Annotated in this window: 49 protein-coding genes (1 of these 49 cut by a window edge); 17 read left to right on the top strand and 32 right to left on the bottom strand. The window is 32.9% G+C overall.

The annotated features are described in order from the left end of the window. Window positions 1-437, bottom strand: the 5' portion of a protein-coding gene (locus tag EDB96_RS04280; protein WP_134139383.1) for an alpha/beta fold hydrolase. 328 nt of this gene lie to the left of the window's left edge; the window shows 437 of its 765 coding nt (coding positions 1-437); it begins with the start codon at window positions 435-437; its stop codon lies off the left edge, out of view. A 24-nt stretch (window positions 438-461) separates the two neighbouring features. Further along, window positions 462-1175 (bottom strand): pyridoxine 5'-phosphate synthase, encoded by a 714-nt coding sequence (locus EDB96_RS04275; protein ID WP_071636376.1) that lies wholly within the window; start codon window positions 1173-1175, stop codon window positions 462-464. Window positions 1176-1290: 115 nt separating this feature from the next. Here EDB96_RS04275 and EDB96_RS04270 point away from each other — a divergent pair, with 115 nt between their 5' ends. From EDB96_RS04270 to murI, 8 genes are all read left to right on the top strand, one after another. Beyond that, window positions 1291-1950, top strand: a complete 660-nt coding sequence (locus EDB96_RS04270; RefSeq protein WP_134139382.1) for a CBS domain-containing protein — start codon at window positions 1291-1293, stop codon at window positions 1948-1950. 97 nt (window positions 1951-2047) lie between these two features. Next, window positions 2048-2932: an NAD kinase gene (locus EDB96_RS04265; protein ID WP_057117384.1), complete on the top strand. Its 885-nt coding sequence runs from the start codon at window positions 2048-2050 to the stop codon at window positions 2930-2932. 173 nt (window positions 2933-3105) lie between these two features. After that, the gene (locus EDB96_RS04260; protein ID WP_134139381.1) at window positions 3106-3795 is read left to right on the top strand and encodes a DUF6089 family protein; all 690 of its coding nucleotides are present in this window, start codon (window positions 3106-3108) and stop codon (window positions 3793-3795) included. 4 nt (window positions 3796-3799) lie between these two features. Next, window positions 3800-4540 (top strand): isoprenyl transferase, encoded by a 741-nt coding sequence (locus tag EDB96_RS04255; RefSeq protein WP_057117673.1) that lies wholly within the window; start codon window positions 3800-3802, stop codon window positions 4538-4540. Further along, a complete protein-coding gene (locus EDB96_RS04250; RefSeq protein ID WP_057117388.1) occupies window positions 4473-7220 on the top strand; it encodes an outer membrane protein assembly factor in 2748 nt (915 codons plus the stop codon). Before EDB96_RS04255 ends, EDB96_RS04250 begins: the two co-directional genes overlap by 68 nt. Before the next feature lie 42 nt (window positions 7221-7262). After that, on the top strand, window positions 7263-8300 hold the full coding sequence (locus tag EDB96_RS04245; protein WP_057117390.1) for an OmpH family outer membrane protein: 1038 nt from the start codon (window positions 7263-7265) through the stop codon (window positions 8298-8300). A gap of 15 nt (window positions 8301-8315) precedes the next feature. Next, window positions 8316-8819, top strand: a complete 504-nt coding sequence (locus EDB96_RS04240; protein ID WP_170830271.1) for an OmpH family outer membrane protein — start codon at window positions 8316-8318, stop codon at window positions 8817-8819. A 147-nt stretch (window positions 8820-8966) separates the two neighbouring features. Continuing rightward, on the top strand, window positions 8967-9743 hold the full coding sequence (gene murI / locus EDB96_RS04235) for a glutamate racemase (RefSeq protein ID WP_057117392.1): 777 nt from the start codon (window positions 8967-8969) through the stop codon (window positions 9741-9743). Between the two features lie 4 nt (window positions 9744-9747). Here the strand turns inward: murI and EDB96_RS04230 are convergent, their stop codons facing one another. Further along, window positions 9748-10983, bottom strand: a complete 1236-nt coding sequence (locus tag EDB96_RS04230) for a hypothetical protein (protein ID WP_057117394.1) — start codon at window positions 10981-10983, stop codon at window positions 9748-9750. Next, window positions 10984-12309, bottom strand: coding sequence for a DUF4270 family protein (locus EDB96_RS04225; RefSeq protein WP_057117396.1), 1326 nt, complete (start codon window positions 12307-12309; stop codon window positions 10984-10986). It lies immediately after the preceding gene. A gap of 231 nt (window positions 12310-12540) precedes the next feature. Here EDB96_RS04225 and EDB96_RS04220 point away from each other — a divergent pair, with 231 nt between their 5' ends. The 6 genes from EDB96_RS04220 to EDB96_RS04195 all read left to right on the top strand — a co-directional run bounded on the left by EDB96_RS04220 (window position 12541) and on the right by EDB96_RS04195 (window position 17383). Further along, the gene (locus EDB96_RS04220; RefSeq protein ID WP_134139379.1) at window positions 12541-13383 is read left to right on the top strand and encodes a DUF6268 family outer membrane beta-barrel protein; all 843 of its coding nucleotides are present in this window, start codon (window positions 12541-12543) and stop codon (window positions 13381-13383) included. 15 nt (window positions 13384-13398) lie between these two features. Continuing rightward, window positions 13399-14406 (top strand): Kelch repeat-containing protein, encoded by a 1008-nt coding sequence (locus EDB96_RS04215; protein ID WP_057117401.1) that lies wholly within the window; start codon window positions 13399-13401, stop codon window positions 14404-14406. Continuing rightward, entirely contained in the window at window positions 14390-14725 is a 336-nt protein-coding gene (locus EDB96_RS04210) for a DUF4907 domain-containing protein (RefSeq protein ID WP_243839305.1), read from the top strand. Before EDB96_RS04215 ends, EDB96_RS04210 begins: the two co-directional genes overlap by 17 nt. Window position 14726: 1 nt before the next feature. Further along, window positions 14727-15839, top strand: coding sequence for a sensor histidine kinase (locus tag EDB96_RS04205; RefSeq protein WP_134139378.1), 1113 nt, complete (start codon window positions 14727-14729; stop codon window positions 15837-15839). A gap of 10 nt (window positions 15840-15849) precedes the next feature. After that, the gene (locus EDB96_RS04200) at window positions 15850-16560 is read left to right on the top strand and encodes an intradiol ring-cleavage dioxygenase (protein WP_134139377.1); all 711 of its coding nucleotides are present in this window, start codon (window positions 15850-15852) and stop codon (window positions 16558-16560) included. A gap of 106 nt (window positions 16561-16666) precedes the next feature. Continuing rightward, on the top strand, window positions 16667-17383 hold the full coding sequence (locus tag EDB96_RS04195; protein WP_134139375.1) for a LytR/AlgR family response regulator transcription factor: 717 nt from the start codon (window positions 16667-16669) through the stop codon (window positions 17381-17383). A gap of 87 nt (window positions 17384-17470) precedes the next feature. Here the strand turns inward: EDB96_RS04195 and EDB96_RS04190 are convergent, their stop codons facing one another. Together EDB96_RS04190 and EDB96_RS04185 are read right to left on the bottom strand one after the other, a co-directional pair. Further along, entirely contained in the window at window positions 17471-17989 is a 519-nt protein-coding gene (locus EDB96_RS04190) for a gamma carbonic anhydrase family protein (protein WP_057117409.1), read from the bottom strand. Between the two features lie 12 nt (window positions 17990-18001). Then, on the bottom strand, window positions 18002-18991 hold the full coding sequence (locus tag EDB96_RS04185) for a type IX secretion system membrane protein PorP/SprF (RefSeq protein WP_057117411.1): 990 nt from the start codon (window positions 18989-18991) through the stop codon (window positions 18002-18004). Window positions 18992-19134: 143 nt separating this feature from the next. Here EDB96_RS04185 and EDB96_RS04180 point away from each other — a divergent pair, with 143 nt between their 5' ends. Both EDB96_RS04180 and EDB96_RS04175 read left to right on the top strand, forming a co-directional pair. Continuing rightward, window positions 19135-20034, top strand: a complete 900-nt coding sequence (locus EDB96_RS04180; RefSeq protein WP_057117414.1) for a NifU family protein — start codon at window positions 19135-19137, stop codon at window positions 20032-20034. A 90-nt stretch (window positions 20035-20124) separates the two neighbouring features. Next, window positions 20125-20940 carry a mechanosensitive ion channel family protein gene (locus EDB96_RS04175; RefSeq protein WP_134139374.1) on the top strand — a complete coding sequence of 272 codons (816 nt, stop codon included), beginning with the start codon at window positions 20125-20127 and terminating at the stop codon, window positions 20938-20940. Between the two features lie 3 nt (window positions 20941-20943). Here the strand turns inward: EDB96_RS04175 and tsaB are convergent, their stop codons facing one another. From tsaB to EDB96_RS04140, 7 genes are all read right to left on the bottom strand, one after another. Next, entirely contained in the window at window positions 20944-21618 is a 675-nt protein-coding gene (gene tsaB / locus EDB96_RS04170) for a tRNA (adenosine(37)-N6)-threonylcarbamoyltransferase complex dimerization subunit type 1 TsaB (protein WP_057117418.1), read from the bottom strand. A gap of 36 nt (window positions 21619-21654) precedes the next feature. Continuing rightward, window positions 21655-22947, bottom strand: a complete 1293-nt coding sequence (locus EDB96_RS04165; protein ID WP_134139372.1) for an efflux RND transporter periplasmic adaptor subunit — start codon at window positions 22945-22947, stop codon at window positions 21655-21657. Between the two features lie 6 nt (window positions 22948-22953). Beyond that, a complete protein-coding gene (locus EDB96_RS04160; RefSeq protein ID WP_134139371.1) occupies window positions 22954-24336 on the bottom strand; it encodes a TolC family protein in 1383 nt (460 codons plus the stop codon). An 86-nt stretch (window positions 24337-24422) separates the two neighbouring features. Beyond that, entirely contained in the window at window positions 24423-25538 is a 1116-nt protein-coding gene (locus tag EDB96_RS04155; RefSeq protein WP_057117423.1) for an efflux RND transporter periplasmic adaptor subunit, read from the bottom strand. Window positions 25539-25575: 37 nt separating this feature from the next. Next, complete coding sequence (locus EDB96_RS04150; protein WP_057117424.1) at window positions 25576-26841, bottom strand: ABC transporter permease; 1266 nt, start codon at window positions 26839-26841, stop codon at window positions 25576-25578. Between the two features lie 2 nt (window positions 26842-26843). After that, a complete protein-coding gene (locus EDB96_RS04145) occupies window positions 26844-28088 on the bottom strand; it encodes an ABC transporter permease (RefSeq protein WP_057117425.1) in 1245 nt (414 codons plus the stop codon). Continuing rightward, on the bottom strand, window positions 28081-28782 hold the full coding sequence (locus EDB96_RS04140; protein WP_095953361.1) for an ABC transporter ATP-binding protein: 702 nt from the start codon (window positions 28780-28782) through the stop codon (window positions 28081-28083). The genes EDB96_RS04145 and EDB96_RS04140 overlap by 8 nt, the downstream gene beginning before the upstream one ends. 176 nt (window positions 28783-28958) lie before the next feature. Between EDB96_RS04140 and EDB96_RS04135 the strand changes: the two genes are divergently transcribed. Beyond that, entirely contained in the window at window positions 28959-30365 is a 1407-nt protein-coding gene (locus EDB96_RS04135; RefSeq protein WP_134139370.1) for a DUF4403 family protein, read from the top strand. A gap of 17 nt (window positions 30366-30382) precedes the next feature. Here the strand turns inward: EDB96_RS04135 and EDB96_RS04130 are convergent, their stop codons facing one another. From EDB96_RS04130 to EDB96_RS21000, 19 genes are all read right to left on the bottom strand, one after another. Continuing rightward, window positions 30383-30646: a hypothetical protein gene (locus EDB96_RS04130; RefSeq protein WP_134139369.1), complete on the bottom strand. Its 264-nt coding sequence runs from the start codon at window positions 30644-30646 to the stop codon at window positions 30383-30385. Further along, on the bottom strand, window positions 30636-31220 hold the full coding sequence (locus EDB96_RS04125; RefSeq protein WP_134139368.1) for a DUF420 domain-containing protein: 585 nt from the start codon (window positions 31218-31220) through the stop codon (window positions 30636-30638). Before EDB96_RS04125 ends, EDB96_RS04130 begins: the two co-directional genes overlap by 11 nt. Window positions 31221-31222: 2 nt before the next feature. After that, the gene (locus tag EDB96_RS04120; RefSeq protein ID WP_134139366.1) at window positions 31223-31909 is read right to left on the bottom strand and encodes an SCO family protein; all 687 of its coding nucleotides are present in this window, start codon (window positions 31907-31909) and stop codon (window positions 31223-31225) included. A 12-nt stretch (window positions 31910-31921) separates the two neighbouring features. Then, window positions 31922-32563 carry a hypothetical protein gene (locus EDB96_RS04115; RefSeq protein WP_134139365.1) on the bottom strand — a complete coding sequence of 214 codons (642 nt, stop codon included), beginning with the start codon at window positions 32561-32563 and terminating at the stop codon, window positions 31922-31924. Between the two features lie 78 nt (window positions 32564-32641). Further along, window positions 32642-32992, bottom strand: coding sequence for a cytochrome C oxidase subunit IV family protein (locus EDB96_RS04110; RefSeq protein ID WP_057117432.1), 351 nt, complete (start codon window positions 32990-32992; stop codon window positions 32642-32644). Between the two features lie 19 nt (window positions 32993-33011). Next, complete coding sequence (locus EDB96_RS04105; protein ID WP_057117433.1) at window positions 33012-33998, bottom strand: cytochrome c oxidase subunit 3; 987 nt, start codon at window positions 33996-33998, stop codon at window positions 33012-33014. Window positions 33999-34040: 42 nt separating this feature from the next. Beyond that, window positions 34041-34628, bottom strand: coding sequence for a heme-copper oxidase subunit III (locus EDB96_RS04100; protein WP_057117434.1), 588 nt, complete (start codon window positions 34626-34628; stop codon window positions 34041-34043). Between the two features lie 2 nt (window positions 34629-34630). Continuing rightward, window positions 34631-35533, bottom strand: coding sequence for a heme o synthase (gene cyoE, locus EDB96_RS04095; RefSeq protein ID WP_057117435.1), 903 nt, complete (start codon window positions 35531-35533; stop codon window positions 34631-34633). 156 nt (window positions 35534-35689) lie between these two features. Continuing rightward, on the bottom strand, window positions 35690-37810 hold the full coding sequence (locus EDB96_RS04090; RefSeq protein WP_134139364.1) for an energy transducer TonB: 2121 nt from the start codon (window positions 37808-37810) through the stop codon (window positions 35690-35692). Between the two features lie 19 nt (window positions 37811-37829). Beyond that, entirely contained in the window at window positions 37830-38573 is a 744-nt protein-coding gene (gene deoC / locus EDB96_RS04085) for a deoxyribose-phosphate aldolase (RefSeq protein ID WP_134139660.1), read from the bottom strand. Between the two features lie 115 nt (window positions 38574-38688). After that, entirely contained in the window at window positions 38689-39072 is a 384-nt protein-coding gene (locus EDB96_RS04080) for a VanZ family protein (RefSeq protein ID WP_057117437.1), read from the bottom strand. Continuing rightward, window positions 39065-39445 carry a glycine cleavage system protein GcvH gene (gene gcvH / locus EDB96_RS04075; RefSeq protein ID WP_057117438.1) on the bottom strand — a complete coding sequence of 127 codons (381 nt, stop codon included), beginning with the start codon at window positions 39443-39445 and terminating at the stop codon, window positions 39065-39067. The genes EDB96_RS04080 and gcvH overlap by 8 nt, the downstream gene beginning before the upstream one ends. 85 nt (window positions 39446-39530) lie before the next feature. After that, window positions 39531-46790, bottom strand: coding sequence for a cell surface protein SprA (gene sprA / locus EDB96_RS04070; protein ID WP_134139362.1), 7260 nt, complete (start codon window positions 46788-46790; stop codon window positions 39531-39533). 24 nt (window positions 46791-46814) lie between these two features. Next, entirely contained in the window at window positions 46815-47396 is a 582-nt protein-coding gene (gene ruvA, locus EDB96_RS04065; RefSeq protein ID WP_057117440.1) for a Holliday junction branch migration protein RuvA, read from the bottom strand. Window positions 47397-47474: 78 nt separating this feature from the next. Then, complete coding sequence (locus EDB96_RS04060; protein WP_057117441.1) at window positions 47475-49766, bottom strand: NADP-dependent malic enzyme; 2292 nt, start codon at window positions 49764-49766, stop codon at window positions 47475-47477. A gap of 155 nt (window positions 49767-49921) precedes the next feature. Then, window positions 49922-50347 (bottom strand): CBS domain-containing protein, encoded by a 426-nt coding sequence (locus tag EDB96_RS04055; protein WP_057117442.1) that lies wholly within the window; start codon window positions 50345-50347, stop codon window positions 49922-49924. Window positions 50348-51288: 941 nt separating this feature from the next. Continuing rightward, on the bottom strand, window positions 51289-53298 hold the full coding sequence (locus EDB96_RS04050; RefSeq protein WP_134139361.1) for an OmpA family protein: 2010 nt from the start codon (window positions 53296-53298) through the stop codon (window positions 51289-51291). Between the two features lie 8 nt (window positions 53299-53306). Then, on the bottom strand, window positions 53307-54218 hold the full coding sequence (locus tag EDB96_RS04045; RefSeq protein ID WP_134139360.1) for a type IX secretion system membrane protein PorP/SprF: 912 nt from the start codon (window positions 54216-54218) through the stop codon (window positions 53307-53309). A 48-nt stretch (window positions 54219-54266) separates the two neighbouring features. Then, a partial coding sequence (locus EDB96_RS21000) for a gliding motility-associated C-terminal domain-containing protein (RefSeq protein WP_166669263.1) occupies window positions 54267-57671 on the bottom strand: 3405 nt, incomplete at its 5' end.

Genomic DNA, 57671 nt, shown 5'->3' with positions numbered 1-57671 from the left:
TATTGTGATAAAGTTGCCTCTACATCATTTCGGCTTGGTTTTACAGAAAAATCTATTGCATTTAATCCTGCCAAAATATCCTGATGATGCTGTTTATAAAATTTCGGACCTATATCTGCTACAATTAATTTGTCTACAATTTCTGGATGTGTTGTCGAAAAAAGCATCGCAACCTTTCCACCCATTGAATGCCCCAGAATATCAATTCTGCTTAAATTATTGGCTTGACAATATTCATATACATCTTGAACCATTGCGTCGTAACTCCATTCATCTGAATGAAAACTGCGTCCGTGGTTTCTTAAATCCAAAATATGAACTTGAAATCCAGCTTCTACATATTGTCCCGCCAAAGTTTTCCAATTATCAGACATTCCTAGAAACCCGTGCATGATAATAAATGGTTTTCCTTCGCCTTCTATTTTTGAGTAAAGCATATTTATATTTTTTATTCTGAAGAATTATTTCAATTTATTCAAATACATATTCACTACATTATCCAAACCAAGATAAAGTGCTTCTGAAATCAAGGCGTGGCCTATAGAAACTTCTAATAAACCTGGAATATTTTGTTTGAAAAACTGAATATTATCTAAACTTAAATCGTGTCCGGCATTAATTCCCAAACCTAATTCGTTTGCCAATTCTGCAGCTTTTACATAAGGATCAATTCCGTTTTTATTTCCCAAATCATATTGATGTGCGAATGCTTCTGTATATAATTCAATCCTGTCCGTTCCGGTTTTTTTTGCTCCTTCGATAATTTCTAAAACTGGATCAACAAAAATCGAAGTTCTAATTCCGTTTCTCTGAAATTCCTGAATAACTTCTGTCAAATATTCTTGGTTTTTAATCGTGTCCCAACCTGCGGAAGAAGTAATTGCTCCAATTGCATCTGGAACCAATGTTACTTGATCGGGTTTGCATTCTAAAACCAAATCAATGAAATTATGCTGTGGATTTCCTTCAATATTATATTCTGTAGTAACAATTGCTTTCAAATCGCGTGCATCCTGATAACGAATATGACGCTCATCTGGACGTGGATGAATCGTGATTCCCTGCCCTCCAAATCGCTGAATATCGACAGCTACTTTTAATAAATCAGGAACATTTCCGCCTCTTGCATTTCGAAGCGTTGCAATTTTATTGATATTTACACTTAACTTTGTCATATAAATAGATAATTAATTCTAGTAACACTATATTTGTTACGACAAAAATACAAAGTAAAACGCAGCAGTTTTCGGTATTTTTTGATTATTTTGCATCAAATATCTTCAATGATTTATGACAGAAATTACAAACTATATCACAAATGATTTCAGAGCGATTGATAGTCAGGAAACGATAGCTTCGATCCAGGACTTTTTTATCGATGTAAATTTTTCTCATTTTCCCATTTTAGAAGATGGGATTTTTATTGGAAGCATCTCTTCTGAGGATGTAGAAACATTTGACACCGATAAAAAAGCAATTGACTACAAATATACTTTAGAACGTTTTTTTGCCAGAAAGTCGATGATCTGGCTAGATGTTCTGGAAGTTTTTGCTAAAAACCATACCAATATTCTTCCAATTCTTGATGAAAATAATGCTTATATAGGCTATTATGAAATGGAAGATATAATGAAGTTTTTTCAGGAAACTCCATTTTTAAAAGAGCCAGGAGCGATTATTATTGTTCAAAAAGGTCTTTTAGACTATTCTATGAGCGAAGTAATGCAGATTGTAGAAAGCAATAATGGTAAGGTTTTAGGTTCTTTTGTATCTGAAGCTGATCTGGAAAATGTTCAAATTACAGTAAAAATTGGTTTAGGAGCGATAAATGAAATTATTCAGACCTATAGAAGATATGGCTATGAGATTATTTCAGAACATCAGGAAGACACCTATATTAATAGCTTGAAAGAACGTTCTGATTATTTAGACAAATACCTTAATATATAATTATTAATGTGGCAATGAGAAAATTAGTTAATTAGATAATTTTCACAGCTGCAAATTATCTGATTGACACATTGACAAATTACCTAATTTAACTCGAATGAAAATAGCCATTTACGGACAATATTATCAAAATAGTACTGAACCTATTATAAAAGACATTTTCTCTTTTTTCAATTCCAACAATGTTGAAATGGTAATTGAAGAAAATTTTCTGAAAATGCTTTATGAAAAGCAGCTGATAAAAAAAGAATATAAAACTTTTTCGCCAAGCACTGCTTTAGATAATAGTTTTGAAATGCTGATTAGTATTGGAGGTGATGGAACAATTTTGAGAGCAGCTGCTTTTGTTCGAAATTCAGGCGTTCCTTTATTAGGTATAAATGCAGGAAGATTAGGATTTCTTGCTAAAGTTCAAAAAGAAAATATTGATAGTTTGTTACAGTTTGTTATTGATCAAAATTACACCACTTCTGAAAGAACTCTATTAGGATTAACTTCTGAGCCAAAGAATGATGCCTTCGAAGAACTTAATTTTGCAATGAATGAAGTTACAGTGAGTAGAAAAGATACTACTTCGATGATAACTGTTGAAACTTATTTGAATAACGAATATTTAAATTCTTATTGGGCAGATGGATTAATCATCTCTACTCCTACCGGCTCTACTGGATATTCTTTAAGCTGCGGCGGTCCCATCTTAACACCAGATGTAAAAAGCTTGGTAATAACACCTATTGCGCCTCATAATTTAACTGCCAGACCACTTGTTATTCCAGATGACACAGAAATCACACTGCGGGTAACAGGAAGAGAAGACCAATATTTGGTTTCTTTAGATTCGAGAATTTCTTCAGTGAAAAATGAATCAATTTTAAAAATAAAAAAAACAGATTATAAAATAAAAATGGTTGAAATACCAGGCGAAACGTTCTTAAAAACCTTAAGAAATAAATTGCTCTGGGGAGAAGATAAAAGAAATTAAACTCTTTTCTGATTCTTCACTATACGATAATACCACATTTTCTCGTTCTGCATGTAGTGAATCATCATTAAATGACTCAAAATCATAATGTAAATTGAAAAAGGAGCACATTTAACCAAAGGAACTTTGATTCGTATTGATAATTATTATATTTGCACGCAATTTTGAATTAAATGAAGAAAATTTTTAATTTATTGTTATGTTTTTTCCCCTTTATTACACTTAATGCTCAAATCAATGAGATAGGTGTTTTTTTTGGCGGAAGTAACTTTGTAGGTGACGTTGGAAAAACAACTTATATCGCCCCAGAAAAACCAGCTTTTGGTGTTCTTTATAAATGGAACAGAAGCCCAAGGCATTCCTGGAGATTTTCATATACACAATCAAGTGTAATTGGAAATGACTTCAAATCTGAAGAAACAGGTAGAAATCAAAGAGGATATCGTTTTGAAAACAATATTAAAGAACTTTCTGCAGGACTTGAGTTTAATTTTTTCGATTTTAATCTTCATGATTATCATACAAAGATTACTCCTTATGTATTTACAGGTCTAAATTTCTTTATCTTCGACAACTTATATCGATATAATACAAGCCCAAACACAATTTATTCTGATAATTTAAACTCTTTTGCTATACCTATTATATTAGGTGTAAAATCGAACATAACGCCGCATCTTGTTTTAGGAGTTGAAGCTGGAGCACGTTATACTTTTACAGACAACATTGACGGAAGCAATCCTAAAACAAACAATCCAAATATTTTAAAGTTTGGAAATTTAAATAATAATGACTGGTATGTTTTTTCAGGTATCACCTTAACGTATACCTTTGGACAAAAACCTTGCTATTGCGCAGAATAATAAAATGAATTTAATAGAATCAATAGATCACACAAACTTACCTAAACACCTTGCCATTATTATGGACGGTAACGGACGCTGGGCAAAACAACAAGGTTTCATGCGCGCGTTTGGACATGAAAATGGTACAAAATCAGTAAAAGAAATAATCAAGACCTCAGCTAAGCTGGGAATTGAATATTTAACTCTATACGCCTTCTCAACTGAAAACTGGAACCGACCAAAACTTGAGGTTCAAGCTTTGATGAAAATATTGATCAATTCATTAAAAAAAGAGCTCGTTACGCTTCAAGAAAACAATATTAGACTCAATGCAATTGGAAATCTTGACAAATTACCAAAAACAGCCCAAAAAGAACTTTTGGATGTTATAGAAAAGACAAAAAACAATTCTCGATTAACACTTACTCTTGCCTTAAGCTACGGATCTAGAGAGGAGCTTGTAAATGCTGTAAAGGCAATTAGTGATAAAGTTAAAAATAATATAATTTCAATAGACACTATTGACGATTCAATTATAAATGAGCATCTTTACACGCAAAATTTACCAGACGTAGATTTATTAATACGAACAAGTGGAGAACATAGAATAAGTAATTTTTTGCTGTGGCAGATCGCTTACGCAGAATTGTATTTTACTAATGTCTTGTGGCCAGACTTTAAAGACCAAGATTTATATGAGGCTATTATTAGTTATCAAAAAAGAGAACGTAGATTTGGAAAGACCAGTGAACAAATTAAATAATTTTTTAGTGTTGCAAAAAAAAATACAAATAGTCCTTACCCTATTACTTTTGGGTAGTTTTTCACAAATTAAAGCACAAGAAAGAGTTCCTTTTGATCAAGGAAAAAAATATATTCTGGCCAAAGTTTCCGTTGTTGGTAAAATAAGCTTCAATGAACAGACTGTAGTAACATTTTCAGGCCTTCAAAAAGGACAGGAAATTACTGTACCTGGAGAAGAAATTAGTAGTGCAATTAAAAAATTAGGTAAACTAGGCCTTTTTGATGAAATTGCTTTCTACGTCAATAAAGTAGAAAATGATAGCATTTATCTAGATTTAAATATTATTGAACTTCCTAAATTAAACGAAGTTAAATTCGTTGGAGTTAAGAAAAGTAAAGTAGAAGGTTTAATTAAGGACAATAACTTGACAAAAAACAAAATTGTCAACGAAAACTTAATTACTACAACTAAAAACTATATTGAAAACAAATACAAAAAAGAAGGTTATTATAATACAAAAGTTACTATAACAAATACTCCAGACACTATTAACGGACATCAGGTTAATATGCTTGTCAGGATAGATAAAGGAGATAAAGTAAAAATCAGCAGTATTGATTTCATTGGAAACAAACAGCTTACAAGCAGTCAATTGCGTGCTGCAATGAAAGATACGAAACAGAAAAACTTCATTCGTGTTTTTAAAGCTTCAAAATTTATTCCAGAAAAATACAAAACTGACTTAGAAAAAGTAATTGCTTCTTATAAGGAGAAAGGATATCGTGATGCACGTATTATTTACGATTCTGTTAAATACAACAAACAAAAAAATACACTTGCTATTAAGATTAATGTAGAAGAAGGAAATAAATACTACTTCGGAAATATTAAATTCTTGGGTAATACTGTTTATTCAGATCAGCTTTTAAACCGCTATTTAGGAATTAAAAAAGGAGAAACTTACAACGGAGTTTTATTAGAAAAAAGAATTGCCGATAAGACAAAACCAGATGCAGAAGATATTACCAATTTATATCAAAACAATGGTTACTTATTTTCAAATATCAATGCTGTTGAGGTAAAAACAGTTAACGATACAATCGATTTTGAAATTAGAGTTACAGAAGGTCCAATTGCTTATTTCAATAAAATTACGGTTGTTGGAAACGACAAAACAAATGACCACGTAATTTACCGTGAGTTAAGAACAAAACCAGGTGAAAAATATAGTAAAGAACAACTTGTAAGAACTATTCGTGAGATCGGACAATTAGGTTTCTTTGATCCTGAGGCAATTGATCCTAAGTTTAAAAACGTAGATGCTGGAGCAGGAACTGTTGACATTGAATACCATGTTGTAGAAAAAGGATCTAGCCAGGTCGAACTTCAAGGAGGTTACGGCGGTGGAGGTTTCATCGGAACATTGGGACTTTCGTTTAATAACTTCTCTGCTAGAAAATTATTTGACAAAGAAGCTTATAAGCCTTTGCCAATGGGAGATGGACAAAAAGTTGCGCTTCGTTTACAAGGAAGTACTTATTTCCAAACGTATAGTTTATCGTTCTCAGAACCTTGGTTTGGAGGAAAGAAACCAGTACAATTTAGTTCTTCCATCTCTTATAGTAAGCAATTTCTTAACAATTATATTACCCGAACTGTTGATCGTGGCAAAAGTTTTAATATTTTTACACTCCAAGTTGGTTTAGCTAAACGATTAACTGTGCCAGATGACTACTTTGTATTATCACAGTCTGTAAGTTATCAGCATTATGATTTGAACAATTATAATACAGGATTATTTACTTTTGGTAACGGTGCATCAAGAAACTTAGCATATACGATTGGACTTTCAAGAAGTAATAAAGGTGTGAACCCAATATTCCCTACTTATGGTTCAGAGTTTAGCATTTCGGCGAAAGTAACACCTCCATATTCATTATTTAATGGAATTGATTATGGAAATTTAAAAAATGAAAAAGAATATAAAACACAGTATACTGGAACATCTGGAAGTGGTGTAGACGGAAAGCCACTTAACAATGGCGATTATGTTAAAACAGAAACTGTAAACGGACAAACTGGTTATGTAAGTGTTGGTTCAGACTTTGGAAGTGCTGATACTGATGTTGCAAAAGTCGATCAGAGAAAATACAATTGGTTAGAATACTATAAAGTTAAATTTAAAGGAGATTGGTATACTAAAGTATATGGAAAGTTAGTATTAAGAACCTTAACAGAATTTGGTTTCTTAGGAGCTTATAATCAAGAAAGAGGTGTAATTCCTTTTGAGCGTTTTTACTTAGGAGGAGATGGTATGGCCAACTACTCAATGGATGGTAGAGAGACTATTCAGTTGAGAGGTTATCCAAACAACTCTTTAACTCCAGTAAATGCTAGCGGAGATGCAATTGGAGCAACTATTTATAACAAGTTCTCTATGGAGTTACGTTACCCAATTACATTAAAAGCATCAGCTTCTATTTATGCTTTAACATTCTTAGAGGCAGGTTCATCATATCCAACGTTCAAAGATTACAACCCATTTGATTTAAATCGTTCTGCTGGTGCTGGTTTACGTGTATTCATGCCTGCATTTGGATTATTAGGTATTGACTTTGGTTACGGATTTGATGCTCTTCCTGGACAAACAAAAGCTAATGGATGGGAAACTCACTTTATCATTGGACAACAATTTTAGAGAAATAACGTTTGGTTAAAAATCATCAAATAAAGTTATGTTATGAGAAAACAATTTTTATTTATATTTTTAGCCTTGATTGTAGCAAATACAAGTCAGGCACAAGGTAAGACGACTAGGATAGGCTACATCGATATGGAATATATTTTAGAAAATGTTTCCGATTACAAAGAAGCCAAATCACAATTAGAGTTAAAAGCTCAAAAGTGGAAACAGGAAGTTGAGGCTAAAAAATTAAATATTAATACCCTAAAGGAAAGTTTAAAAGCAGAAAAAGCTTTACTTACTAAAGAATTAATAGAAGAAAGAGAAACTGAAATAAAGTTTCAGGAACAAGAGATGATGGATTATCAGCAGAAACAGTTTGGAGCTGATGGTAATTTAATGCGTCAGAAAGCTGCTTTGGCAAAGCCAATTCAGGATCAAGTTTTTACTGCTGTTCAAGATATTGCAGAAGCTAAAAATTATGATTTTATTTTTGACAAATCATCAGATCTTACAATGCTTTTCAGTAATAAAAGATTTGACATCAGTGATCAAGTTTTAAGGGTTTTAAATCGTACTGAAAAACGTGAGCAGCTGACGAAAAAACAATTGAAAGAGCAGGAAGCTAAAGAGAATCTTGAAAATGCAATAGATGAAAATCCAGCAATGGCCGATCGTCAAAAAGCTCTTGACGAGAAAAAAGCGGCAAGAGAAAAATTAATTCAAGATCGAAAATTAGAACAAGAAGCTAAGAAAAAAGAATACGAAGACAGAAGAAATGCCATAGCTGCTGAGAGAGAAGCTAAAAAAAATGGCACGGTTTCTGGAACAGCTAAAACAACAACAGCAACAGAGGCAGCAAAAACAAACACAACAGCTAAACCTGCCGCTACGAGTGGTGCACCTGGTACAAATGGTACTGAGCAAACACCAACCGCTGAACCAACGATGACTAAAGCAGAAGAAAGACAGATGCTTTACGAACAGCGTAAAAAAGAATTGGAAGAGAAAAGAAAGAAAATTTTAGAGGAAAGAGAAGCGGCTAAAAAAGCAAAAGAAGCCGAAACACAAAAAACAAATACGACCAATAATTAATTAATATTTTTAAAAATGATGAAACAAATCAAAACTTTACTAATTGCTGCAATTCTTATTTTAGGAGCAAGTAACACAATGAACGCACAAGCGAAGGTAGCTCATGTTGATGTAAGCGAGATCATGTCGAAAATGCCTGCTATGCTAGACGCTCAAAATCAACTGCAAAAATTAAGTGGAACATATGATGCTGAATACAAAAAGATGGTTGATGAATATCAAGTAAAAATCAAAAAGTATGAGGCAGAAGCTGCTACAGTAACTGATGCTGTTAACGGTGAGCGTTCTAAAGAAGTTCAAGATATGCAAAAAAGAATTGTTGATTACAGAGACAATGCACAAAAAGAACTACAACAAAAAGAAACTGATATCGTAAAACCTTTAATGGAAAAAGTTAGAGCTTCTATCCAAAAAGTTGGAAAAGCTAAAGGTTTCCAATACGTTTTAGACGGTTCTACTTTATTATTAGCTGATGGTCCAAACATCACTGCTGACGTTAAAAAAGATTTAGGATTCTAAGAAATTCGAACTCGTATAATCAAACTGCTCAATGTATAATTTGAGCAGTTTTTTTTTACAAAAAATTAAAACTAATCTTTGTCATTATTTCTAGATTTGAATTAACTTAGAGTAATAAATTTTATCAAAAAATATTAAATTTGCTTTATGATAAACAACAATCCTATAGGCGTTTTTGATTCTGGCATTGGCGGAACTTCCATTTGGAGCGCCATTCATGATCTGCTTCCAAACGAAAAAACGATATATCTGGCTGACAGCAAAAACGCACCTTACGGTCAAAAAAGCAAAGATGAAATAGTTGATCTAAGTAAAAAAAATGTAGAGTTTTTGCTAGAGAATAATTGTAAACTAATTGTTGTTGCCTGCAATACCGCTACGACAAATGCCATATTTGAACTCCGCGCAGACTACGATGTTCCATTTGTTGGAATCGAACCTGCAATTAAGCCTGCAGCAAACAATTCGCAGACCCAGGTAATTGGAATTCTAGCCACTAAAGGAACTTTAAACAGTGAGCTGTTTAATAAAACTGCCGAAATGTTTCAAAATACCAAAATAATTGAACAAGTTGGTTATGGCCTTGTTCAACTTATTGAAGATGGAAATTTATACTCGCCAGAAATGACACAATTGCTGGAATCATACTTAAAACCTATGATCGAAGCTAATATTGATTACCTGGTTTTAGGGTGCAGTCATTATCCTTATTTGATTCCTCAGATCAAAAAAATTCTCCCAGACCACATTAAAATTATTGATTCGGGAGAAGCTGTTGCCAGACAAACTAAAAATTTACTTCGAGATAAAGTAGGCTTTTCAGACATGACACAAAATGATCCTGTATTTTATGTCAATTCTGATCCTAAAGTTCTTGAGTCAATTTTAGAATATAAATATCCAGTAATAAGAAAAGACTTTTAATGTATTATTCAATTTTTCGCTTGACAAACCAAATTCCGTCCAGCGATAAATTAAGTGATATTTTATGGTAATTTTCTTTTATGAGATCATCTGCTATTCTTCCTTTTTGCCCATACGAATATGACACATTCAAAGATGAAAAAGTATTATCTATTGGAAGATTAAGTCCTACAGAAAATGATGCATTCTTTACACGTTGTGAATCAACTTCAAGATAACCCGTGTCATAATTTATTCCGGCAGCATATCCTACTCTATCCCAATATTTTCGGGCATTCTTTTTAGAACTATAGGTAAAACCAAGTGCAAAACGATCTTGGTTTACAAAGTCGCCATATAAGTCAGATTGCTTTGTATCGCCCCATAAACTTTTTTCGTAATCTAACGTCAGATTCAAATTATTCTTAAATCGTTTACTCACTCCAAAACCTATTTCTAAAGGCATATAATAATCATCTGTATCTGAAGCTTGGTCAGTTTCTATAGAAGATTGAACTTCATCTGCAATACTTGTTACAGACTGTATTTTAGAAGCTTTTACTCTTGTCGGGACTTTAAATGTTGTACCAACCGTAAAAGTCGAATCTATTTTATATTGTGTCCCAAGTGTAGCCCGAACGCCGCTATAATTTGTCTTTTTATTTATTGTTGTAATTGAATTTGAAATTAAAAAAGACCGCTCATCAACTGTATTTCCAAAAAGTACCGTTGCAGTTGCTCCTAATGTCAATTTTTTTCCAAATTTATATCCGTATGAAAAATCCAAATTATTTAAACCGCCCGATCCTTGTGCCGTTACATAGTAATATTCTTGGCTGTCGGCTATTGGCAGTTTCAAATTTGAAATTTTAAATACCGAGCTGGAATACGGACGCATTGATACACTAAATCCAGAATTTTTTGTAACTGGAAAAGCAAAAGCCAAATGAGAAAACTGAAAGTTATTTCGTTTCTCTGAGCGTGAACCGCTTTGATATGTTGTTGCAATAGCTTTTCCTCCAATATCAAATAAAAAATGATTTTGATACATAAATCCAAGTGAAGCCGGATTTAGATTATTGATAAAAGTATCTGAAGGCAAAGCAATTCCAGAAGAACCAATTGAAGGCAAATAACCAAAATCTGAATCATATAAACTTCCAACACCATATAATGAGTATGGCGAACTTGAAATGCTTTGTGAAAACGAACTCAGCGACATCAAAATGAAGCAGCTCCATAAAACAATTTTATTTTTCATTTAGTATGAGATATAATAAATTTTCAGCTGAATTTTATTGTTCAAATGCTTTTGATCGCCTAGAACTATTCTATTAACAGACTGGGCAATTCCAGGTAAAGTCAATATAAGAGACGACCTCGAATCTGATTGCTTGAGCATTTCTTTCTGGAGAAAATTTCCAACTGAAATTGAATACCCAACATTTTCGTTAAACTCATCACTCTTCTTATTCAATTTTCCATAAACAGAAGTTCCGGCTGAGTTGACCAATGTGCCGCTTATTCTATTTAAATTATCGCCAACATAAACAGTCAACGAATCTGCCAGAGGATATTTTTCGGAATAAGAATTGTTTACTGGTTTCAGAATTAATTCTGCATCTACAATTGCTCCATTTACAGCAATATTTTTAAACTGCTTTATATTTGGAAAATCGACTCGGCAGGCTACACCTGTTCCAGATTGAATAAATCCTTGATTACTAGTGAGCGTGCTAGATAACTTACTACTGGAAATGGGGAGATTTTGCAGTATAGTTCCCGTTTTATTGAGCGAAATAGAGTTAAATTGTTTCGTAGCATCCAGAATTGTAAAATCAATTATAAAAGGCGTCTCACTATCTGTTTGGTATTTAGAATAGTACAATCGGACTTTACTGGACGAAACACTAAATCCGATTACATTTGAAGAGGTAGAATTTTCTGGGACTAAAACAAGTCCTTTCAAATATTCTGTAAAACTATCAAAATCTGTAACCTCCCTTTTCTTTATTTTTTGAAAAAGAGCTTCTCCAAACTCTTTACTCATTTGAATATTTATAGAATCTTTTTCCTTGGGTCTTGGTTTAAAAGATATTGTCCCTAAACTTTCGGGACTGTAAGTCAAAGTCGAATTATTATAGAAATTGTTGTCTTCTGTATTAGGTTTAACTTTTTGAGTTAATCGATGAATATTAAAAGTCTGTACTCTGGTGGTATCTCCATAATAATAACGATCATATTTAAGAATCATCGAAATTGAATCGAAAACATAATTTACAGATTCTGTATCTGATCCTACACTAGATAAAGCATAAACACTTGTAGAAAGCTGAAAATAACTATCTGATTTCACTTTTCCAAAAATTGGATCGTCATAGTTTCCTATCAGAATTCTAGAGCGGTTTGAAGTTGCAAGCGAGTCGAAATTTATAGTTGACATGTCGACTGTAACCGTATCAATCATAATTACTTTATTACTTAAAGCCAAATAATCTGATCCAACAGTAAACTCCCCCGTGTCAGTATCTGTACCACATGAAAATATGGTTAGTACAAAAAGCAGTATCAATATAAACTTGTGCATAATATATTTTTTGAGCAAATATAAAATGCAGGGTTTGGTGATACACTATAACATATACTACTGTGCATTTTTAAGCTACAAATCACTCAAAACGATCTACAATACCAATTGCACTCTCAAAATTTAATTCGACCATAAAAAGAACGATTTTGTCTATCAAAACACGGCGTACATATATCTTCTTTTTTTTAAGACCGTCATCCACCTAATTTTGAGCCAATAAAATAAATAATGAAAGTACGGTTTTTAATGTGTTCTCTTTTTTTGATTTCTTTTTTAGGAATGAAAGCCCAAGAACATTTTGGTGTTTCTATGAATATCAAAACGGAGCCCACAAAAAAGATAAATTTTAATGAAACAGATATTGCAGTTTTTTATCAAAAAAAAATTGGAACTCAAAACACTATTACCAACACATTAGAATACTCGAATTTGAAAGTGAATTACGAATTCAATCCTTATAATTTCTATGCTGATCAGGATAAATTCAATCAAATTCAAAACAAATTTGAATATTCTTATGAGATGTCAGAAAAAACAAAATGGCAGATTTCTATAATTCCGACAGCAAATTTTCAGGGAAATTTAGATTTCTCAGATCTTACTGTTTTAGGAAATCTGGAAATTAACCAAAAACTCAGTTCAAGACTAAATGTAATACTGGGAGCTGGTCGAACATCAATATTTGGTGCACCAAGATTTACTCCAATTATTGCTTTTGATTATAAAATGAATGAGAAAACTAACTTTCGAATTGGGTTTCCAGATTCAAAGTTTTCCTATTCAAATAATGAACGAAACAAGTTTAGTCTGACGAACAGTTTTAATGGAAACTTCTATCATTTGGATGTTTCTGCTGATAAAGATAGTAATGCCGAAAAAGCAGTTTTATCACAAATGACATTGGCTTTTGAGTATGAAAGGAATGTCACCAAAAATTGGTTTTTAAATTTTAAAGCGGGTTATGATTTTAATAAAAAATACAACTTATTAAACAATAACGATCATAAAGTTTATGACTATAATACTGGAAATGGTTACGTTTTAGGAGTCGGGATCAAATACAAACAATAAATAATTAAATACACTATGATTAATCTAAAAAAAGGAATTTTATTCACAGCGCTTTTCTCAGGCCTCTTTTTTATAAGTTGCAGCAATGACAATGATGATGACGATTTAATGGGAAACTGGATTAAAAAATCAGCCTTCGACGGCCCTGCAAGATCTAGTGCAACAAGTTTTGTTATTGGAGATTTTGCTTACGTAGCCGGAGGTTATACTGGCGATGTTTATTTAAAAGATTTATGGGCTTATAACTCAACTGGAGATTATTGGGAGCAGAAGGCTGACTTTGCAGGCGTAGGCAGAAGCTCTGCATCTAGTTTTGCATTAAACGAAAAAGGATATGTTGGTCTTGGTTATGATGGAACAAATAAACTGAAAGATTTTTATCAATATGATCCTTCTAGCAACAGCTGGACACAAAAAACAGATTTTGCAGGAACGGCTCGTTATGCAGCAGTAGGTTTTCAGGCCGGCGGTAAAGCTTATTTTGGTACTGGTTATGATGGAAATTATTTAAAAGATTTTTATCAATATGATGATCAAGCCAATACTTGGACACTTGTAAATGGTTTTAGCGGAAACAAAAGACGTAATGCCACAGTTTTTGTAATTGCAGATAAAGCGTACTTAGCAACTGGTGTCAATAACGGAGTTTACCAGGAAGATTTTTGGGAGTTTGATCCTTCAACAGATGTTTGGACTAGAAAACGAGATATCGATAAAGATACAGATGACGATGACAGCTACAACGACGATTATGCAATTGTACGTTCTAATGCATCAAGTTTCTCTATGAATGGATTAGGATATGTTGTAGGTGGCGAAAATGTAAAAACAATTTGGGAATACAACCCAACAACCGACTTATGGGTAGAAAGAACTCCAATGGAAGGTGCGACAAGAACTGATGCAGTTGGTTTTGCAATTAACAATCGCGGGTTTTATATGTTAGGAAGAATTGGTTCTACTTATTTTGATGATGCTTGGGAATTTAGACCATTAGAAGAACAAAATGATGACGATAATTAATATCAAAAAATTCTTCTGGAATATCATCCAGAAGAATTTACTATTTATTGCATTTCTCTTATTTTTTGCTGCCTGCGCTAAAAAAGAAGTCCTGACATCTAGTGCTTTTAAAACAAATTCGGGATGGGGCTATACCATTTCATACAAAGAAAAGATTTTGATTAAGCAGTCAATTATTCCTGTAATTAGTGAGAATAAAAGTTTTAAAACGGAAGATGACGCTTTGAAAGTTGCTGATTTTGTAAAACAAAAACTCAAAGAAAACTTATCCCCAACGGTAACCAAAAAAGATTTAATTTTATTAAAAATAAAATTGTAAAATGCAGCTAGATACCATTAAAAATACAGGCTATAACAAAATCTTGTTTCATTGTGTAATATGGATTTTCTTTATTTTAACTTCCTTAATACAGTTTTATGAAAGTCCGTTTAAGATCAATAATGACTTTTATGTGCAATGGATAACCGGGATTGTATTGTTTTATCTGAACTATTTTTACTTGGTTCCAATTTATCTTTTACAAAAAAAATATTGGTTTTATTTTATAGTTGCTTTTGGCCTTATCGCCGCTTTTATGATTATTAGGATAAATTATTTTATTCCTGAATTTAGACATTTAAGACCCGAAAATGTAATGCCTGCCAGAATGATTCCTGAAGGTCCGCATTTTTTCCCGAAAGGCAGAATGACACATAGAATTGAAATGAGACAGCCGCTTTTTTTTAAAATTGGCCCATCATTTTTCTATATTTTAATTATAACGATCAGCGCGATTATTAGAACATTAACCGAATTCTATAATAATCAGCAAAATAAACTTATTGCAGAAACACATAGAACAAATACAGAATTAATATACCTGCGCAAACAAACTAATCCGCACTTTTTATTCAATTCGTTAAATAGTATTTATTCTTTGGCACACAAAAAATCTGATTTGGTCCCTGATGCCATCGTGACCTTGTCTGAACTTATGCGCTATATGCTGTATGAGACAGACAATAAAACGGTGGCTTTAGAAAAAGAGGTTAACTATATTCAGAATTACATTGAACTGCAAAAACTCAGATTAAACAACATTGAAGATATTGTAATTAATGTTCATGGCAATACTAGGAATAAATTTATTGAGCCATTGTTATTGATTTCTTTTGTCGAAAATGCTTTTAAATATGGAACCGATTATAAAGGTGCAGCCCACGTAAAAATTAAAATTTTGATTACTGATAATAATCTTGATTTTTGGATTGAAAATACCATCGAAAATTATGTAAAAGATCCTGAAAATTCAGGAATTGGATTGGTGAACATTCAAAACCGCCTCGATTTATTGTACCCTAATGCGCACGAACTAACCATTACTCAGGATAATGAATATTACCGAGTTCATTTGAATCTAAAATTAGATGAAATTAAAACCTCAATAGATTAAACAACTGATTATGGACAGAAAAAAATTCATTCGAAATGGTATTTTAGGCATTGCTTCATTAGCAACAGCTTCAAAATTATTAGAATCATGCTCCAAAAGTGAAAATGATGAAACCAACTCGGGTAATTCTGGAGATGGAAGCTGTACTGTTTCACCTTCAGAGACAAAAGGCCCTTTTCCCATCAAAACGCCAAGCCAGCTGGTTTTAGAAAATATTAAATCTGATCGTGTTGGAGTTGCTCTGCTGATTAATTTAAAGATTGAAAACCAAAAGAACAATTGCGAACCTCTGTCGGGAGTTTTAGTAGATGTCTGGCATTGTGATAAAGACGGAAATTATTCTGAATATGGAGGAACATCTATGCAGCAGACAGATTATACTTCTGTACATTTTTTAAGAGGAAGACAAACTTCTGATACCAACGGAAATGTTTCTTTTATTTCGATTTATCCTGGCTGGTATCAAGGAAGGGCGCCGCATGTACATGTTGAAGTTTTATCGAGCACTGGCAGTTCGTTATTAGTAACTCAAATTGCTTTTCCAGAAAACGTTTCAAGTCAGGTATATTCTAGCAGTAATTATGCTGCACACGGACAGGCCGATACCGCAAATACAAAAGATAATGTTTTTGCTGATAGTTTATCTAATGAGTTGGCAACTATAACCGGCAATTTAACAGACGGTTACACTCTTACTAAAACGATAACTGTTAACGCTTAATTGTGATCTCTTAACCAGTATTTTATGAAAACTTTAAAACTTAATCTACTGGTTTCAAATTACTTTTGAATGCCAAAACAAATTGTAAAAATTTAATCCAGAACAAATGAAATGTGTAATTATTGATGACGAACCTTTAGCTGTAGAACTACTGCAAGATTTTGTTAAAAAAGTGGACTCACTTGAATTAGTAAATTCGTTTAACAATGCGATTGATGCCGTTTCATTTATTAATCAAAATAATGTTGATTTGGTATTTTTGGATATTCAGATGCCGCATTTTTCTGGAATTGACTTTTTAAATACAATCGAAAAAAAGCCTTTGGTTATTTTTACAACTGCATACTCAGATTATGCTGTAGAAGGATTTAATCTTGGTGCTGTCGATTATTTGGTAAAACCAATCCCTTTTCATCGATTTTTAAAAGCGGTAGTAAGAGCACAGCAGGTTTTACAGCCGGCAACAGCAATTCAAGCAATTTCGGAAAATACAACTGCTCCGGAAATCGAACAAGATTTTATGTTTGTACGCGCGGAGTACGAAAATGTAAAACTAAATTTTGCTGATATTCTTTTTATTGAAGGTTTGAAAGATTATGTCAAAATTTACACTACAGATAATAAATTCATTTTGACTTTAATCAGCCTGATTAAATTAGAAAATTTACTTTCTAATAAGGGTTTTGCACGAATTCACCGATCGTATATTATCAATATAAAACATGTGAAATCTATTCAAAAAAATAAGGTTTTAATAAGCGATAAACGTATTCCTATCAGCGAAAGCTATAAAAATACTTTCTTCGAAAAAATCAACCTCTAAGTTTTTTAAATCCCAAAAAAGAAAATTCCAAATTCCAAGGTTTGATTCTTTTGGAATTTGGAATTTTATATTGATTTTTTTTTAAGCCTAATCTTCGTTTTTAAACCAGCTTGAATACATGACATAATTATTTGAAATGCGTTCGATTTCCCCTGCAAAATTAGACTGATCTATGTCTTTTACTTTTTTGGCGGGAACGCCTGCATAAATACTTCCAGAAGTTACAACCGTATTTTGTGTAACCACGGCTCCAGCAGCAATGATTGAGTTACTTTCTATAACACAATTATCCATTACAATAGCGCCCATTCCGATCAAAACATTATCATGAATAGTACAGCCGTGTACGATAGCATTATGCCCTATCGAAACATTATTTCCAATTACTGTTGGATGTTTTTGATAGGTGCAGTGAATAATTGCGCCATCTTGAATGTTTACTTTATTGCCAATTTTAATAAAATGAACATCTCCTCGAACAACAGCATTAAACCAGACACTGCAAGAATCGCCAAAAGTAACATCGCCTACAATAGTCGCATTTTCAGCAACATAACAATCCTCTGGAATCAAAGGTGATTTTCCGTTTACAGATTTAATCAGCATAAAAAATAAAATTTAGTTAATTGCAGGACAGTTACAATCGTAACGTGCTTTTTTACAAAATAAATTAATTCCTAAAGTAATTTGATGATAACCACCAGTATCAAATTTTACATCTCCCATCACTTGAGAATAAGTGTATGCAAACATAAAATTCTTAAAATTTACACCTACAATTGGTGTTATAAATTGTAATTTTTGAGAAGAAACTCCGCTTCCTGAAAGATATTGAGCTCCATCAAAACCTCTTCTATAAGAAAGAGCCGCCCAAAGACTTCCAAAATCCATATTTTTGTAAGCTTTAAGGTTTATGTCTAGTGTTTTCTCTTTGGTTTGGTCAAAAAATTGAAAAAGAATAGACGGTTCCCAGGTAATATTATCATTTTTACCAAAAACATATCCTACACTCAATAAAAACTTTCTAAGGTTATCACTTTCATAGTCAGTATATAATTCTCGTCTTGTTTCTAGTAAACCCTGCACGGTTGCATGTGCATAAAAGTCCATAAAATTATAAGAAGCTCCAATATCAAGATTAAAATAAGAGTCTTTTTGAATCGAACCAAAAACGATCGGATCAAAAGTTCCTCCAAATTTCGTTTCATCTAATTGATTCTGTATCAAACCTCCGCTAATTCCAAAAGACAACTGATTTAGATCAATTTCATCTCTTGAAAACATAATATGATGTGCATAAGTTAATTTTACCCCTTTCTGTGAATGATATCCGTTTTTATCATTAAAAACAATAATACCAGCCCCAGAGCGCTCGCCTACTCTTCCGTTAAAACTTAATGTTTGTAAAGATGGCGCATCTTCTTGCCCAAACCATTGTTTTCTAGCAGTTAATCTAATTTTTGCACAATTAGCGGCACCAGCCATTGACGGGTGAATTAAATAATAATTATCAGACAAATAGTCAGAATAAACAGGTATTCCTTCCTGAGAAAAAGAATAAAATGAAGTAATAAGAAAAACTAATAAAACCTTGATTTTTAATTTCATAAAGGCAATTTTGTATCTATATAATTTTCACTCCTGCAATTTAATACGATTTCTTTGAAAAGAGTCTTAATTATTTTATTAAAAAATCAAATATAGCTATTAGTAGAAAATAACTTTAGTAAATTTGCAAAAAATATAATACCATGACAAAAATCACCATAAAAGAAACTCAAAATCCTACTATATTAAAGTTTGAATTTGAAGATTTCATTACTCAAAATCAAAACTTTGAGTTTAAAAACATCGACGAGGCTCAGGCTTCTCCACTTGCTCAGCAGTTATTCTATTTACCATTCGTAAAGACAGTATATATTTCTGGAAATTTTATTGCTATCGAAAGATATAGTATTGTAGATTGGGATGACGTTAAAGATGCTGTTGCTGAACAAATTAGTTCTTTTGTTGAGAATGGAGGAGTTATCATTAAAGTTGATGAAACTAAAACAAAAAAACAACCCATAACGGTTTACGGAGAAACTACTCCAAATCCTTCTGCACTAAAATTCGTAGTAAGCAGAATGCTGACTCGTAATGCTGTAGAATATAAAAATATCGATCAAACTGCTTCTTCTCCATTAGCTCAGGAATTGTTTAAATTTCCTTATGTAAAAGAAATCTTTATTGATGAGAATTATATTTCTGTTACAAAATACGAGATTAACGACTGGTCTGAAATTACTTTAGAACTTAGAACTTTCATTAAACAGTTTATCGAAAATGGCGGAACTGTTTTAGACGAAAGTTTAATTCAAACTACAACAAAAAATGAAGTAACAAAAGATGAAGCGTTTGATAAATTAGACGTTACTTCTCAACAAATTATTAATATTCTAGAAGAATATGTAAAACCTGCAGTGGCTGCTGACGGTGGAAATATTGCTTTTGAATCTTATAATGAAGATGATAAAACGGTAAAAGTGCTTTTACAAGGTGCTTGCAGCGGTTGTCCATCATCAACATTTACCTTAAAAAGCGGTATCGAAAATATGCTGAAAAGCATGTTGAACGATGAAGCTATAAAAGTTGAAGCTGTTAATGCTTAATGCCTTTTTTCTTATATAAGAATTTCAATTATATTTGCAGCACAAACCTACCTTCTCTACTTTTGAGAAGGTTTTTTTTATATTAAAATCATGAACGAAGTTACTTCAGACCAAGTTAGTACCTACATCACGAGATTTATTAACATCTTAGTTGATTATTCTCCTAAATTAATCTCTGCATTTCTAATTCTATTTGTCGGTTTATATGCCATCAGACTAATAAACAGATTGATTAGAAAAATAATGGTGAAGAGAAATCTTGACCCAACTTTAACAAAATTTCTAGCAGATATTTTATTATGGGCACTTAGAATTCTTTTATTTGTCACTTTTATTTCAAAACTTGGAATCGAAACTTCTTCTTTTGTTGCGATTTTAGGAGCAATGGGACTTGCTGTTGGTTTGTCTTTACAAGGATCGCTTTCGAATTTTGCAGGAGGAATGCTTATTATTGTTTTTAAACCTTTTAAAGTTGGCGATACAATTGAGGCACAAGGTGTTATTGCTACTGTTGAAGAAATTCAAATTTTTGTAACAAAAATGATTACTGGAACTAATCAGACCGTTTTTGTACCAAATGGTGCATTATCAAACGGAACGATCATTAATTATTCAATGCAGGCTGAAAGAAAAGCGGACTTGACATTTTCAGTTTCTTATGACTCGGATATCAAAAAAGCGAAAGATATTCTTTTAGAGGTTTTACTATCAAATCCGAAGGTTCTTAAAAATCCTGCGCCAGAAGTTTTTGTAAAAAACCTATCTGCCAGTTCTGTTGATTTTGCAGTTCGCCCTTGGGCCGCAAAGGCAGACTTTGGCTCGGTAGTTTCAGATACTTTAGAGAATTGCAAAATTGCATTGGATGAAGCAGGAATATCTGTTCAGCCCTTTACGATTCAAAAATAATTATTATTGCTTTTTTGACGGGGCAGTAATCATAAAATCTTTTAAATAATAAGGTTCAAAATAAGCGACATCTACAGTGTCGCTTTTTTGATATTTATCAAAACTGATTTTACTCATAGCTTGTGCCGAAGGATATTTAATGTTTTCTAAAAACACAAAATTTTCTTTGGTCAAAACAGCTTTACATTTATCGGCACAATCGCCTACAAAGTAAAGTTTATCTGTATATTCTTGAAATGAATTTTCTTCAATTATTTCGGCTTTAATAGCTCTTTCGATACTCAAATCTGTATTGAATACGGCACTGTAAACTTCCATACGGCGTGCATCTAACATCGGAATAATTTTTCCATCTGTAACTTCTGCCTGAGATGCCAAAGTTTTAAGTGTGTCAACAGCGATTAACGGGATATTTAATGCATAACATAAACCCTTTGCGGCAGAAACACCAATTCTTAAACCTGTATAAGATCCTGGTCCCTGACTAACTGCAATTGCATTTAAATCTTGAACAGAAATACCTGCTTTTTTAATTACTTCTTCAATAAAAACATGAAGTTTTTCGGCATGCGAATATCCCTCATCTGCAAGCTCGCTGCAAACAATGGTTTTCCCATCTTTAGCAACAGATACAGAACAATTTTTAGTAGCCGTTTCGATGTTGAGAATAAAAGACAAAGTATTATATTTTAAAATTAGTATTGAATTGTATTGTTATTTCTTAGAACCTTCAGCTTTCTTAAGTTTTACCTTATCTCCAGAATTAAGATCTTTAGAGACTGTTGTATATGGTCCCGTAATTACAACATCACCTGGTTTTAAGCCAGACATTACTTCAATATTAGTATCATCCTGAATTCCTGTTTTAATGATTCTAATTTTAGCTTTATCACCAACTTTTACAAAAACACATTCGAATTTTTTATCGCTTTTTGGAGCTGCTTTTTTATCAGCATTAGGATCTTCAACCGTAAAATTTTTTACAGCCGCAGTATCCGATTTTACTACAACAGAACTAATTGGCACTGCCAAAACGTTTGTTTTTGTAGTTGTAATGATATCAACAGTCGCTGTCATTCCAGGTCTAAAAGGAGAATAAGTACTTGGTTTTCCTTCTAATAAATCTTGATACGATTCTTTTAAAATACGAACTTTAACCTTAAAATTTGTTACCTGATCAGAAGTTAGAGTTGTACTTGCAGAATTAGAAATACTAGTTACAATTCCTTTAAATTTCTTTTTCAAATAAGCATCAACTTCAACGTTTGCTTCGTCTCCAATTTTAATTTTTACAATATCATTTTCGTTTACGTCAACTTCAACTTCCATATTATTAAGGTTAGCAACACGCAAAAGTTCCGTTCCAGCCATTTGCTGCGTTCCTAAAACTCTTTCTCCTAATTCTACGTTTAGAACAGAAATTGTTCCGTCTGCAGGAGAGTAGATAGTTGTACGTCCTAAATTGTCTCTCGCTTCACTTACAGAAGCCGAAGCACTTTGAACACTGTAATATGAATTTTGCTTTGTCGCTTTCGCCACTTCAAATGAAGCTATAGCTTTATCCCAATCAGATCTTGAGATTACACCTTTGTCGTACAAGGTTTTATTACGTTCATAATTAGCTTTCGCTTCTTTAAAACTAGCCTCAGATTGTGTTAAACCAGCTTTAGAACCTGACAAGTTAGATACCGAACGGTTGTAACTAGAGGTATATAAATCTGGGTTAATTTTAACCAGCAAATCTCCTTTTTTAACAACCTGACCTTCTTTTACGTTAAGCAAAATAATTTCCCCAGATACTTCTGGAGAAATCTTCACTTCAATTTCTGGTTGAATTTTTCCTGTTGCCGAAACTGTTTCAACAATTGTTGAAGCTGTTACTTTTGATATTTCTACTTCTTTTCCTTCATCCTTATTTCCTATAACTCCCGATTTCGAAAGACCGATTAAAATTGCAATAAGTACTACTGCACCACCTACTAAGAAATAAATTGTTTTTTTTGACATAATAAATTATTTTGTAATAATGGGAACGATTGGAATTCCGAAATAAAATTCAAGTATTTTAATTTTGAACATGTAATCATATTTTGTTCTGATAACATCAGACTGTGCATTTGTCAACAATGTTTGAGCTTGAGTAAAATCAAATGAATTCATCAAACCTACATCGTATTTTTCTTTTGCATAATTGTAAGCTTGCTGTCTTGCTTCTAAAGTTACAGTAGACGCTTCGTAAGTATTTAGGGCTGCTTTTGCATCTGTAAAAGCAGTATAAACGTTACGTTGCAAATCTAAACTTTTTTGTTCTAAATCTATTTTAGATTTTTCTAAACTTACTTTGTTTCTTTCCACATTGTTCTTAACTGACCATCCATTAAAAATTGGAACATTTAATTGTAATCCAAAATTATGTCCTTTATTATCACTAAACTGTTGGAATATCGGATCTGGTCCTACTGTATAGGGTTGGTCGTTTGCGTCAAATTTAACTTGATCGCTGTAACTTGCTCTTGTATTAAAACCATAAAAACCACTAAGTGTTGGCTGATAAGCTCCCTTTGCTATAGCAACATTTTTTTCAGCAATCTCAAGATTTGTTTGTGCCAGCTTAACTTCTGTTCTTATATCCTTTGCTTTGTTATAAATTTCAACTGGAGTTTGACCAAGAATATTATTCTCATCTTGTAGATTTGTATTATCTATTACGTCAAAATCGGCAAATTCTTTCAATTGTAAAAGCTGAGCTAAGCTTAATTTTGAAATCAATAAATTATTTTCTGAAATAGCAATATTTTGTTTATCTGTGGCTACAGTTGCTTTTAAATCAAACAAATCTCCGCGAGGAATTGTTCCTGCATTTACCATTTCCTCAGAACGAGCAAAACGCTTTTCGTCAATTGATAATTGTTCTTTTTTAACTTTTAAATCTTCTTTATTTGATAAAATCTGTAAGAAAGCACTAGCTACATTCAGAGAAATATCTTCCTGCATCTTCAACAATTGATATTTTGATGCGATAATAGATAACTTCGCTCTTCTATAAGTATTTTGATTTTGGAGACCTTTGTAGATATCAACTCCAGCATTTAGACCAACTGAAGAATACTGAGTAGTTTGATTACGTAAGATACCAGTTGTAACATCCTGATTCAGACCAATATTCCATGAGTGAGATGCATTACCATTAACAGATGGAAGATAATTTCCTAACGCACCTTTTTTATCGATATCAGCATTTTTTACGTCTAATTCAGATAATTTTATCGTAATATTATTTTCTAATGCGTATCTCACACATTCTTCCAATGTCCATTGCTTTGATTGCGCGTGTCCAGCTAATCCAAAACCGAATAACATTGCAAAAACCAGACTATTAATTTTATTTATTTTCATATATTTTAAATGAAAGCGCAGTAAATGAAACTACGCAAATTTAACATTTTTTAAAACCAAAAAGATCCTCAAAACTTCAAATTAAATTATTTTTTTTCTGCCTCATTAATCAGTCCTTGATTCCAGATTTTTATTTTATCTGTACTCTTTACACCGCTTTTAACTTGAACGTAGATACCGTCGCTTACCCCAAGAACCAAATCTCTTCTTTGAAATTTCTGTGGCGCAGTTTCGATCTCAACATAAGGTTTTTGTGTTTTTTTGTCAAATTGAACTAGTGATTCTTTTATTGCCAGAATTTTATCTGCTTTCTCTAAAATAATTGAAGCATTTGCACTCAAACCAGCTCTAATAAAAGTGTCATCTCTATTAACCATTTGAGCTTTAATTTCAAATTGAATTGCTCCATTTTCTGTAACACCTTTTGGCGCAATATAGTTTAGAACTGCATCAAATTTTTTGTTTTCAATGGCACCAATTGTAATCTCAATAGGCATTTTTTCTTTGATTTTACCTACTTCAGATTCGTCAATTTTTCCAATAAAAATCATTCTTCCAACGTCAGCAACGCTGGCAATTGTAGTTCCTTCATTAAAATTATTACTTTCAATAACTTGATTTCCAACTTTTACAGGAACGTCTAAAACCATTCCGTTAACTGTAGAGCGAATTAAAGTATTGGCATAACTTCCTAAAGAAGATGTTGTTCCTGTTTTAACAATATCTAAGCTTTGTTTTGCTGCTAAATAAGTTTGTTTTGCCTGATTGTAAGCTACTTGAGCAGCATCAAAATCATTTGCAGAGATTACATCTTTTTCAAATAATGTTTTTTGCCTTTTATAAAGTCGTTCTTGATTATCCAAAGCAATTTTAGCAGTCTGCACTTGATTTTGTGTACTGCTTACATTAGAAACGTTTGCCACAACTCTAATTTTTGCAATCATATCTCCAGCTTTGATTTTCTCACCCGCTTTGATATACACCTGCTCAATAATACCCGAGATATTTGGTTTGATTAACACCTCTTCATCAGGCTGAATATTACCAGTTGCAATTGTATTTTTTACAATCGTTTTAATTTCTGGTTTCTCCGTTTTAAACACAATTGGCGACTCTTGGTTTTTAGCATACAAATAGTAAAGTGCGCCAAAAAAAACGATCGCAATAAATATTAAAATGGTTATAGTTACTCCTTTTTTCATTTGTTCTTGGTTTAATCGATTTATTTTGATTGATAATTTATTCTGTTCTTAAAGCATCTACAGGTTTAACATTGATCGCAGTCTGTGCTGGAATAAATCCCGCGAGCAAACCTGATCCAACTAATATTAATAAGGCAACAAATACAACTCCTAAGTCAACACTTGGATTGGCAAACATAGTATTATCGCTTGGAGGCATCGAATCCAGTGCTAAATTTAACAGTGCTATAATTCCGGTTGCGACTGCAATTCCCAGCATTCCAGAAATTATAGTTAGAAAAATAGATTCTGATAATATTTGTGAGCGAATGGCTGCGGGCGTTGCTCCCAAAGCTCTTCTTATTCCTATTTCTTTTGTACGTTCTTTAACTACAATAAGCATAATATTTGAAATTCCGATTACACCAGAAATCAAAACTAATGTTCCTACAAAATATGCAATTACTTTTAAAATATTAAACAAACTTTGCACCTTATTAAATTGTTCGTATAAATCGAAATTTCCAACCGCTCTATCATCTGTTGGATTTATAGAATGCAAAGATTTTATAATTTCTAAAATTTTAGGTTTTAAATCGGTTATAGAAGTTTCGTCTTTTGCTGTAAGCGCCATCCATCCCACTTTGTCTCCGTAATTAAAAGCCTGCTGAAAAGTTGTAAAAGGAATAAAAATATTCTTTTGCTCCTGCTCTGCGTTTCCTCCTTGCTGTTTAGATTTGTAAACTCCAACAACCATAAAATTAATCCCGTTAATCTTAATATAAGTCCCAACAGCTTCTTCTTCTTTTCCGTAAAGTTCGCTGATAACACCTTTACCAATAACGGCAATTTTTCTTTTCTCCTGAATATCCTGCTGATTGACAAAACGTCCTTTAATAATATCCATTGGCTGTTGTTTGATCAGCTCAGGATAATCTCCATATATCGTAAATGATGAAGTTTTTGTTCCTCTCACCACATTGTTTGTTCCGTTAAAATCTCCCAATTGATTACGAGGCGAAACATATAATAAATCTGGCAAAGCCGCTTTTAAAGCAGTAACATCGCTGTTTCTAAAATCGTATCTTCGTGTTTTTGGCAAACCTTTATAGGCCTTAGAGGTTGTCTGGCTCCACATAAACATTGTATTTGTGGCAATTCCATCAAATCCTTTTTTAATACCATTTTCCAGACCATTACCGGCAGCAAGTAAAATTACCAAAATAAATATTCCCCAAAAAACACCAAAAGCTGTCAGAATAGTTCTGAAAGGGTTGGCAGTTAAAGCCTGTAAAATCTCGTCCCAATTATCTTTTTTAAACATATCTATTCGTCTCTAAGTGCTACAATAGGCTTAATTTTAGCGGCTCTGTATGCAGGAAAAAATCCGGCAACTGCGCCAGCAAACACTAATAAAAACAGTGTTGTCAAAGCTACATTAAAATCAACTTCTGGATTTCTAAAATACTCACTCTGAACCATTGGCCCAACAAATTCAAGCAATAATAAACTTGCTAAAAGTCCAACAAATCCAGCGATTGTTGTAATAAAAATTGATTCGTGAAGTATCATTGTGATAATAGAAAATGGAGATGCTCCTAATGCTTTTCTAATTCCAATTTCTTTAGTTCTTTCCTTTACAATAATCAGCATAATATTACTAACTCCCACAACACCAGCTATTATTGTACAAATACCAACCCACCAAAAAAACAATCTGATATATAAATTCAAGTCGTAAAATTGTTTTGCATCTTTAACCGAATTATAAACCCCAACTCCGCTGTCGTCCTCAGGAGCCACCATGTTTTTACTTTTCAATAAGTCTTTTAAATCTTGTGTAAATTTTTCAGACTGAGCCAAAGCTTCATCATAATTATTTGTCTTTTTCAATGTAAAAAACAAATTACTGATTTTATCTCCACCGCCAAAGGTTCTCTGTACTGTTGATAATGGCAAATAAGCTCTAGTTTCTTCACGTTCTCCACCTGGATCTGTAAAAATTCCAACTACTTTGAAATTAATATTATTGATTAATATTTCTTCCCCAAGCGCTTCTTTATCTTTAAACAAGTCCGTTTTTACTTTCATTCCAATAACAGCAACCTTTTCATTATTCTGAAGGTCTTTGCTATTTATATATCGTCCTTGAACTATCGTTAGGTTTTCTATTCCGCCATAATCTGGATCAACACCTCTAAATTGGTAACTTCCAGATTCTTTTCCATAGCTAAAAGACTGTCCCCAATAATTATTGGTTGAAGCTCTTAAATCTAATTTATCTTCAAATTTCTGAACCGACTGATTATAATCGCTATTACGAAATTGAACTTGTCTGCCTGGATTCAACCCTTTGTATTCTTTAGTTGTTGTTCCCGACCAAACTTCTATAATTCCTGCGGCGTCACGCTCAAATTGTTTTTCAATTCCATTTTGAAGACCTTTTCCTGCACCAAGCAGAATAACCAAAATAAATATCCCCGAAGCCACAGAAATTCCGGTTAAGAATGTTCTTAATCGGTTTTTAGAAATGGCTTCAAATATTTCCTGCCAGCGTTCAATATTAAACATAAGACGAAGCTCTAACTTGTTCTACTTTTTTATCATCGATAATTAATCCGTCTTTCAGGACTACATTTCTTTTGCACATTGCGGCAATATCAGGTTCGTGAGTAACAATTAAAATCGTTTTTCCTTCGTCATTAATTCCCTGAATCAGTTCCATAACTTCATAAGAAGTTTTAGTATCAAGAGCTCCTGTTGGTTCATCCGCCAATAAAACTTTCGGATTTGAAGCTAATGCTCTTGCGATAGCCACACGTTGTTTCTGACCTCCAGAAAGTTCATTTGGTAAATGGTGAGAATGTGATCCTAAACCAACTTTCTCTAAATATTTCATTGCAATTTCATAACGCTCTTTTCTTTTAACTCCCTGATAATACAATGGCATAGCGACATTATCTAGCGCAGATTTGTAATTAATTAAGTTAAAAGATTGAAAAACAAATCCTAAAAATTTATTACGATATTTTGAAGCAATCGTTTCGTTTAATTTTTTTATCGGAGTTTTGTCTAAAATATAACTTCCAGAATCGGCTTCATCCAGAATCCCTAAAATATTAAGAAGAGTAGATTTACCCGAACCAGATGATCCCATGATCGCAACTAATTCTCCTTCTTCAATATTAAAATTAATCCCTTTTAACACATGTAATTCTGAACTTCCCATTTTATAGGATTTGTGTAAATCTTTAATTTCGATCATGGTATTGTTAAATTTTTGAGACAATAATAACGTTTTTATTAAGTAAATTATGATAATAAAAAGTTAATAATTTCGTTACCTTTTTGTATAAGACTTCAATCTGTAGTAATTGTTACACTTTTTTAATAAAATATGATTGTTTTCGTAATTTTGTTTCGATTTAAAAATTCACATTAATGAAGCTTTCTTCAATTATTCCAATGTTTATAGTACTTGCAGTACTAACAAGCTGTTCTTCTACTCAAAAATTAGAAACATTAAAACCAGAACCAGACGACGCAAGTCCGTTAGTCTACGACAGCAGTCCTTCGTTTATCAATTTACCCATTACGATTAAACTTAGTGATATTGAAAATCAGACAAATGCTCTCTTAAACGGATTAATTTATGAAGACAATACTATCGAAGATGATGATATTGAAATGAAGATCTGGAAACAAGCTCCAATTAAAATTCAGAATGACCCATCGAATACAGATAAGAGAATAAAAACAATCTTACCGCTTAAAGCTACCATCAAGTATCGTATTGGCACCAAAAAGTTAGGAGTAGAATTATATGATGTTAGGGAATTTAATCTAAATGGGATTATAACATTGTCCAGCGAAACGGCTCTAACTAATTGGAAACTTACCACCAAAACTGAATTCAAATCTCTTGACTGGAGCGAGAGTCCAACAATGAGCATTTTTGGTAAAAATATGCCGATTACGTATTTAATAAATCCCGCAATTTCTATTTTTAAAGATAAATTAGAAAAGAAAATAGATGAAGCTATTGAAAAATCAATGGATTTTAAACCGAATGTGCTTCAGGCAGTAGAAAAAATCTGCACGCCTTTTGAGATGAGTGACACTTACGAAAGCTGGCTGCGAATTGTTCCCATCGAAATTTATTCGACAAATGCCAAACTCAAAAATGATTCTTTCTTACTCGAAATGGGTATGAAATGTAATATGGAAACTATTGTCGGTAAAAAGCCTGACTCTAAATTTAACGCCAGTAAAATTGTTCTAAAGCCTGTTACTAAAATTCCAAATCAGATTTCTGCTAATATTGCTGCTATTTCAAGTTATGTTGATGCTTCAAAAATTATGACCAAGAATTTTGCTGGTCAGGAATTTGGTTCTGGCAGCAAAAAAGTAACGGTTAAAAATGTTACAATCTGGCATAAGGACGGCAAAATGGTAATTGCATTGGATGTTTTAGGCTCTATAAATGGAACGCTTTATTTAAATGGATTTCCACAATATAATCCACAAACCAAGGAAATTTATTTCGAAAAACTAGACTATGTATTAGACACTAAAAGCAAATTGATGAGAACTGCCAATTGGCTTGCACAAGGATACGTTTTACGAAAAATGGAAGAAAGCTGCAGATATTCTATTCAGCCTAATTTGGAAGAAGGTAAAAAAAGTATGGCAGGCTATTTAAAAAACTACTCTCCGATGCCTGGTGTATTTGTAAATGGAAAAATGGAAGATATACAGTTCGATAAAATTCAACTTACCAATCAAGCCATTATTGCTTTTATAAAAATAAATGGAACGGTAAATGTTTCGGTAAACGGACTTAAATAAAAAAAAAGCAGTGTAAATTACACTGCTTTTTGTTTTTTTGATTGATACATTCGATAAATCAAATATCCTATTATCATTACGAGTAAATACGGAATGGCCATTAAATAAACAATCCCGTCATTAACTGCTTCTGCTTTCTTGGTATTAGAATCACCAGACAAAGCGGCGCGGCACATTGCACACTGAGCATTTGCTGCAATTCCAATAAAGAAAATACAAATTGCAAATACAAAAGTTTGAAACTTGAATTTTCCTTTATGTATTTTATTTTTAGTTAGCATAATATGGTGAAATCATTAAAAAAACTATTACTCCAGTCACAGCAACATACAACCAAATTGGAAAAGTAATTTTAGCTATTTTTCTATGTCTGTCAAATCGCTGCGCCAATGCTCTTACATAAGTAATTAGTACAAGTGGGATAATTGCTATCGACAGTAAAATATGAGTGATCAAAATGATAAAATATAAGTATCGTATTGAACCTACCTTTGCACTTTCTGCCAAATCAAGAACTCCATCATGATTTAAATCACCAAATTTAGTCGAATCTGCTGTCATGTGATAAGCCACATACATAACCAAAAACGCTACAGATAAGGCAATTGCTAAAGTCATTAATCGTTCGTGTAATTTCTGGTTTCCATTTTTTATTGCTAAAACGGCCCAAACCAAAACAATAGCTGTAACTCCATTAATTGTTGCATAGATGGGAGGCAGTACAGACAATGGCTCTACATTAAAACCAAAATCTTTTAGTTTTACTCCAAACAAAATTGCAACAACAACCGGAATTACAATTGAAACAGCAATAATTAATTTACTATATTTTTTCTCTAGATTATTATCTTCCATTTTTATTCTTCTAATAAAATTTTAATGTCTTGTTGAATATCACGAACTCCTTTTTTATCTAGACCATCATAATAAATAGTTGGATTTCCGTAGTTATCTTTTCTGCAACGAATATTACCATCTTTATCAATCAAGGCAAATAAACCAGAATGCTCAAATCCGCCGCTAACTTTATCATTTTCACCAGCATAAAGGTTAAAACCTTTGTTTGATAAATCCATAATTACATTTCTATCTCCTGTCAAGAAATTCCAATTTGAAGATTTTACACCAAGCAGTTTAGCATGATCTTTTAAAACCTGCGGTGTATCATGTTTTGGATCAATTGTTATAGAAACAATTCCAAAGTTAGGATTTCCAAAAAAGGTCTTTTCAATTTCCAGCATACTCATATTCATTTTTGGACAAATAGAAGGACATGTTGTAAAGAAGAATTCTAAAACGTATACTTTTCCTTTATAAGTATCATTTGAAATTTTGACATTATCTTGATTCGTCAATTCAAATTTTGGAGCTGGCCCAATTGTCAAAAGCTTTGCTTCTTTTGAAGATTTAGAACCAACATTATCTAAGCGGTTTCCTTTTACGACTTCACCATTTTTTACTCGATCTACAATTTTAGGAACTGCATAAATCCCAAAAATCAAAATGATAAAGGAGATTCCTATATATGATTTATTTTTGAACATTATAAATGAATTTTAAAGTTGCTTTGTGGCGTTATGATTCTTCTTTAAAGCGGCGCGGTATTCGTATAAGATAATTTTAAAATCATCCAGCATTTCATTGCTTAGCTCTGACGGATGAAAAGTATCATACCCTTCCTTATACTCGTCTTTATCTTTTCTTCCTCTTAAATTGCGTTCTTTATCAATGATATAAACATTTGAAGTTCCAAGATTCTGATTTAGTTTCTGTTTTAAATGAAGCTGATCATAGAATTTTTGAATTTCATCATTTGAAGCAAATACGAAATTCCAGTTTTTAACATCTGTAAAAGGAGATAAAGCGCCAATAATTTTCTGAGCTTCTTTTTCGGTACCAAGCGGACATAAAACTACAAACTGAAGATCTTCAAAACCATTATAACGTTTATAGATTTTTTCATTTAAGTTAAAATAATTCCCTCTATTGTCTAATATATTTGAACCTGAAAAACCAAGTACAGTTATCTTTTTATCAAGAGAAACTTTTTTTCCGTTTAATGATTTCCAATTTCCGAAATCAGCAACTTTTGGTGTTATTACAGGAAGTGTTGTAAAACTATTTACCCCAGAAGCAAAAAATAAATAAGCTACAATTGGCAGGACAAAAAGTACAAAGAGAACTATATTTTTTTTCATTGTATTAACGGAAATTATTGAGGTACAAAAATAAAAAAATCCCGATGTTATCGGGACTCTTTTCGAATTAATATCATGTTAAAAATTCCATTTAATAGTAGAATCTTTAAAAACCCCATAAATATAATGTCCTTCTGTCAATAGAATAAACAATAAATATAAAACTAGGAAGATAACAGGAGAAACAACAGACCATCTAAGGCTGCTTTTTTCACCTTCCATGTGCATAAATGCCCATACAATATAATATGCTTTAAAAACTGTAAGGATATAGAAAATCCAGTTTAATAAATTCAATCCAACAAAATGAGTGAATTCTAATGATGCAGGTTTGTAGATACCTAATATAACTTCTACTGTAGTTACTACAGAAAGTAATGCGAAAACAAACCAGATTCTTTTTGTATTTGATACGTGCTCGTGTGACATAATGATTAAATTCTAAAAATTAAACTAGGTAGAAAACTGTAAATACAAATACCCAAACTAAATCTACGAAGTGCCAGTATAAACCAACTTTCTCTACCATTTCGTAGCTTCTTCTCTTCTCGTAAGTACCTAATAATACATTAAAGAAAATGATAATATTAATGATAACTCCTGAGAATACGTGGAATCCGTGGAAACCTGTAATAAAGAAGAAGAAATCAGCGAATAATTTATTACCATATTCGTTTCTAATCAAGTTAGCACCTTCTACAACATATTTAGCATTTGCTAAATGAGCTTCAGATTCTTCTCTTGACAAAACAGTCTTTTTCTTTTTATCAGTAAGTTTTTCTGTTCTAATTAAAATTTCTGGATGAGCTTTAAATCCTGCTTGAACTTCAGCAACTGTGTAAGTTGGAAGAGATTGTGCATCTTCCATAAACCAAGTTGAATGACTTCTTGTTAAAGCTTCTCTTTGTTCTGGCAATTTAACAGCAAAGTCAGCCAAAGCTACTCTTTTACCATCTTTATCCACAAATTGAAGTAAACTACCTCCAACTGTTTCAACTGCACCATATTCACCTTTAATGAAGTTTTTCCATTCCCAAGCTTGAGAACCAACGAAAATTAAACCTCCAATAATAGTTAAGAACATATAAATTGCAACTTTTGTCTTTTTCAATTGGTGACCTGCATCAACAGCTAATACCATTGTTACAGATGAAAAGATCAAAATAAAAGTCATTAAAGCTACATAATACATTGGAGCCGCAACACCATGCATAAATGGAAAGTGAGTAAACACTTCATCAGCCAAAGGCCAAGTTTCAATAAATTTAAATCTAGAAAAACCGTAAGCTCCTAGAAATCCAGAGAATGTTAAGGCATCTGATACGATAAAAAACCACATCATCATTTTTCCATAACTTGATCCTAGTGGCTGGATCTCATGACCGCCTCCCCAAGTTTTTTCGTCGTTGTTTGCAGTAGTAACTGTCGCTCCCATAAAAGATATTCGTTAAAAAGTTCCCAAATTTACGTTTTTTTCTTATTTAAAGAAAAATAAAAATAAAAATAAATATACCCATAATAAATCCAAAAAGTGCCAATACATCGCACCTAGTTCTATACCAAGAGTTTGAGTCGAATTGTATTTTTGTTTAAAATGATTATAAATTATAATTAAAAGTGAAATTAATCCGCCAGCCAAGTGTAACAAGTGCGTAACCGTTACAACATACAAGAAAGTTGTAGTAATTGAACTACCTTCTCCTGTAAAATAATATCCTTGTTCAACGATTTGTCCAAATCCTTGAAATTGTAACACTACAAATAAAATCCCTAACGCTAAAGTTCCCAAAAGCAATCCCGTAACAGCGCTTCTGTTGTCCTTTTGAATGGCTTTTTTAGCCAGATAAAAAGTAACACTACAAGCAATAATTACAGCTGTACTCCAATAAAACGCAGAAGGCAGCTCAAAATTCTTCAACCAGTCTGCTCTTGATTTACTTACTACAAATGCACTTGTTAATCCAGCAAACATCATGGTCATACTAACCATCGCAAAAAGAAGAATCAGTTTTGCTGATTTCGACTTTCTTACTTGTTCTTCATTTGTTGTCATTGTCATTTCCATAACTATCTTAAAAATTTATCTACTATATATACAATTTGTAAAAGCGAAATATAAGAAACACTTACCAGCATTAATGTTCTAGCTGCTTTGGCAGTTCTTAACTTGTACAAACGAACTGCATAAAAAAGCATCCAAATACCTAACAGAAAAACTAAAATTGCTGCGATTGGAGAAATAAATAATTGTCCTGTAAAACCTAAAACCGGCAGCAATGATGCTATTATAAGCCAAATTGTATATAAAATAATTTGTAATGCTGTTCCTTTGTCTTTTTTACCTGTTGGCAGCATAAAAATCCCTGCTTTCTCATAATCTTCATATAAAAACCATCCGATAGACCAAAAATGCGGAAACTGCCAGAAAAACTGAATTAGAAACAAAGTTCCTGCTTCGATGCCAAATTCTCCTGTCGCCGCTACCCAGCCCAGCATAAATGGAATTGCTCCTGGAAAAGCTCCAACAAAAACAGACAAAGAAGTAACCGTTTTTAATGGCGTGTAGATACTTGTATACAAAAATATAGATATTGCAGCAAACATTGCCGACTTTGCATTTATCGTATAAAGAAGCGCAATTCCTAGAATCGTAAGCAGGCTTGCTACTAGCAAAGCTACTCTTGGAGACATTCTGCCTGAAGGAACTGGACGATTTTTAGTTCGATCCATCAACGAATCGATATCTTTTTCTATTACTTGGTTAAAAGCATTTGATGCCCCAACCATGCAATATCCTCCAACTGCTAAAACAGCCAAAGTACTCCATTTAAATGGATGTTCAGAATCAACTCCTAACAAATATCCTGCAATAGAAGAAAATAAAACACTAATAGCCAATCCAGCCTTAGTAATCTCTTTAAAATCTAGAAATATTGATTTGATTGATAATGTATTTTTTGCAGCGTTCAATACCGTTGTTGTTTGTGTATTTTTTTGAGTGCTGCAAATGTACAAATTAGATTGTAGAATTTAGACCTATAAAAATAGATTTTTTTCAATAAAACCTTTACAAATTAAGAACTCGCTATACTTTAACACTATTATTTCGAAAAATCTTATTAAAAACTAGTAATCAAAATACCAATTGAAAATATCTGAACGCAAACCTACACTAAACCAAGTTGTACTTTGCTTAAATGTTGCAGCAGTTTCCTGCGTTGGGTCGAAATTTCGATAAATTAAACTTCCAAATAATTTCAAATTTGTCATCGGATTAATCAAATATCCGCCTTGAATATCCGCGATGAAAATACTTGTTTTATTTCCCTGCCCTACTTTTACACCTGTATTATAAGGACGGTTTTCATCATAGCTTTTATAAATATTGCCGCCATAGTTATACGAATCTTCAGCTGTGTCAAAATCTAAACCTCTTGTTCCCATTGTAAATTTAGCATCTCCAAACAAACGTCCTTTATGGTAGCGGCCAATCACAATTAACTCTTTAAAGTTTCCTCCCCATTGGTGCCCAACGCTTTGATTATTGTGTCCGTAATTTGTAATAACAGCGCTATGAGAGTACACATAAGGACGTACATGGTTAAATTCTACCTGAAACAATAAATCTTTTACATTAAATGCATTGAAATATTTTGCTCCAAGCTGGAATCCAAATTTATTTTTCCAGCTTTGATTCCCTGCTCCAACATCCGAAACAGAAAATTCATCAATCAAAAATTGAGAATATAAATTGATGTTATTATTCCATTTGTACTTACCTGTTATCCCTAAAAGCGCATTTCCGCTTCTAGATGAAGATCCAAATTCTACTGCACGATAAAAAATTATAGGGTTCACAAAATTAATATCAAAACCTCTGTTGTTGGTATTTGTCCAGACTACAGATTCAAAGAAACCTAAATTTAATCTATTTGAAACATTCCAGCTCAAATAATGGTTTGCCATGAATTTTGTAGCATATGTTCTATCTACCGTTACCTCTGGGCGAACATCTTTCATCCACATATAAGTATTTGTATACTTAATTTTCCAGAAATTGGTATTAATTTTAAAATAAGGATAAGGACTTGCTCCATCGCTTTCTAAAAGCGAACGATAACCATCTCCTATAAAATTTCGGCCATACCCCAATTGCAGATCAAAAATTTTGTTTGGTGTAAACGTAATATTGGCATCAGCCAAAGGAAAATCATAAGCATCTGTTTTGAATCTTTTTGCAATCCCAACTCCTGGAATTATCGCAGGATTTCCACCAGATGGCTTGATTGACTCTGCATAATCATTAAAATAACCTGCAAATCTCCCTTGACTTTCAAAAAATGTAGTTGTAAAATTGATCTGTTTTCCTAAACCTCCTCTAAAATTCAATGCTCTTGTATTTACATAAGTATATGATGCATCAAGATCTGAAGCTTTACCCATTTGCAAATCGACAATAGGGTTCAAAGAAAACCAGTAATCTTCTCCTTGAATCTGTACTAGATTTTCGTTCCACCATTTTCTTCCCAGCCAGCTTGAAACATTTTTCTGCAAAGACTCATTAACGGCTTTTAAGTTATAATACTTAGAAACCTCAGCATACGTATAAGGTTTAGAAGCCGTATGATTATTGCTTCCCACTTGGTTCATTGCCGCATCGAACTGAGCATAATAACTGTGAGAAAAAGGAATATTTAAATGACTTTCAAATTCTGGATTATTGTATTTTTTATATACAATGCTATCCAGCTCTGTCATTGGTTTTTCAATTGGCTTTAAAATTTCAGATGCCGCCAAAGCTTCAGCAGCAAGCTGCTCTGAACTTTTAAGCGGCAAATCGATAGAAATTGTATATTTAGAATAAGTAGCTTTTCCGTTGTAAGTTGACGGCTTTATTTTTGGAAATTTTTCAAATACTCGTTTTGCTTCTTGAGACAATTCATCATTTGCTGCTGAGACATAAATTACTTTAAATTCTCCTTCTGCATTCACTTCAAAAAGTACTTTTACTGCGCCTTTATAATTGTTTTGCTTTAAGTTTTCTGGAACTTGAAAATTATTAAATACAAAATCCTGAACTTCTTTATAAAAACAATTTTCTAGTTTTTTACCTTCTAAGTTTTCGCAGTTAGGAAAAACAGGAAACATTTCTGCCGTAAAACCCGGTTGAACAGAAGCACCATTTTGCTGTGAAGAAACAATCAAAAATGAAAAAATTAAAACAAGGGATAAAAAAAACTTATTCACTTAAAATATAGGTATTTATTTAATATTGATTTGGGGAATTTTCTCCGTTTGAAATTGCTTTTGCCGCTGAAGTTCCTATGCGCTTAACTCCTAAATTGATCATTTCTGATGCTTCTTTATAAGATCGCACACCTCCAGCTGCTTTTACCGATAAAGGTGAAGCATTTTCAAGCATTATAATTATAGTTGGAATTGTCGCTCCATTAGGAGCATTGTTATCTGTTCTATAAAATCCTGTTGAAGATTTTACAAAAACTGAAGCAAAGTCTTCTTCTTGAAAATTTGAAACTACAACATTTTTTATCAAAGCCGATAGTTGAATAATTTCTTTATCTGTTAAAGCCGCAACTTCTATAATCCATTTTACAGTTTTGTTATTCGCTAGACCAATCTGGGTTCCAAATAAAATTTCTTGTTTTATTAAATCTATTTCCCCATTTTTAAAAGCTTCATAATTACAAACAAAATCCAGATCGTCGGCTCCATTTGCAATTGCTTCGTTTGCTTCTTTAATCTTAGTTTCAAGACTTGAATTCCCTTCTGGAAAATCAATTACAGTTCCTACTAACAAAACAGAATTGGCTTCTGAAATCATTTCTTTAGCCAGAGAAACATATTCTGGCCGAATCATAATTAATTTAAATCCTTCTTGAATAGCTTCTTGAATGGCCTTTTTAACCACAATTGTATTTTCTGCTTCAGAAAGACCAGCTTGCGATGCAGTTTTTAAATATGTGGAGTCTAAATATTGCTTTACATTTATCATGATCGAAGTTGCAGAAAACCAGCACAAAAGTACATTTTATATTGATAAAAAACAGCGTTTTAAAAGTTTGATTTTCTTGTAGAAAAAAACCCACCGAAGTGGGTTTCTAATATTATATTTTATTGATTTGCTTTTTAAAGGCTATAGCAGAAAAAACTGCCGTGAACGCCCCAAGCGCATTTGCTAAAACATCTGCAACATCCGAAGCTCTGGTAACTGTAAGAGCAGCTTGCAGGATTTCGATTGTAATTCCAAAAAAAACAGAAAAAATAAACGAAATCAAATAAGCTTTATAATCGTCTGCTTCTTTTCCTTTTAATTCTTTTTTGAAAAACAAAATCCATGAAATTGTAAATCCAAAGTGGAAACAGAAATGTACAATTTTATCAAGACTTGGAATATTAACTGCTGGTAAATTACCCGAATCTGTCAAACAGAAATAAGCAATAATTCCAGAACAGACAATCGCCCAAAGTAATAATAACTGTTTAGGCACCGATTAATGTTTTATAAGCTTCATCAGATAATAAAGAATCAATCTCTGATGCATCAGCAATTTTAATTTTAATCATCCATCCTGCTCCATAAGGATCAGAATTTACAGTTTCAGGAGCACTTTCTAAGTCTTCATTAAAAGCAATGATTTCACCTGTTAATGGTAAAAATAAATCTGAAACTGTTTTTACAGCTTCAACAGTTCCAAAAACTTCATCTTTTGAAAGTGTCTGATCTAAAGTTTCTACCTCAACATACACGATATCCCCTAACTCTTTTTGTGCAAAATGAGTAATTCCTACAGTCGCAACATCTCCTTCGATGCTAACCCATTCGTGATCTTTTGTGTACTTTAAATTTGCTGGTATGCTCATAATAGTATGTTTGAAAATTGATAATTTAAAATTTAAGCCACAAATGTAATAATCTTCTAATGAAATTTAGTTTAGAAACTAAAAATTAATTTCCAAAATTATAACGAAGTGTGAAACCTGATCTGATGTTCGTTAAAGGAAATGAAGTCGAAATAACTGCTTTCGAGAACGAATGATCATAATAAAATATTGCTGTCAAGTTTTTACTGAAAGCATAATCAGCAGTCAGCTTTAAGGTCCAAATATTTTGTCCCGCAGCCAGCTGATTATTATCGTAATCTAAATACCTAACTAAAGTTTCATTGTTTCTATATGAAAAATCAGCTTTGATATTAATATCACTTTTAATAATTCCAGTTGGATTATCTGCCAATCTTGAAGAGAAAATTACATCTTTAAAACGATATCCTAACCCAACAACATACTCTACTCCTTTAACTTCTGTCAACAAATTGTTGTCAAAACTCATCGATAAGGCTCGGTCTTTTTTAATTTCCGTTAATAAACGAAGTGAACTCTTCAGCTCAAAATCAACTCGAATAAGCGGACTAAACTGCTCTACCAAGTTAACATTCGACATAATTGTTTTATTAAAGAAATTCGAATTGACATCCTGCCCGTTAGGATTTTCTAAATAATCAAAGTTCGATCTAAACTGGCTGATTGTATATGAAGCCCTGTAATTATGCTGTAAAGAGAAACGTTTAAAATGATCTTTAAAATATTTATAACGCATCAAACCATTATACTTCACAGTCCAGTTCGGGATAGGGAAACTTCTAAAAATACTTGTCGAAGCATTTGAGGCATCACTTCCTGTATAAGCCGCTAAAAACGAAGGAAGCAAGACTGCCTGATTACTTTTACTAAATCCTATTGGATACCCATCATTTGACTGGATTAACTTTCTTTGACTATTATTTGGATTTGCAAGATTATCCAATGGAGCATTCGGATCTTCAGTTGGAAGAGTAGAGGCATCATATCTAGGAATAACTGCTCCATAATGATCTTCCGCTAAACGATTTGCAATTATTAAACGATTATTTCTAAAATCATCAAATGCCGCAGACTGCGTTTCATTACTTGTTGAAAAAGCAGTTTTGATCAATACTGTTGAAATAGAAAACATTCCGTATGTATATGGAGATAAAGGCACATACTGATTTGTTGTAGGATCTACGCTATATTGTTCAGATGAATTTTCAGAATACGCACGATCCATATTTAAATCAATTTTCAAATCAGGAAACAAATCAACATTTGCTGTAATTTTCAAAAGTTTATTACTTACCTGAGTATAATTTTGATTAAAATTTTGATAATTGGTCAACCATCCATTTTTGGCCGCTTCGTAACGTATGTCATCCTGACTACCAAATACAAATCCTAATGATGGTTTTGATGTACCAAAGAAACCTACTCCTGGTATATATCCTGGCAAAACAGTACCGCTGTTTTTAGTATAATTAATTTGAATGTTCTTAACACTTGTCAAAACTCCAATTAAACCGTCGTAAAAAGGACTTCTACTTACTGTTGGCTTCGCAGTGTTTACAATTTTTTCACCTGGCTTAGGTGGTGCTGTTGGTTTTGTTTTCGCCGCTGTTTTAGAACCTGGCGTTAAACCTAAATACTTATACAACGTGTTCATATTTAATGTTGTAGTTAAAGTATTTGAATTAGCATTTTGGATTGTATTTCCTAAATCCCACAGAGTTGTCGATCCATCTGGATTTTCTTCTTCATATTGCGAAAATGCTGTTGAAGCTCTTTGCCAATTATAATCGGCAGTATAAGAATAAGTTGCTTTTACGAAACTGAAAATTGGGATTTTATTAATTGGTATATCATAATTTAAAACCAATTGCTGCAAATGCTGGTTTGGCGTACCAATATCAAAATAATCGTCCCAAATATTAAAGTCTTCTTTTGGCGAATTATCGTCATTCAAAAAGTTCCTAACAATATTATTCGATGCAGCAGTATAATTTAATTTTAATGATTTTGTCAGATTGAATCCAAAACCGTATTGATAATTAAATGCAAAATTTCTTCTGTAAAGCGGATCAAGACCAATACCTTCTACATCAACTTGTCGATATTGCTGACGATTACTTTGTCTAATAATATTTGTATTAAAAGATATATTTGAAGGAAGATAATTAAAATTGAAATCACTCAATAGTTTCCAATATTCACTTGTTTTCATGAATTTGGTCTGCTTGAACGGAACCACTTCTTTCGGCTGGAATGTATACGCATAATTCACGGCTGTGTTCGATTGCTCATCTTCATAATCTTCTACTTCATAATCATGTCTTTCTACCTGATTATAAGATTGGGAGAATGTAAAGTTTTCTACATCATAAACATGAGGTTTCTGCTCTTGGGCTCTGTCTTTTCGTACTCCAATAAAGTTAATACTCTTACGCTTAGTATAATCTACTGCACGTGTTCTAATATTATCTTTTTCTGCTGGATCTGTTGTTTCTGCTATTAACTGTTTCAGTTTAATATCCTGATTAAACGGATCGTATTCTGGTGTAATAACTTCTTCTCCAATTGCATAATTGAACGGAAGATTAATTCCCCATTTCTTAGGCAGTAATTTTCCTAAATTTAAGTTTGTTACTATGTTATATTGTTGAATATCTTCACGATCTCTTTCATTAGCCCCCTCTTCAAGAGAACCAAAACCAATGGTACTCTTTTTTCCTGATGCTGATAATGTCATCAAATCGGCCATATTGGTATCGACATTTAACAAGGCTGCCATACCGCCTTTGTTTTCCAAATCAGACATACGAAGCTCGTTAAACCAAACTTCTCCATTAATGTTTTTATGATCTGCAGCACTTTTTACTCCGACCATTAAATTTCGAACTAAACCAAAATTCGGATTTCCTTTTATACCTAAAGTCAATTTACCGTCTTGGTCACCTCCTTCTATAGATGGATCTCTATCTGGATAGTAAATACCATTTACATCTCTTCTTGGGTCATTAGGATCAATCTTCATTGCCAATATTTTCATTCTGGTCAGCAAAGACAAAGCCACGTCAATATTATTTTCTTCCAGCCAAACCAAATCTGGACTTATCTCACATGATCCTCCAGTATTTGTTACTTTTAATGGAATTTCAATCTGATAAAAGTTTTGCGTAAAGTCATTACCAAAACGAATAAATCCAATCATTTCATTATCTAAAAGCTGGCTATCATTTGGAAGTGATTCCGCATGAATGAACATTTTCAACTTTTTGTATTGACGCATATCAACACTTACATTTTTGAAAACTGCTCTAGAATCTTGATATTCTAATCCTGAACCTCCAATTCTTAATGCTAAAGACTGCTCATTTTGGTTAATGATTGTATTGTTGTTATATGCTTGTTCTCTTTGAACTCCTGGCGGAATAACATAATTTACTGGGCATTTAGTCCCATTTTCCTGAATATTAACTGCCGCAACATCAAACTCAGTTCCGTCGTTTTCTGGATTTGTATCATTAGCATCTAATGTTCCTGTGTATCTTCTCCATTCTCCTCTAACTAAATCTAATGCTCCAAAACGAACTGTCATTTGATCATTAAATCCAGTCATAAACATACGCATGAAACGAATCGATCTAAAATCTGTAATATTTCCAATAGTATTTTGTGGCTGCGAAACTGGGATTTTAAATTGAATCCATCTTGCATTTGTTGTGCTTCCGTTTGGAAGTTCGACATTTTTTACTTCTCTAATGTCTGTAATATAATTTTGTCCAATCTGCATTCCTGGTCTTAAATCAATACTGTATTCATAATACGCATTGATTGTACTCATTGTATTATCACGGTTGATATCTTCAACGTCTGGAAGAGTTGTAGAACCACGATTCGGATCATCTACACTTACTGCAGAGTTCCCCTCAGTTCCATTATATTTTTTATAGCGATTTAAAACGCCGCCATCTGTATTTAAATAATAGGTGTAATCATCTGCTGCTGGATCACTTTCACCAGCGTAATTATTATAAATAGAAGCTTCTTTTGAATTCGGAAGTCCATCTAAACCAACATCTTGATTTCTACGATTATCCGGATTGGTGTCAAAAGCATAAATTAACGATTGTGATGCAGGCACATCTCCCCAAAGTGGCTGCGGATTTACCATTACCTGATCTGGTCCTAATCCGTTTTCATATTGTTTTCTGCCGTCTTTTAAAACGTCTTCTGAAACTTCTCCTAAGTTGAAATAAATTTTACCTGTATTGGTCGGCTGTGATTCTCCTGTTCCAACATATGGATCCAGTACCCAAAACTGAATATATTCTACATTTCCCTGCTCAAAATTGGTTGAATTCAGCGCACGCATAATTCCTCCAAAATTGGTCGAAGGACTACTTGCCCCAAAATTTGGATTGTTATTGTAAGGTCCTCTATCTGATGGATAATACGTTAAATCTAAAGTATTAACTACTTGAATTTGTCCTTGAGCAATATCTGTATTCGGATAAAGCTCTCTACTATAGATTCTTCTTGTTGAATTTAAAGACAAATCGTCATTGGAAATTCCAGAAGGTTTTGATGCATAAAAGACTGGATCGATGGTATACCATGCTAGCTTTGCACGTTTGAAACCATAATCTAACGTATTAGAACTTGCATTAAATGTATTATCATTTATTGAACCAATATATGGAGTCGAAGATAAACTCCATGCATATGCAGATCTCATATCAATAGTTGTCTGAGAACCTTCAAAATCATCTATGTAAATAGTTGCCTCACCTTCAAAATCACTGGCTTTTGGTGCATCTGGTTTTAAAAATGCAACTTCTCCACGAATGGAAAGATTAGAAGGAACATCGGTATCAACGTTTGGAAGCTTATTGGCTAATCTAGTTAAAAATGGAACTTCTGTAGAGTAATTTCCGTTAAAACCAAAAATAGTATTGTTTACAGATTCCTGTCCGTAGCTTGATTTTTGAGTAAAAGGACGCTCTGTCATCTTTAAAAAGGTTGCCCCTAAAACAAAATTTTCAGACATTTTACGTTCAATATTAAATCCCATAAATCTTCTAGTCTGCTGTCCAAAAATTGAATTATTTTCTAAGGAAACTTCAATTGGTGTATTGGAAGCTTGAAGAGAAGGATCTAAAATCTGCACTCTTCCTAATTGATAATCAACACTATAATCGATACCTTCAACCAAAACCCTTCCTGCCGCAGTTACTACAACAGAACCTTGTGGAACGTTGAATGCTCCAATTGGAATACCATTACTTCCCGAAGATTTGTATTTTCCTCTTAATAAAAATTTGTTTTTATCACTATCCTGCAACGCACCAGCTTGTGTACTTCTGTACATATTTCTGAATACATATTTTCGCTGATTATCATTATAGGTCGTTGGATCATTATAATTTTCGCCCGAAGTGCCTGTATTTAATTTTTTAAACAAAAGTTCTCCAAAAGGTTCTTTGGTTGTAAAAATAATACGAGCATTTTGAACATCTACTGTTATTCCTGGAACATAATCAAAAAAACCATCTCCACCCTTTTGTGGGTCATTGGTAGAATTTAACTGATCTAAGTTAAATACATTCAGTAAAGGAGTTTTAGTAATATAATAATTATTTGGATCAGGATTTACAGGATCATCATCTGGAAAAAGAGTCCCTGGAACTGGTGTTATATAATTTATTGGTGATGGATCTGTGTAAAGAATGTTTAGCCTGAAATCTTCTTGCTTGATTTGATACGCCTGTGGAATTTGATAAACGTTTTTCATCATCAAGTTCCAAACTGGATTATTAACATTAGTCAAACTGCTTTTCAGCATTTTTAAAACCAAACTCTGCGTTACAATAGCTTGATTAGCGTTATTGTTTCCTGTAACTACAGTTGCATCTACACCATCGCTTCCGAATTCTCCAACTTGATATACTTTTCCTCCAACAGTGTATTCAAAGGCAACTGCCAAAATTTCGTCATTGGCCAGACGCTGCTGCAAAGAGATATAACCTAATTGTGGATTAAAAGTATATTCGTTTGTTGTTAACTTTCTAGCATTTTCTAAAACAGAATAATCGGTACCTTCGCTTACATTTGCATTGTTAAATCCAGAACCAGCAGTAACAATCTCCCTAATATTAGAATTTAAATAACTTCCTCCTTGCCCGATTGTTGCAGGATTGTATTTATTATTCGTATTGTCTGTTGGAGAATCTATAGGATTATTAAAAAATCCTGCCGAATTGGTAATCACTACAACTTCATTGTCTGGCACGCCGCTAACTTGACCTTCACCTAAATCTTGAAGCGCAATAATATTTCTTAAGTTATTATTGTTTGTCGTTACTCTATTCTGTTTATTGGTAACCCATACTTCTAGTCTTGTAATTTGAACACGGCTGTCAATAAATGGATAATTTCTTAGAGATGAATCGTATTTATTTCTAAAGTATTGTGACAAGAAGAAATGTCGGTCATTATCGTAATCTAATGCGAACAAATCAAAGTTTTGAACTGTTCCTCCACCTTCTGCGACTATACTTTTGGTTTGAGACTTCTGTTCTGAGAAAACTCCGGTAATAGTTGTTTTACCAAATTGTGCTTTTACTTTTGCTCCAAATAAACTCTGTGCACCTCTAATAAGTGTGCTATTAAGAGGCATGCTGACGTTACCAACTTCTACACTTTGTATTATATCATCTTCTGATGGAGTATACGCGAGTTTAAATAAGTTTTGAAAGGCAAAAGTTGACTGCGTATCGTAATTGGCATTTACCTCAAGACGAGTTCCTATTTTACCCATTAAACTCATACTGATTCTTTGATCAAAATCAAAAGTCAGGCTGGATCTGTTTCTTGGAGAAAATGAAGGATTGTCTTGTTTGGTATAACGCAAACCTAGATCCATTTCGACTGATCCTGTGGGCTTTACATCAATGGTATTACTTCCAAAAATACTTTCGAACAAACTGGAATTGATATAATATCTTGGAAGTAAATCTTTTTTTGCGGCTTCGCTTCCTGTTTTTTTACCATCAATTGCATCTGATTTTTTTCTAAAGTAATCTCTTCTAGATTCTTTTAGAACTAAATCTTCGTATTCTTTTGGAGTTAAAATTAAAGGGTAATTGATTGAGAAACCATCAACAGAATTGGTATAAATATAACGATCTGTAATTGGATCGTATCTATAAGCTGATAGTATACTTGGTGGATCTGCAATTTCAATTTTACCAACTGAAAACTGAGTTTTAGTTGTATCTTGAGTTGCCGGGGTGACCTGCGCACGCAAAACATTACCGCAGAGTAAGACCAGCAACAAAATACAAATTTTACGCATAGAATTCTTTTATATAAAATGAATTTATAAGCTTTTTAAAGCTTTTTTGATGATTGTTTCTACTGTAGCTTCTGGATCTTCTTTAACGATCTTTTCTACTACTTTTTCAGACGCTTTACGAACAAAACCTAAAACTTCCAAAGCAGATAACGCTTCATCTCTATTTGTATTGTTTTGAACTACTGAAACTTCATCCAAATCGTACAACTTTAACACTTTTTCCTTTAAATCAAGTATAACCCTTTGTGCTGTTTTGTTCCCAATCCCTTTTATAGATTGAATTACGCCTACATCTCCTGATGCGATCGCATTTATAATTTGTTTTGGTTCTATTGACGAAAGCATCGTTCTCGCAATTCCTGCTCCGATTCCTGAAACAGAAAGCAGCATTCTAAAAATTTCGCGTTCCGATTTCTCTGCAAAACCATATAAAGTATGCGCATCTTCTTTTATTTGAAGATGCGTATACAATTTTATATTTTCAGAATTTGGTATTAAAGAAAAGGTATGCAGTGATATATTCACCTGATAACCAACTCCTCCACAATCAATTACAACTTCTGTAGGATTTTTTTCTACTAATCTTCCCTGCAAATGTGCTATCATAAATATACTTTATTAGTATCAAATATAATAAAAATGCCATAAAATTACGACAAAGTTATTCAATCCTTGTTAGAACGTTTATTGTGAGATTTTATTCTTTTTGTTTTCTTTTTCCTGTGCATCAATCACAGCGATTGCAGCCATGTTTACCATTTCTTCTACGCTTGCCCCTAATTGGAAAATGTGAACTGGTTTACCCATACCCATCATAATTGGTCCGATTGAATTCACTTTATACAATTCTTTCAACAATTTATAAGTGATATTTGCTGACTCTAGATTAGGGAAAATCAATGTATTTACTTTTTTACCAGCTAATTTAGAGAATGGGAATTTCTCCTGCAACATTTCTGGATTTAAAGCAAAATCTGCCTGAATTTCTCCATCAACAATCATTTCAGGATGATTTTTATGTAAGTAAGCAACTGCTTCTCTAACTTTTGACGCGCTTGCGCTAGATGAAGAACCAAAGTTTGAGAATGAAACCATTGCAATAACAGGCTCAATACCAAACATTTTTGCTGTTTTAGAAGTCATAATTGCAATGTTAATCAAATCTTGTGCAGATGGATTAATGTTGATTGCAGTGTCTGATAAAAACATTGGCCCGCGAGAAGTAAGCATCATGTTTGCTGTTGCAATTAGAGAGGCATTATGTGCTTTTTCTATTAATTGCATCATTGGTTTTACAACAGAAGGATAGCTTCTAGAATATCCAGTAACTAAAGCATCTGCTTCACCTTCATTAACCATCATGGCTGCAAAATAGTTTCTTTCGCGCATGAATTTCTCCGCATCTAATTTTGAAACACCTCTTCGGCCTCTTGTTTCCCAAAACGAATTTGCAAATTTATTACGTCTTACTTCTTCTTCATCTGTCTTAGGATCAATAATTTCTAGATCAGCATCAAAACCTAGTTCTGCTTTCAATTCTAAAATCACTTCTTTGTTTCCTAATAAAATTGGGAATCCAATTCCGTCTTCGTAAACAATTTGTGCTGCTTTTAATACATTTAACTGATCTGCTTCAGCAAAAACAATTCTTTTAGGATCTAATTTTGCACGATTTGTAATCAATCGCACCATTTTATTATCATTACCCATACGCTCACGAAGATTGTCTTCATAAGCTGCCCAGTCTGTGATAGGATTTTTTGCTACACCAGATTCCATTGCTGCTTTTGCTACTGCAGGCGCCACAACTGTAATCAATCTAGGATCAAATGGTTTTGGAATGATATATTCTTGTCCGAAACCTAATTTGGTTGCACCGTACGCTACGTTAACCTGCTCTGGAACTGGTTCTTTTGCTAAAATAGCCAACGCTTTTACGGCAGCCATTTTCATTTCTTCGTTAATTTTTGTCGCTCTTACGTCTAATGCTCCTCTAAAAATGTAAGGGAAACCTAAAACATTATTTACCTGATTAGGAAAATCTGAACGTCCTGTCGCCATAATAACGTCTTTACGCGTTTCTACAGCTAAATTATAATCGATTTCCGGATTCGGATTTGCCATTGCAAAAACGATCGGGCTTTTTGCCATTGTTAGTAACATTTCTGGCGAAAGAATATCTCCAGAAGATAATCCGATGAAAACATCAGCATCTTTTACTGCATCTGCCAAAGAAATTTTTGGACCGTCGACAGCATATTTTAATTGTAAATCAGAAAGTGCCGGATTGTCTTTTGTTAAAAGTCCTTTACTGTTGAACATTAAAACATTCTCTACTTTCACGCCTAATAAAACGTATAAATCAGTACAAGCGATTGCTGCAGATCCTGCTCCAGAAACTACTACTTTTACATCTTCTGCTTTTTTACCTGCTAATTCAAGTGCATTGATTAAAGCTGCTGAAGATATAATTGCTGTTCCGTGCTGGTCATCGTGCATTACCGGAATATTTAATTCTTCTACCAGTCTTCTTTCGATTTCAAAAGATTCTGGCGCTTTAATATCTTCAAGATTAATACCTCCAAAAGTTGGAGCAATATTTTTTACGGTTTGAATAAATTCTTCAACATTTTCGGTGCCGATTTCGATATCAAAAACATCAATATCAGAGAATATTTTGAATAACAAACCTTTCCCTTCCATTACAGGTTTTCCTGCTTCAGGGCCTATATTTCCTAGTCCTAAAACAGCTGTACCGTTTGAGATTACGGCTACTAAATTTCCTTTAGCTGTATATTTATAAACGTCATCAATGTTTTCTGCAATTGCTAAACATGGTTCTGCAACTCCCGGCGAATAAGCCAGTGATAAGTCTCTTTGGGTTGCATATTTTTTTGTTGGAACTACCTGAATTTTTCCTGGAGTCGGCTCTGAATGGTACAGTAACGCTTCTCTTCTTTTACTCTCTTTGTTCATTATTTTTAGCTTTTATTCTAGCTTACAAAGATATAAGTCTTGTTTTAAAATGGCGTATTTTTAGCATTTTCTTTTCTTAAAATCCATTTTGATAAATAAAAAAAGTCCAATAGAAATTGGACTCCTTTTAAATTTTTATTGTTTTTAAGTGTGCTTTATTGAGAAATATAAGAATTCAAATGATTAATGGTGTCTTTTTGAATTTCTATAATTGCCTTAACAACATCGCTTATTGAGATTATTCCAACCACTACTCCATCTTCTAAAACAGGCAGGTGTCGGATTCTTTTTTCGCTCATAAGTTCCATACAATCTTCAAGATTATCTGAAAGTTTTACTGTAAAAACATTACTTTCCATAATCTCATGAACAAAAGTTTCTTTAGAAGATTTATCTTTTAGAACAATTTTACGGGCATAATCTCTTTCAGATAAGATTCCTTTTAAATTATTATCGTCAATAATTAAAATTGCTCCGATATTTTTTTCTCCCATTACTTTTAAGGCTTCATAAACCGTTAAATTCGAAATAACGGAATAGACATTTCTTCCTTTTGCTTTAAGTATTTGATCTACAGTCATAATGAAAAATTTTTAGGTTTATAAAGTTAAAACAAAAACAAACACGATTTGCAACGAAATCGATTTTTTAAAAACATAAACAATTCATTTTAAACATAATACATCAAAATTTAGATTTTCAAAATTATCCACTAAAGAAAGAAACTTTTTACAATTCTTTTTTGAAGAAAATTTGATTTTTTAACGTTTAGGATTCACATTGTGTAAATAATAATCAAATGTCCCGATGGGACAAAATACATGTCGATATTTTTGGGATTCTACCAATCATTAACTCCTAACGGAGTTATTTTGCAGAAATTAAATATTATGAATTAGCAACTCATTAGAAGTTATGGCATGATACAAGAGTGATTATAATCATCGTAATATTATATCTGGATGTTTAAAAGAACATTTATTCCTCAGGGATTAAATCAATACCATTAAAAATATTGAACAGCAACTCCGTTAGGAGTTATGGGTTGGTAGAAAAAATAATGATAATCATCACAATATTATCTTTTAGGGATATATGAAAGCACATTAAAAACAAATCAGAGACTCCGCTAGAACCTATGGATTGGTAGAAAAAATAATGATAATCATCCCAATATTATCTTTTAGGGATATATGAAAGCACATTAAAAATAAATCAGAGAATCCGCTAGAACCTATGGATTGGTAGAAAAAAAAAATTGTAACCATCAAAATATTATTCCACAGGTGTTATATCAGTACCATTAAAAATATAGAAGAACAACTCCGCTAGGAGTTACGGGTTGGTAGAAAAATAATGATGATAATATCAATATTATCCCGTAGGGATATCTGGAAAAACATTAAAAGTATAACCATGCCAAAATTCAGAGCATTTTTTTACAAAAAACCCTTTTCTAAAATTTAGAAAAGGGTTCTATGATTGGAATTTGGAATTTAAAAAATTGAAAATTTCCTTTTTTTTACATTGCTACAATAATAAACTCACTTCTTCTATTTTGCATATGTTGTTTTTCGGTGCACTTCACTCCGTCTGCACATTTGTTTACTAATTGTGTTTCTCCATAACCTTTGGCAGATAAACGTTCTTCGCTTATTCCTTTTTGTACCAGCCAGTTTTTTGTCGATTGCGCTCTTTTTTCAGAAAGAATCTGATTGCTTTCTGATGACGAACGACTGTCGGTGTGGGAACGAATATCTAGTTTCATATTTGGATATTCATTTAAAAGATTTACCACTTTCATTAATTGTGGTTCTGATGTCTTTTTGATTGTTGCTTTGCCCAAATCAAAAAAGTTCATTGGCAGATTTAATAGTTTTGCCAAATCTGCTCCCACTTTTATCGATCCTAATTTTACTGGACTTATTGCAACTTTTTTGATTTCTATTTTTTTCGCAGCAAGAGGAACAAACACTTTGTTTAATGCAATCATTAATGTTGTTTCTGCGTCTTTTTGGATATTTACAGCAACTTCTTTTGCGTTGTAATCTGTTTTGGCTGTTCTAATGGTATATTTTCTGCCACATTTTACAGTAGGAAAAATGTAATTTCCTTTTTCATCTGTAACGATTGTTCCAACTGGATCAAACTTATCGTTAAATAAAGTAAGAGAAGTATTGGCCAGCAGTTCATTAGATTCTGCATCTGTAACTGTTCCTGTTAAGTTTTGCTCACAGATTAATCTTCTAGTTTCTGTAAATCGGTAAATATCGTCTAACCCTTGACCGCTATCTCTATTGGAAGAGAAAAATCCGTTTCTAATTTTACTGTCAATGCTAAAAGCGAAATCGTCTTGTTTACTGTTTACAGGTTCCCCAACGTTTAAAACTTCATCAAAAGTTCCGTTTGCTTTTATTCTAACAGCAAAAATATCAAGTCCGCCTAAACCCGGGCGTCCGTCAGATGCAAAATACAATTCGTTGTCTCCAGAAATAAAAGGAAAGGTTTCTCTTCCTTCGGTATTAATTGAAGGTCCTAAGTTTTCTGGTGTCCCAAATGTACCGTCTTCATTAATAGTTACTTTATAAATATCCGACTGGCCTAACGTTCCTGGCATATCCGACGCGAAATACAATATTTTTTCGTCTACACTTAACGCTGGATGTGCAGTACTGTATTGGTCGCTGTTAAACGGAAGTTCTTTTATGTTTTTCCATTCTTCGTCAATCCATTCTGCTTTGTACAATTTTAAAAGCGTTACATTTTTATCGTTGCTTCTTCTCTTGCCATCAGTAAAGTTATTTCGGGTAAAATACATTGTACGACCATCTTTTGTGAAAATCGGACTTGACTCATTGAATTTGTCTTTTTTTCTTTTTATTAAAAGTTCAGGTCTTCCAACACTTCCGTCAGGCATTAAAACAGCCGAATATAATCTAGAGAAAGATCTATTTGTCCATTGAAAATTAGTCTTAACCACGCCGCCTGTATCGCGCGCCGAAGTAAAGATTATTTTGTTATTATAAGCAGTGCTTCCGTAATCTGAAAAATGAGAATTAACTCCCGCATCTCCAATTTCAAATCGACCTGAATTTTCTTTTATTTCCTCTAAATAATTTTTATCATTTCGAATTAAATCGGCTCTCTTTTCTAAAACCGCTTTTTCATTAAATTTCTGTAGAATTTCATCCGATTTACGATAGTTTCCAGCTGATTTTAAAGATTGGGCGTAACGGTATAAATATTCAGATTCTTGGTCTGGGTTTATCATAAATAATTGTTCATACCATTTTAAGGCACTTTTTAATTCTCCATTAAAATAATATGAGTTTGCCAGACGCTGAATTAATCCTTCGTTATTAGTTTCTGTGGTTACTAAGTTTTCGTATACTTTTATTGCATCTGCGTAAGCATATTCACTGTACTTTTTATCTGCATATTTTACATTCATATTTGTGAATGGATTTTGTGCATTCACATTTAAGAAAAAGCCAGACAGCAAAAAGATCAAAATTAATTTGTTTACTTTCATAGGTATCATTAAAAGAATCTTGGAGATATCATTTTATTATAATTATTGAAAAATTCGAATCTTAGGAAAATCTCATGAGATCCAGAATTGTATTTTCTAAGTCTTGTAGTTTCATGATCGTAACCATAACCTACGTACATTCCTTTTGTAACTTGAAATCCAGCCATTGCACTAACTGATGCACTCCAACGGTATGCAAGCCCAAGAACGAATTTATCATTAAACATAAAATTCCCCGAAACATCTACCTGCAAAGGTGCTCCTTCTACCATTTTGGTCATTAAAGCTGGTTTGAATTTGATATACTCTAAACGATCCAGATTAAAGACATAACCGGCTATTAAATAATAATTGATTTTTTCTTTGAAAATAGCGGTGTCGTCAGAATTATAGCGATTTGTTTCTATAAAATTAGGAATAGATAATCCAATATAGGCTCGATCTGAATGATAGTAAATTCCAGCTCCTACATTTGGGCTAAATCTGTTTTTTAAGTTTTGAAATTGTGGATCATCCTGATCTTCCATACTTAATTTATTGACATCAAGATTAAAAAGATTTGCTGTTCCTTTTATCCCGAAAGACAAGTTCCAACTTTCTGAAGTTGGTATTGTATAAGACAAATCTGCTGATAAGGTGTTTTCTACAGTTGGTCCGATTTTATCATTTACTAAAGAAACTCCAAGCCCTAAATCGCTGTTACTTATAGGTGTATTGACAGAAAATGTACTTGTTTCCGGCGCGCCATCTAAACCAACCCATTGCGTACGATACAATCCAAAAACGCTTAAAGCTCCTCTTGAACCTGCGTAAGCTGGATTGACTTCGATTGTATTATACATGTATTGAGTATACTGCGCATCTTGCTGCGCATTAGACACAATCGAAAAAAACATAAAAATTAAAATTAATTTTTTCATTTATTAAGTTTTAAAACGGCTCAGCTAGAACTAAGCCGTCATCTATTTTTATTTGTTAATGTATAAGTAACCTGATTCTTCGTGCGGGTTTTTAGCACTATCTTTGTATTTCAAAATATAGAAATAGGTTCCTACTGGCAGACCGTCTGTTTGTTTAATCGTAGAACGTCCGTTAGAATATCCTAAAAAGACTCTGTCTGTATTATTATATTGATCTATACTGAAAACCAATACTCCCCAACGGTTGTAAATTTCAACAGTATTATCTGGATAACATTCTATGCCTCTAATAAAGAATCTTGCATTCTTTTCGTCTCCATTTGGAGAGAAAGCTTTAAATACTTTAATTGCACATCCATTTAAATCTAATACCGTAGGATTGTCGCCATTGTTGCTAGAATCATCTGATTTGTCTTCAACAACTATACCTCTACTACTTTTACCTTGTGCAATTGCCTGATTACTAACACTGCCCTGATTAATATCTTCTTGAGTTATTTTGTAAACTGCAGTGAAATTAGTTTCATTAGATTCGTTTATATTTAGATCAATTGGCTGGCCAGAAACTACTACTCCAGTTAATGGATCTGTTATTGTAATACCAATAAGCGGTACATTTCCTGTATTGGTTACTGTAAACTTGTACGTGATTGTTTCGCCTGCATTAGCATAACCGCTCTTATCTTCATCATTGAATACTGCGGTTTTGATAACTGCTATTGCTGGAACTTCAACAAAAACATTCATTACTGCTGTTGAACAATTTAAAGGATCTGCTTTTTCGCAAACCTGATACGTCAATGGATAATTTCCTCCTGGTGTATTTGGTTTAACATTTACAGTTCCGTCAGCATTCCATTCAAAATAGGCATTCGTTGTTAAAGGTTTTACCACAACATCTGCAGGATTGATCGGTTGTCCGTTTATTAAATCATTATCTAAAACATTTACAAATTCTAGAGAACCATTAATTCCGTCTACACTAATATTATTATCATTCCCTAAAGTAATTTCGTTTGATGCTGGAGAAGCAGGATCAAGCGTATTCAATACTGTAATTTTAATTGTTGCCTGACTACAATTTGATGTATTTGCAGCTTCACAGATTTGATAAGTCAATTCGTAAACTCCATTTGGTGTGTTTGCAGCAATGTTGATTGATCCGTCTGTATTTAGTGTTAGATTTGGATTTGCAACAACAGTTGATAAAATAACATCTGCAGGATTTGGATTTACTCCATTTACAAGATCATTTGCAAAAATATTAAGTGATGCATTCATTCCTTTTTTCACATCAATTGGTCCTGCCTCATCATTATTTGCTTTGATTGAGAATGTCGGACGAGCGTTACAACCAGAAGTTGCTGCTGGATAAGCTACAGAAACCGTTACGGTTGGGTTTAATGAAAATTCCATTTTCACTCCATTTCTCGTAAGCTCAAAACCATCTGCACCTTCTGTCCATTGTCCGTTATTTAAAATCCATCCCGGCCAATCTACTCCATTTCCACTACCGTCAACTACAGCGCCCGGCCAAATAATATTTCCGCTTAATGGTAAGTTTGTTTGAGTAGCTACAACATTATTTGCGCTGTCGATCCATTTAACTGTCAATAGATTCGCTGTTGTAAAATTATCTGGTGTAACTGTATAATTTACATAAGGAACATTGTTTGAACAGTAGCTGTTTGCAGATACTGTCATTTTTGGTTCTGTTACAGTTACTTTTACAACATTAGAACTACAATTTGAAGGATTTAATTTCTCACAAATAGTATATGGCAATTCATAATCTCCTGCTGGCGCACTAGCTGCAAGAATAACATTTCCATTTGCATCTATTGTTAAATATCCTTTTGGATCTGTTCCTGGAGTAAGATTTACATCTGCCGGTACTAGAGCATTTCCGTTTTTAGTATCGTTTGTAAAGACATTTATTACTGTTTGTGAAACATTAACTCCAACCGCTGATGGTACAAGATCTTCATTTGCTACAAGATCTCCTCCGGTAACTGTTACAACCGAAATTACTGAATCACAGTTTGTCGGATTTGTGTTTTCGCAGATACGGTATTCTACATTATAATCTCCTGCCGGAGTGTTTGGCGCCACAGTAATTGTATGATCTGGATTTAATGTAAATCCTGACGGAAGTGTTCCAATAATTTCAAAACTAACTTCTCCTAAAGCCGTTCCAACAACTGCTGGATTTCCGTTTAGTTTATCATTAGCAGTAAATGAAATTGTTGTTCCTCCGATATTTCCATTAATTGAAGTTACTGGATCTGCAACTGCTTCAATTTTTGGTGCAGTTACTGTTACCGTCACTGTGTTTGATTTACAATTTGAAGGATTTAATTTCTCGCAGATTGTATATTCTAATTCATAATTTCCTGCTGGTGCATTAGCTCCTAAAGTCAATGTCCCGTCTGGATTCAATACTAAATATCCTTTTGGATCTGGTTTTGAAACAGTCAGATTTACATCTGAAGGATCTAATTTTTGTCCGTTTTTAGTATCATTATCTAAAACATTTACATTTAGTGTCTGATTTGTATTTGACCCGACAACTGACGATACAATATCTGGATTGGCTACAAGATCGCCTGATGTAACCGTTACAACTGAAATTACTGAATCACAGTTTGTCGGATTTGTGTTTTCGCAGATACGGTATTCTACATTATAATCTCCTGCCGGAGTGTTTGGCGCCACAGTAATTGTATGATCTGGATTTAATGTAAATCCTGACGGAAGTGTTCCAATAATTTCAAAACTAACTTCTCCTGAAGCTGTTCCTACAACTGCTGGATTTCCGTTTAGTTTATCATTAGCAGTAAATGAAATTGTTGTTCCTCCGATATTTCCATTAATTGAAGTTACAGGATCTGCAACTGCTTCAATTTTTGGTGCAGTTACTGTTACCGTTACTGTGTTTGATTTACAATTTGAAGGATTTAATTTCTCGCAGATTGTATATTCTAATTCATAATCTCCTGCTGGTGCATTAGCTCCTAAAGTCACTGTCCCGTCTGGATTCAATACTAAATATCCTTTTGGATCTGGTTTCGAAACAGTCAGATTTACATCTGAAGGATCTAATTTTTGTCCGTTTTTAGTATCATTATCTAAAACATTAACATTCAATGTTTGATTTGCATTTGACCCGATAACCGACGGTACTGTGTCTGGATTTGCAACAAGATTGCCTGATGTAACCGTTACAACCGAAATTACTGAATCACAGTTTGTCGGATTAGTATTTTCGCAGATACGGTATTCTACATTATAATTTCCTGCCGGCGTGTTTGGCGCAACAGTAATAGTATGATCTGGATTTAATGTAAATCCTGACGGAAGTGTTCCAATAATTTCAAAACTAACTTCTCCTGAAGCTGTTCCTACAACTGCTGGATTTCCGTTTAGTTTATCATTAGCAGTAAATGAAATTGT

The sequence above is a fragment of the Flavobacterium sp. S87F.05.LMB.W.Kidney.N genome, assembly GCF_004366435.1.
In the GTDB taxonomy this organism is placed as follows: domain Bacteria; phylum Bacteroidota; class Bacteroidia; order Flavobacteriales; family Flavobacteriaceae; genus Flavobacterium.
Note: the sequence above shows the minus strand (reverse complement) of the source record. Positions and strands in the feature narration are given on the sequence as shown.

Bases quoted from the DNA above. Each gene is read 5' to 3' on its own strand.
- EDB96_RS04275 (WP_071636376.1), bottom strand. From the start codon at position 1,175: ATGACAAAGTTAAGTGTAAATATCAATAAAATTGCAACGCTTCGAAAT.
- EDB96_RS04270 (WP_134139382.1), top strand. From the start codon at position 1,291: ATGACAGAAATTACAAACTATATCACAAATGATTTCAGAGCGATTGAT.
- EDB96_RS04265 (WP_057117384.1), top strand. From the start codon at position 2,048: ATGAAAATAGCCATTTACGGACAATATTATCAAAATAGTACTGAACCT.
- EDB96_RS04260 (WP_134139381.1), top strand. From the start codon at position 3,106: ATGAAGAAAATTTTTAATTTATTGTTATGTTTTTTCCCCTTTATTACA.
- EDB96_RS04255 (WP_057117673.1), top strand. From the start codon at position 3,800: ATGAATTTAATAGAATCAATAGATCACACAAACTTACCTAAACACCTT.
- EDB96_RS04250 (WP_057117388.1), top strand. From the start codon at position 4,473: ATGAGGCTATTATTAGTTATCAAAAAAGAGAACGTAGATTTGGAAAGA.
- EDB96_RS04245 (WP_057117390.1), top strand. From the start codon at position 7,263: ATGAGAAAACAATTTTTATTTATATTTTTAGCCTTGATTGTAGCAAAT.
- EDB96_RS04240 (WP_170830271.1), top strand. From the start codon at position 8,316: ATGATGAAACAAATCAAAACTTTACTAATTGCTGCAATTCTTATTTTA.
- murI (WP_057117392.1), top strand. From the start codon at position 8,967: ATGATAAACAACAATCCTATAGGCGTTTTTGATTCTGGCATTGGCGGA.
- EDB96_RS04230 (WP_057117394.1), bottom strand. From the start codon at position 10,983: ATGAAAAATAAAATTGTTTTATGGAGCTGCTTCATTTTGATGTCGCTG.
- EDB96_RS04225 (WP_057117396.1), bottom strand. From the start codon at position 12,309: ATGCACAAGTTTATATTGATACTGCTTTTTGTACTAACCATATTTTCA.
- EDB96_RS04220 (WP_134139379.1), top strand. From the start codon at position 12,541: ATGAAAGTACGGTTTTTAATGTGTTCTCTTTTTTTGATTTCTTTTTTA.
- EDB96_RS04215 (WP_057117401.1), top strand. From the start codon at position 13,399: ATGATTAATCTAAAAAAAGGAATTTTATTCACAGCGCTTTTCTCAGGC.
- EDB96_RS04210 (WP_243839305.1), top strand. From the start codon at position 14,390: ATGATGACGATAATTAATATCAAAAAATTCTTCTGGAATATCATCCAG.
- EDB96_RS04205 (WP_134139378.1), top strand. From the start codon at position 14,727: ATGCAGCTAGATACCATTAAAAATACAGGCTATAACAAAATCTTGTTT.
- EDB96_RS04200 (WP_134139377.1), top strand. From the start codon at position 15,850: ATGGACAGAAAAAAATTCATTCGAAATGGTATTTTAGGCATTGCTTCA.
- EDB96_RS04195 (WP_134139375.1), top strand. From the start codon at position 16,667: ATGAAATGTGTAATTATTGATGACGAACCTTTAGCTGTAGAACTACTG.
- EDB96_RS04190 (WP_057117409.1), bottom strand. From the start codon at position 17,989: ATGCTGATTAAATCTGTAAACGGAAAATCACCTTTGATTCCAGAGGAT.
- EDB96_RS04185 (WP_057117411.1), bottom strand. From the start codon at position 18,991: ATGAAATTAAAAATCAAGGTTTTATTAGTTTTTCTTATTACTTCATTT.
- EDB96_RS04180 (WP_057117414.1), top strand. From the start codon at position 19,135: ATGACAAAAATCACCATAAAAGAAACTCAAAATCCTACTATATTAAAG.
- EDB96_RS04175 (WP_134139374.1), top strand. From the start codon at position 20,125: ATGAACGAAGTTACTTCAGACCAAGTTAGTACCTACATCACGAGATTT.
- EDB96_RS04165 (WP_134139372.1), bottom strand. From the start codon at position 22,947: ATGTCAAAAAAAACAATTTATTTCTTAGTAGGTGGTGCAGTAGTACTT.
- EDB96_RS04160 (WP_134139371.1), bottom strand. From the start codon at position 24,336: ATGAAAATAAATAAAATTAATAGTCTGGTTTTTGCAATGTTATTCGGT.
- EDB96_RS04155 (WP_057117423.1), bottom strand. From the start codon at position 25,538: ATGAAAAAAGGAGTAACTATAACCATTTTAATATTTATTGCGATCGTT.
- EDB96_RS04150 (WP_057117424.1), bottom strand. From the start codon at position 26,841: ATGTTTAAAAAAGATAATTGGGACGAGATTTTACAGGCTTTAACTGCC.
- EDB96_RS04145 (WP_057117425.1), bottom strand. From the start codon at position 28,088: ATGTTTAATATTGAACGCTGGCAGGAAATATTTGAAGCCATTTCTAAA.
- EDB96_RS04140 (WP_095953361.1), bottom strand. From the start codon at position 28,782: ATGATCGAAATTAAAGATTTACACAAATCCTATAAAATGGGAAGTTCA.
- EDB96_RS04135 (WP_134139370.1), top strand. From the start codon at position 28,959: ATGAAGCTTTCTTCAATTATTCCAATGTTTATAGTACTTGCAGTACTA.
- EDB96_RS04130 (WP_134139369.1), bottom strand. From the start codon at position 30,646: ATGCTAACTAAAAATAAAATACATAAAGGAAAATTCAAGTTTCAAACT.
- EDB96_RS04125 (WP_134139368.1), bottom strand. From the start codon at position 31,220: ATGGAAGATAATAATCTAGAGAAAAAATATAGTAAATTAATTATTGCT.
- EDB96_RS04120 (WP_134139366.1), bottom strand. From the start codon at position 31,909: ATGTTCAAAAATAAATCATATATAGGAATCTCCTTTATCATTTTGATT.
- EDB96_RS04115 (WP_134139365.1), bottom strand. From the start codon at position 32,563: ATGAAAAAAAATATAGTTCTCTTTGTACTTTTTGTCCTGCCAATTGTA.
- EDB96_RS04110 (WP_057117432.1), bottom strand. From the start codon at position 32,992: ATGTCACACGAGCACGTATCAAATACAAAAAGAATCTGGTTTGTTTTC.
- EDB96_RS04105 (WP_057117433.1), bottom strand. From the start codon at position 33,998: ATGGGAGCGACAGTTACTACTGCAAACAACGACGAAAAAACTTGGGGA.
- EDB96_RS04100 (WP_057117434.1), bottom strand. From the start codon at position 34,628: ATGGAAATGACAATGACAACAAATGAAGAACAAGTAAGAAAGTCGAAA.
- gcvH (WP_057117438.1), bottom strand. From the start codon at position 39,445: ATGAGCATACCAGCAAATTTAAAGTACACAAAAGATCACGAATGGGTT.
- sprA (WP_134139362.1), bottom strand. From the start codon at position 46,790: ATGCGTAAAATTTGTATTTTGTTGCTGGTCTTACTCTGCGGTAATGTT.
- ruvA (WP_057117440.1), bottom strand. From the start codon at position 47,396: ATGATAGCACATTTGCAGGGAAGATTAGTAGAAAAAAATCCTACAGAA.
- EDB96_RS04060 (WP_057117441.1), bottom strand. From the start codon at position 49,766: ATGAACAAAGAGAGTAAAAGAAGAGAAGCGTTACTGTACCATTCAGAG.
- EDB96_RS04055 (WP_057117442.1), bottom strand. From the start codon at position 50,347: ATGACTGTAGATCAAATACTTAAAGCAAAAGGAAGAAATGTCTATTCC.
- EDB96_RS04050 (WP_134139361.1), bottom strand. From the start codon at position 53,298: ATGAAAGTAAACAAATTAATTTTGATCTTTTTGCTGTCTGGCTTTTTC.
- EDB96_RS04045 (WP_134139360.1), bottom strand. From the start codon at position 54,218: ATGAAAAAATTAATTTTAATTTTTATGTTTTTTTCGATTGTGTCTAAT.